Source organism: Flavobacterium sp. H4147 (genome assembly GCF_029360735.1).
Lineage (GTDB): Bacteria > Bacteroidota > Bacteroidia > Flavobacteriales > Flavobacteriaceae > Flavobacterium > Flavobacterium endoglycinae.
This window is the reverse complement of sequence record NZ_JARKNB010000001.1, coordinates 1-57,671: the sequence shown is the minus strand read 5'-3', so window position 1 is coordinate 57,671 and position 57,671 is coordinate 1. Positions and strand designations below refer to the sequence as shown.

The following is a 57,671-nucleotide window of genomic DNA, read 5'->3' as shown; positions in this document are numbered from 1 at the left end:
CAGATTTATGAGACTGTATTAGGTTGGGCTGGTATGAACTTGGGTAGAAAATTTGCTACTCCAATTTTTGACGGTGCTTCTCTAGACGAGATCAATGCTTTGACTGATGAGGCTGGAGTACCACGTTTCGGACATACTTATCTATATGATGGTGGTACTGGAGAGCGTTTTGCACAAAAAGCGACTGTGGGTGTAATTTACATGCTTAAATTAGGACACATGGTTGATGATAAGATGCACGCACGTTCTATCGGACCATACTCATTGATTACGCAACAGCCACTTGGAGGTAAAGCTCAATTTGGAGGTCAGCGTTTTGGAGAGATGGAGGTTTGGGCACTTGAGGCTTATGGAGCTTCTAGTACACTACGTGAGATCTTAACTGTTAAGTCTGACGACGTTATTGGTAGAGCTAAAACTTACGAAGCTATCGTTAAGGGTGAAACTATGCCAGAACCAGGTTTACCAGAGTCATTCAATGTATTAATGCACGAATTGAAAGGTCTAGGATTAGATCTTCGTTTGGAAGAATAATAAAAGTTTTTAGTCGCAGTTTCAGTATTCAGTGTAACGCTGAAAACTGAGACTGCTGGCTATTACAAATAATATTAAAGTTTTTAAGATTTATACCCGTAACCCGTTCCGATTTTTTATAATAATGCAGGGCATTTTATAACTAGCACTTCAAATAATAGTTTGAGGTTTAGAGAAGTAAACCGAGGTAGGCGCGATGATTTAACTCTTTCTGAAAGTAATTTTTGAAAGATGGAGATTAGGAAATCTAAAATCAATTTTTAACAGCAGTAAATCAATAGTAAAAACTATGATCAATAATAGAAACAATAAAGATAAAAATCCAGTAAAAAGATTTAACAAAATCTCTATTGGATTGGCTTCACCAGAATCTATCTTGAAAGAATCAAGAGGAGAGGTTTTAAAGCCGGAAACAATCAACTATAGAACTCACAAGCCAGAGCGTGACGGACTTTTCTGCGAAAGAATCTTCGGACCAGTAAAAGATTTTGAATGTGCTTGCGGTAAGTATAAAAGAATTCGTTACAAAGGTATCATCTGTGACCGTTGTGGTGTTGAAGTTACAGAGAAAAAAGTACGTCGTGATAGAGTAGGACACATCAACCTTGTTGTGCCAATTGCTCACATCTGGTACTTCAGATCTCTTCCAAACAAAATTGGTTATATCCTTGGTCTTCCATCTAAGAAATTAGATATGATTATTTACTACGAAAGATACGTAGTAATTCAGCCAGGTATCGCTAAAAATGCAGATGGAGAATCATTACAAAGATTAGATTTCTTGACTGAAGAAGAGTACTTAAATATTTTAGATACTCTTCCGCAAGAAAACCAATATTTAGACGATTTAGATCCAAATAAATTTGTTGCCAAAATGGGAGCAGAGTGTATTATGGATTTATTAGCTCGTATTGACTTAGATGCTTTATCTTATGAATTAAGACACAGTGCTAACAACGAGACTTCTAAACAAAGAAAAACCGAGGCTTTAAAAAGATTACAAGTTGTTGAGTCTTTCCGTGAGTCTAACGAAAACCGCGAAAACCGTCCAGAGTGGATGATTATGAAAGTGGTTCCAGTTATACCACCAGAATTACGTCCGCTTGTGCCACTTGATGGAGGTCGTTTTGCAACTTCAGATTTGAACGATTTATATCGTCGTGTAATCATCCGTAACAACCGTTTGAAAAGATTAATGGAGATTAAAGCTCCAGAAGTTATCTTAAGAAACGAGAAACGTATGTTACAAGAATCTGTAGATTCATTATTCGATAACACACGTAAAGCTTCTGCTGTTAAGACAGAATCAAACAGACCATTAAAATCATTATCTGATTCATTAAAAGGTAAACAAGGACGTTTCCGTCAAAACCTTTTAGGAAAACGTGTGGATTATTCTGCTCGTTCGGTAATTGTCGTTGGTCCAGAGTTAAAATTATATGAGTGCGGATTGCCAAAAGACATGGCTTCTGAGTTATACAAACCATTCGTTATTCGTAAGTTGATCGAAAGAGGTATTGTAAAAACAGTAAAATCTGCTAAGAAAATCATTGATAAGAAAGAGCCTGTAGTTTGGGATATCCTTGAAAACGTAATTAAAGGACATCCAGTATTACTTAACCGTGCTCCTACTTTGCACAGACTTGGTATTCAAGCATTCCAGCCAAAATTAATTGAAGGAAAAGCGATCCAGTTACACCCATTAGTATGTACGGCATTCAACGCCGATTTCGATGGTGACCAGATGGCGGTTCACTTACCATTAGGACCAGAGGCTATTTTAGAGGCACAATTATTAATGTTAGCTTCTCACAATATCTTGAACCCTGCAAATGGTGCTCCAATTACTGTACCTTCTCAGGACATGGTCTTGGGTCTATACTATATGACTAAAGAGCGTATTTCTACAGAAGATCACAAAATTATTGGTCAGGATTTGACTTTCTATTCTGCTGAAGAAGTAAACATTGCATTAAACGAAGGAAGATTAGAATTGAATGCTCGTGTGAAAATTAGAGCAAAAGATTTTAATGAGAACGGAGAATTAGTGTACAAAATCATCCAGACAACTGCAGGGCGTGTATTATTTAACGAAGTAGTACCTGAAGCAGCTGGATATATCAACGACGTATTGACTAAGAAAAACCTTAGAGATATTATCGGACACATTTTAAGTGTGACTGATGTACCTACAACGGCAGCTTTCTTGGATAATATGAAGGATATGGGGTATAAATTCGCATTTAGAGGAGGTTTATCATTCTCTTTAGGTGATATTAGAATTCCAGAACAAAAAACGAAGTTAATTGCAGATGCTAGAGAGCAAGTTGAAGGTATCTCAACTAACTATAACATGGGTCTTATCACAAATAACGAGCGTTACAACCAAGTTATTGACGTGTGGACTTCAGCAAATGCTCAGTTAACAGAGTTAGCAATGAAAAATATTAGAGAAGACCAACAAGGTTTCAACTCTGTATATATGATGCTTGACTCTGGGGCGAGGGGTTCTAAGGAGCAGATTCGTCAGTTAACTGGTATGCGTGGTTTGATGGCTAAGCCTAAAAAATCTACTGCCGGTGGTGGTGAGATTATTGAAAACCCGATTCTTTCTAACTTTAAGGAAGGTCTTTCGATCCTTGAGTACTTCATTTCTACTCACGGTGCTCGTAAAGGTCTTGCGGATACGGCTCTTAAAACGGCCGATGCTGGTTACTTAACAAGAAGGCTTCATGACGTTTCTCAAGATGTTATTGTTAACATCGAAGATTGTGGAACTCTAAGAGGTGTTGAAGTAGCTGCCTTGAAGAAAAACGAGGAAATTGTTGAATCTTTGGGTGAGAGAATTTTAGGACGTGTTGCATTGCAAGATGTTATTAACCCTCTTACTAACGAGATCATGGTTAGATCTGGAGAGCAAATTACGGAATCAATTGTTAAGACTATCGAGGCTTCTCCAATTGAGAAAGTTGAAGTTAGATCTCCATTAACTTGTGAAGCTTTAAAAGGTATTTGTGCTAAATGTTACGGTAGAAACTTAGCTACTGGTAAGATGACACAAAGAGGTGAAGCTGTCGGAGTTATTGCAGCTCAGTCTATTGGAGAGCCAGGTACACAGTTAACACTTCGTACTTTCCACGTTGGAGGGGTTGCTGGAGGTATCTCTGAAGAATCTAGCATTGTGACAAGATTTAACGGACGTCTTGAAATTGAAGATTTAAAAACAGTTAAAGGTGAAGACAGTGAAGGTAATGAAGTTGATATTGTAGTTTCACGTTCAACAGAATTGAAATTAATTGACGAAAAAACCGGAATTGTTTTAAATACGCATAACATCCCTTACGGATCTAGTATTTTTGTAAATGATGGTGATGTAGTTACTAAAGGAACCGTAATCTGTAAATGGGATCCTTATAACGGTGTAATTGTTTCTGAGTTTACTGGTAAGATTGCTTACGAAGATTTAGAGCAAGGACAATCGTTCATGGTTGAGATCGATGAGCAGACTGGTTTCCAAGAAAAAGTAATTTCTGAAGCTAGAAACAAAAAATTAATTCCAACTTTATTGGTTTACGGTAAAGAAGGTGAATTGATTCGTTCATACAACTTACCAGTAGGTGCACACTTAATGGTTGAGAATGGTGAGAAAATTAAAGCAGGTAAAGTATTAGTGAAAATCCCTCGTCGTTCTTCTAAAGCAGGCGATATCACGGGAGGTTTACCAAGAATTACTGAGCTTCTTGAGGCTCGTAACCCTTCTAACCCAGCAGTTGTATCTGAAATTGATGGTGTTGTATCTTTTGGAAAAATTAAGAGAGGTAACCGTGAGATCGTTATCGAATCTAAATTTGGTGAGATTAAAAAGTATCTAGTGAAACTTTCTAGCCAAATCTTAGTACAAGAAAATGACTTCGTAAGAGCGGGAGTTCCATTGTCTGATGGTGCAATTACACCAGATGATATCTTAAGAATTCAAGGACCAGCTGCTGTACAACAGTACTTGGTAAATGAAATTCAAGAGGTTTACCGTTTACAAGGGGTAAAAATTAATGACAAGCACTTCGAGGTTGTAATCCGTCAGATGATGCGTAAAGTAAAAGTGGAAGATCCAGGAGATACTCTATTCTTAGAAGATCAATTAATTCACACTAAAGACTTTATCCTTCAAAATGATAAATTATATGGTATGAAAGTGGTGGAAGATGCAGGAGATTCTTCTGTATTGAAACCAGGTCAGATCATTACACCTCGTGAATTACGTGACGAGAATTCATTATTGAAACGTACAGATAAAAATCTTGTTGTAGCAAGAGATGTAATTACTGCAACTGCAACGCCAGTTTTACAAGGTATTACAAGAGCTTCGTTACAAACTAAATCATTCATCTCTGCTGCTTCGTTCCAAGAAACGACAAAAGTACTTAATGAGGCTGCTGTAGCTGGTAAAATAGATGATTTAGAAGGATTAAAAGAAAATGTAATTGTTGGACACAGAATTCCTGCGGGAACTGGTATGAGAGAATACGATAATACTATCGTAGGATCTAAAGACGATTACAACGAAATGATGGCTAATAAAGAAGAATACATTTATTAATTAGGAAACTATGAGTAATCCGAAACAACAACAAGAGCAAATTAACATTGAGTTAGACGAAACTGTCGCAGAAGGAATTTATTCTAATCTGGCGATTATTAATCACTCATCATCAGAGTTTGTTTTAGATTTTGTGAGCATTATGCCCGGTATTCCTAAAGCCAAGGTAAAATCAAGAATTGTGTTGACACCACAACATGCTAAAAGATTATTAAGAGCAATAGGTGAAAATATTCACAGATTTGAAGCAGCCCACGGCGAAATCAAAGAAACGGAACAAGCACCAATACCGCTTAATTTTGGTCCAGCAGGACAAGCATAAACTTTAAAGCCCCAGTAATGGGGCTTTTTTATTTTTAGGATTAAAAGAAAATTGCAGTTTGTCTGATTTAAATTACGTTTGTCGACTAAATTTCTTTTCATTGTGAAATTGTTTTAATTTTCCAGTTGCCTAAAGATTAATTTTTGAAATATAATGACTTAGTAAGGTTGATTTAATTCAAATTAAAAAAAAGCGCTAATATTTTTATTAGCGCTTTTTTTATTTCCTTCCCAACCTTTTTATCAAAAAAGCACTCTATCTATATAAGTAAATGATCCTTTTAATGGATTTTAACTTTAAAATGATGTGATATGAAAAAGAAATTCACCTTAGAAATAACAAGTCCTTGCTCTGAAAATTTTGATAAAATGATTCCTAATTCAAATGGCTCATTTTGTAATTCTTGCATGAAGAATGTAATTGATTTAAGTCAAAAGACGAATTCTGAAGTAGCGAAATTTATCTCAGAAAACAAAGGCAAAAATATCTGTGCCAGATTAAAAACAGTCCAGCTTGAGGAAGAATTTCAATATAATGAAACTTCTAAAATCAACACTTTAAAATATGCTGCCGTTGCTGCATCTATTTTACTGGTATCCAATGTTAGTGGTCAGGAAAAAGAACCAATTAAAACCGAAATAAATAATCCAAAACCTATTGATTATAGGGTAGGAAGAGTTGCTTTCAGTCAAACAGAAAATCAAGAGATTTCAATAATAATCAAAGGAAAATTATTAAATGCTAAAACTAATAGACCATTTGACCTAAATAATTTTCCAAATTTGATGTTGACCATTAATGATTCAGAAAGTACAATAAAAATGAGTTCCTCAGGTGATTTTTTAATTCCAGTGAAAGTTTTAAAAGACAGTAAAACTCTTTCTATTACGATTACAGCAAATGATTATTACCTTTCTAAAACTATTCCTTTTGATGTAAAATCAGTTAAGAAAAACATATTGTCGCAAAATATTGTTATTGCTGAAGAAGAACTTTCAAAAGTTGTTATTATGGGAGGATTAGGAGTCAACTATATACCTGAATAATAGAACAAAAAAATAACTTTATAAAAAAAGGCTGCCTAAAATTTAGACAGCCTTTCGTGATTTTATTAAAGTTTAATCAAACTCTGATGTAAAGAATAATTTTACGGTTGGATATTTACTTTGCGTCATTTGAATGGTAAAATCAGAATCCGCTAAGAATACTAACTGACCATATTTATCGTGAGCCAAGAATTTCTGTTTGATACGTTTAAATTCTTTGAATTCTTCATTTTTTGCATCATCTGGTTTTACCCAGCAAGCTTTATGAACAGGGAAATTTTCATAAGTACATTTAGCTCCATATTCGTGCTCTAAACGGTATTGAATTACCTCGTATTGAAGTGCTCCAACGGTTCCGATAACTTTACGGTTATTCATTTCAAGCGTAAATAACTGTGCAACACCTTCATCCATTAACTGATCAACCCCTTTTTCCAATTGCTTAGCTTTCATAGGATCGGCGTTGTTGATGTATCTAAAGTGCTCTGGAGAGAAACTAGGAATCCCTTTAAAGCTCATGATTTCACCTTCTGTTAAAGTATCACCAATTTTAAAGTTTCCGGTATCATGCAAACCTACAATGTCACCAGGATAAGAAACATCTACAATTTCTTTTTTTTCAGCGAAAAAGGCATTCGGACTTGAGAATTTTAAATTTTTCTTCTGACGAACATGGTAATAAGGCTTATTTCTTTCAAAAGTTCCAGATACAATTTTGATAAATGCCAAACGGTCACGGTGTTTTGGATCCATGTTGGCGTGGATTTTAAACACAAAACCAGACATTTTTTCTTCTGTTGGCTCAACTGTACGAGTCTCAGAATCTTTTGCTCTTGGAGATGGAGCAATTGTAATGAAACAATCTAATAATTCACGAACTCCAAAATTATTCAAAGCCGAACCAAAGAATACAGGCTGGATTTTTCCATCTAAATAATCCTGACGTTCAAATTTTGGGTAAACTTCATCAATTAATTCTAATTCTTCACGAAGTTTATTAGCTGCTTTTTCGCCCACAATTTTATCTAGTTCTGGATTATTCTGAACATCAGAAAAAGCAATTGTTTCTTCAATATTTTTACGGCTGTCTCCGCTGAAAAGGTTAATGTTTTCTTCCCATAAGTTGTAAATTCCTTGGAAATCATAACCCATTCCGATTGGAAAACTCAGAGGAGTAACTTTTAAACCTAATTTTTGCTCTACTTCATCCATTAGATCGAAAGCATCTTTACCTTCACGATCTAATTTGTTGATGAAAACAATCATCGGAATGTTACGCATTCTACAAACGGCAACCAGTTTTTCAGTTTGTTCCTCAACCCCTTTTGCAACGTCGATTACAACAATTACGCTATCAACAGCAGTTAAAGTTCTAAAAGTATCTTCGGCAAAATCCTTGTGACCAGGAGTATCTAAGATGTTGATTTTTTTATCTTTATAATTAAAAGCAAGCACAGAAGTCGAAACCGAGATACCTCTTTGGCGTTCGATTTCCATAAAGTCACTCGTTGCTCCTTTTTTAATTTTGTTATTTTTTACAGCTCCTGCTTCTTGAATTGCACCTCCAAATAAAAGTAATTTCTCTGTTAATGTCGTTTTACCGGCATCGGGATGCGATATAATTCCAAATGTTCTTCTGCGTTGTATTTCTTTTAAAAAGCTCATATTTCGTATAAATAGGTTGCAAAAGTACTATTAAATACGGCTTTATAAAAATATTCAGTTCTTAAATTTGGAAGTCTTTCTTTTAACTGGATTTTCGAACAAAAAAATAAGGCTGTTTTGCAACAGCCTTACATAGTCATTTTTAAATTACTGATTAATTGACCAAATTGAATATCCTTTTGGAGGACATTGTATTTTTACCCATTTGTCTGCTTGTGTAGTCGGGTACCAAGTTGAGTTTCCTGTAAAATCTTTAATTTGAGTATTGGCCCAGTTGGTCTGAATCCATCTTTCCTGCCAAACATCTGAATTGTTAATATAAACTACCAATCCTGGATTTCCGTTATAACCGTTTCTTCTCGCCACATATTCATCATTATCAGAATATAAAATAGAAGTTGTTCCAGTTGCTTTATTGTTATGAATCCAGATTAAGTTGTTTAGTTTATTTTTGTCTAGCCATTCTTCATAATCTCTATAGAAAATGGTCGGATAACCTTCGTGAGTTAATATATAGGAATACGCTAACAATTTGTTCCAAATTTCATCTGTATCGTGATTGGTTACAAATGTCACGGCTTTGTATGGGTTACGCTTCCACATCATGTCATCATTTAACAAAGCCAAATTGTTTCCGTCAAAAGCGTCATTCATTTTATAGTAACATGCAAAATCAAAAACAGAACTGTTGGCATTGTTTGCCCAGTCATTTAATACATTTACATTGGAATCCCATAATTCTCCAACCGAAAATCCGCCAACATTAGCATTCCATGCATTTACAACCCATGCACCAAAACCTTTTACGTAGTCAAATCTCCAGCCATCAAATTTCATGGTATTTTTATAATATTTTCCAACACCATCAGCTCTAAGCCAAAGCCAGTTTTGAACATTTGGTGCAGCATGGCATAAATCAGGAAAACCTCCGAAAGAACCTTCGTCATTGTTTCCGTAACTGTTTTTGTAAAAATCATTATAGTTACGAGGAAACTTACCCGAAGCAACTCCTGTAAAATTAGTCCATGTATTGGTTCCCGTAAATGGATTTGCTTCAGATTGTCCGCCGCTGTTATGGTTAATTACGATATCTGCATAAACTTTGATGTTTTCGTTATGAGCAGCAGTGATCAAATTTACCAATTCGGTTTTCGATCCAAATCTTGTTTCAATACTTCCATTTTGGTTGTAATCTCCAAAATCAAAATAATCTGTTGGTTCGTATCCCATAGAAAATGCACCATTCTGTGCTTTTGAAGCTGGCGGAAGCCAAATCGAACCAATTCCGGCATTTCCCCAAGCGGTTACTTTACTGCTTACGGTATTCCACCAGTTTCCACCAGCAGGAACATCCCAATAAAATGCCTGCATCATAACACCGCCGCCAGGGTTGTCTACATATTTTCCGGTTAGAGAAGAGGAAGTACCTGTACTAAATGGTTTTCCATCGTGATGCGTAACATTAATAATTTTAAACTGCTGGCTTTCTGCTTTAGCATCAATGTCATTTGTCTCATTTTGAGAACATGAGTACAAAAATGCCAATGTGACGGCCATCAAGAAGAATCTTGAAATAGGTTTTTTCATAATAGATGTGGTTAAGGTTAAATTAATAAAGTTTCGTAATTATTAATTTTTACGGCTTAAAATATACGTATTTATATTTTTAAGCATAATAAATTATTAATTACGCATCAAAAGTAGTTTTTTTTTGAAGCGAATTCATTTTGTAAGAAAATAGTTTGAAGCGAAAACGTTGTAGTGTTAAAAACTTTTCTAAAACGTTATAGTTGAAGCTCTTTTTTCGATGACTTAAATAATATAGAACATACTTTTGTAAACAAGTGTGTTATTGGATTTTATTTTAATCCATATAATTTTTTGTTAATACTATAGCCGATAGTTGTATTATGTAATTGAATTGTTATTTTTGTTCGTTATTAGTTATAAGAACTAAGGTTTATTGATAGACTTTTAAAATTCTAAAAGTTTAAGATTGAATTAAATACCAAGCGATTTTACATTAAAATAAAATTTGAATAAATGTTATTAAAAAAATTACAGCCAAAAACAATTGATTACAAGTTTGTAATGATGTTTTGTTTTTCACTTTTTTTCACGTCAATTGTGTCAGCACAAGAAATAATTCCTGATGTTGTGGCTGAAAAACCAGCAGAAACTCATTCAGGTGGAAAGCTTAAAATTGATGGTATTATTGCGACAGTAGGAGATTATATCGTTTTGGATTCTGATATTGACAAAGGCTTTTTAGAAATCACAAGTCAAGGAGGAAGCATAAAAGACATTACAAGATGTCAAATGCTTGGTAAACTTTTAGAAGATAAATTATACGCCCACCAAGCTATTCAAGATAGTATTATTGTTAGTGATGCCGAAGTAAGAAGCATGATGGAAGAGCGTCTGAATTACATGATTCAGCAGGTTGGAGATATTAATAAAGTAGTTGCTTATTATAAAAAAAGTTCAGTAGAAGAGTTTAAAACATATTTTGCAGATATTTTAAAAGAGCAAAAACTTGCTTCAGAAATGAGAGATAAAATCGTAAAAGATGTAGAAATCACTCCTGAAGAAGTTCGTAATTTCTTTAAAAAAATACCAAAAGACGAATTGCCAACTTTTGGTGCCGAAATGGAAGTAGCGCAGATTGTAGCCGAACCAAAAGTTTCTAAAGAAGATAAGCAAAAAGTAATCGACCGATTAAATGCAATTCGAAAAGATGTTTTGGAAGGGTCAAGTTTTGCTACTAAAGCCGTTTTATATTCACAAGATCCAGGATCAGCTCCAAACGGAGGATATTATAAAATGACTCGTAAAACACCTTTCGTAAAAGAGTTTAAAGATGTTGCGTTTAGTTTGCAAGAAGGTGAAATTTCGCAGCCATTTGAAACATCTTTCGGGTTCCATATTATTATGGTAGACAAAATTAAAGGACAAGAAGTAGAATTACGTCACATATTAATTGCTCCTGTAGTTTCTGAAAGTGCTTTAAAGGATGCAAAAGAAAGATTAGCCAATGTTAGAGCTAAAATTATAAACAAAGAAATTTCGTTTGCAGATGCAGCAAGAGCAGAATCTGATGAAAAAGAAACTAGAGCAAACGGAGGAACTTTAGTAAATCCAAATACTCAAGATACTCGTTTTGAATTGACAAAAATGGATCCTACTTTATATGGTCAGGTGTCAAATTTAAAAGATGATGAAATTTCTCAGCCACTTTTAAATACAGATGACAGAGGAAAGAAAACATATAAACTAATCACTGTTACCAATAGAATTGACGAACATACAGCTGATTATGCTAAAGATTACACTAAAATTAAAGAATTAGCATTAAAAGAAAAACAAATCAATGCAATTGCAAAATGGTTTGATGCTAAAATTAAAGACACCTACATTAAGATTATTGGTGAATACAGAGACTGTAGTTTTGCTAATAACTGGTTAAAAAAATAATTTTTATTAAATAAATAAAAAGAGTTAGTTTTATGAATTCATAAAGTTAACTCTTTTTAATTTTAAATACACTCATAAATGTCTGACGTAACAGCAATTCACAATTTAGTTCAGAAACGAAGCGAATTAAAAAACGAAATAGCAAAAATCATTGTAGGGCAGGATGCCGTTATAGACCAAATTTTACTATGTATATTTTCAGGCGGACACGCACTTTTAATTGGTGTTCCCGGTTTGGCAAAAACCTTAATGATAAATACTTTGTCTCAGGCTTTAGGTTTAGACTTTAAAAGAATTCAATTTACTCCGGATTTAATGCCTTCGGATATTTTGGGAAGTGAAATTTTAGATGAAAACAGACATTTTAAATTCATAAAAGGACCAATCTTTTCAAATATTATTCTTGCTGACGAGATCAACAGAACGCCGCCTAAAACGCAAGCGGCATTATTAGAAGCCATGCAGGAACGTTCGGTGACTATTGCTGGGCAGAATTATAAATTAGATTTACCCTATTTTGTATTAGCTACTCAAAACCCAATTGAGCAGGAAGGAACTTACCCGCTTCCAGAAGCGCAATTAGATCGTTTTATGTTTGCAATTAAATTGGAATATCCCACTTTTGAAGAAGAAGTAAGAGTAGTAAAACAAACTACATCAGATAATAAAGTAGATATCAAACCATTGTTTACGGCTCAGGAAATTATAGATTTCCAACATCTGATCCGCAGGATTCCAGTGGCAGATAATGTTATTGAGTACGCGGTAACTTTGGTGAGCAAAACACGTCCTGACAATGCTTTGACAAATGATTTTGTGAAAAACTATTTAGATTGGGGCGCGGGACCAAGAGCTTCACAGAATTTGATTCTGGCTGCAAAAGCACATGCCGCTTTCAATGGTAAGTTTTCACCAGATATTGAAGATGTTCAAGCAGTAGCAACAGGAATTCTTCGTCATAGAATTATCAAAAATTACAAAGCCGATGCAGAAGGAATTACTGAAGAAGCAATCATTAAAAAGCTGATGTAATTTTTAAATACCATACTTCATAAAAATCCTGATAATGCGTTATCAGGATTTTTTGTTTTTAAGCAAAAAATAACTCAAATTCTGGGGAATTCTAAATTCGACAAGTGTCAGAAAAAAGACTTCAAAGTATCAACTATAACGTTATAAATTCTAATTTAGAAAGGTTCTTTTCTAAAATAGAGGTAAAAATCTCACTTCCTTTATAACATCAAATTTCGACTTTGTTAAAGAAAAGATTTTTAAATGTTAATAATTCATTATTTTAATATAAAATTGATTTTTTGACAAAAACAAGCAGTGAAAATCGTTTTTTAGCAATAATAATTTTTGAAATGGCTTGTTCTATTAAATTTTTTTTAATTATCGTGTTTAATGCTTAAATTTGCCTCAAAAAAATAAATCCGCTTTTATTATGAATATTTATCAGGATTATCTTCAAGAAATTGAAGAAAGAAAAAATCAAGGGTTACACCCAAAACCAATTGATGGAGCTGAGTTATTAAGCGAAATCATTTCTCAAATTAAAGATGTTGATAACGCATACCGCGAAGACTCTCTTAAGTTTTTTATTTACAATACATTACCAGGTACTACAAGTGCCGCAGGTGAAAAAGCAAAGTTTTTAAAAGAAATCATTTTAGGTCAATCTGTTGTAGAAGAGATTTCACCTGCTTTTGCTTTTGAATTATTATCGCACATGAAGGGTGGACCTTCAATTGAAGTGTTGTTGGATTTAGCTCTAGGAAATGATGCTTCTATTGCTAAAGAAGCGGCCGAAGTTCTTAAAACACAAGTATTTCTTTATGATGCAGATACTGACCGTTTAAAAGAAGCGTTCAAAAATGGTAATCCGTTCGCTAAAGAAATTATTGAAAGTTATGCAAAAGCTGAATTCTTCACTAAACTTCCTGAAGTGCCTGAAGAAATTAAAGTTGTTACCTATATTGCTGGTGAAGGAGATATCTCTACAGATTTACTTTCTCCAGGAAACCAAGCCCACTCTCGTTCAGATCGTGAACTTCACGGTAAATGTATGATTACACCTCAAGCACAAGAGGAAATTCAAGCATTGCAGGCAAAACATCCAGATGCAAGCGTGATGTTAATTGCTGAAAAAGGTACAATGGGAGTTGGATCTTCTAGAATGTCGGGTGTAAACAACGTGGCACTTTGGACAGGAAAACAAGCAAGCCCATACGTTCCATTCGTAAATATTGCTCCAATTGTTGGAGGTACAAATGGTATTTCTCCAATTTTCCTTACTACAGTTGATGTTACTGGAGGTATAGGGATTGACCTTAAAAACTGGGTTAAAAAATTAGATGCAGATGGAAAACCTGTATTGAACGAAAACAACGAGCCAATTCTTGAGCAAGCTTATTCTGTGGCTACAGGAACTGTTTTGACAATCAATACTCAAACTAAAAAATTATACAGTGGTGATCAAGAATTAATTGATATTTCTAGATCATTTACTCCTCAAAAGAAAGAATTCATTAGAGCTGGAGGATCTTACGCAATTGTATTTGGTAAAAAACTGCAGACTTTTGCTGCTAAAGTATTAGATATCGAAGCTCCTGCTGTATTTGCTCCATCAAAAGAAATTTCTAACGAAGGACAAGGTTTAACCGCAGTTGAAAAAATCTTCAACAAAAATGCTGTTGGAATTGCTCCAGGAAAAGTGTTGCACGCTGGATCTGACGTTCGAGTTGAAGTAAATATTGTAGGTTCGCAAGATACTACTGGTCTTATGACAGCTCAAGAATTGGAGTCTATGGCTGCTACAGTGATTTCTCCAATTGTTGATGGTGCTTACCAATCGGGTTGTCATACTGCTTCGGTTTGGGATAAAAAAGCTCAGGCTAACATTCCTAAATTGATGAAATTCATGAACAACTTCGGTTTGATTACAGCTCGTGACCCAAAAGGTGTTTATCACTCAATGACTGATGTTATCCACAAAGTACTTAATGATATTACTATTGACGAATGGGCAATCATTATTGGTGGTGACTCTCATACTAGAATGTCTAAAGGTGTTGCTTTTGGTGCTGACTCAGGAACGGTTGCTCTTGCATTAGCTACTGGTGAGGCTTCTATGCCAATTCCGGAATCTGTAAAAGTAACTTTCAAAGGAGATATGAAAGAATATATGGATTTCCGTGATGTGGTTCATGCTACTCAAGCTCAAATGCTTAAGAAATTCAACGGTGAGAACGTATTCCAAGGTAGAATCATCGAGGTTCATATCGGAACTCTTACTGCTGACCAAGCGTTTACATTTACAGACTGGACTGCAGAAATGAAAGCAAAAGCTTCTATCTGTATTTCTGAAGACGATACTTTGATCGAATCATTGGAAATTGCTAAAGGCAGAATCCAAATCATGATCGACAAAGGAATGGATAACGACAGACAAGTTCTTCAAGGTTTAATCAACAAAGCAGATAAGAGAATTACTGAAATTAAATCTGGCGAAAAACCAGCTTTAACTCCAGATGCAAATGCGAAATATTATGCTGAAGTTGTAGTTGATTTAGATGAAATCGCTGAGCCGATGATCGCTGACCCAGATGTAAATAACAAAGATGTTTCTAAACGTTATACTCACGATACTATCAGACCATTATCTTTCTATGGCGGAGATAAAAAAGTAGATCTTGGATTTATTGGTTCGTGTATGGTTCACAAAGGAGATATGAAAATCCTTGCTCAGATGTTGAAAAATGTTGAAGCACAACAAGGAAAAGTTGAATTTAAAGCTCCTCTAGTTGTGGCTCCTCCAACTTACAACATTGTTGATGAGTTGAAAGCTGAAGGTGACTGGGAAGTTTTACAAAAATACTCTGGTTTCGAATTTGACGACAATGCCCCTAAAGGTGCAGCTCGTACTGAATACGAAAATATGTTGTATTTAGAGCGTCCAGGATGTAACCTTTGTATGGGTAACCAAGAAAAAGCAGCTAAAGGAGATACAGTAATGGCAACATCTACTCGTTTATTCCAAGGAAGAGTTGTAGAGGATAAAGAAGGTAAAAAAGGAGAATCATTACTTTCATCTACTCCAGTTGTGGTTCTTTCTACAATTTTAGGTAGAACTCCAACTATGGCAGAATATACTGCTGCGGTAGACGGAATCAATTTGACTAAGTTTGCACCTTCTAACAAACAGTTAGTAATGTAATCAGAAGATTATTTAAGAATATTTTAAAAGCCCGAGTCGTAAAACTCGGGCTTTTTTAGTAATAATTGTTCTATTTTTTGTAACTTGTGATGTTCAAAAAACAATAATAAAAACAAAAAAATCTATGGCTTTTGATATTGAAATGATTAAAAAAGTGTATGAGAACATGCCTGCGCGAGTTGATAAAGCGCGTGAGATTGTTGGTCGTCCGCTTACTTTAACAGAGAAAATTTTATACAATCACCTTTGGGAAGGAAATCCAACCAAGGCGTTTGGAAGAGGAGTTGACTATGTTGATTTTGCACCAGATCGTGTGGCATGTCAGGATGCAACTGCGCAAATGGCATTATTACAGTTTATGCACGCTGGGAAATCAAAAGTAGCAGTTCCAACAACGGTTCACTGTGATCACTTAATTCAGGCAAAAGTGGATGCCGTAACCGATTTGGCTAGAGCAAAAACACAAAGTAATGAAGTTTTCGACTTCTTGTCTTCTGTTTCTAATAAATACGGAATTGGTTTCTGGAAACCAGGTGCCGGAATTATTCACCAAGTGGTACTTGAAAATTATGCATTTCCTGGCGGAATGATGATTGGTACCGATTCTCATACTGTAAATGCAGGTGGTTTAGGAATGGTTGCAGTTGGTGTTGGTGGAGCAGATGCTGTAGATGTTATGTCAGGAATGGCTTGGGAGCTTAAATTTCCGAAACTTATTGGAGTTAAATTAACTGGGAAATTATCAGGATGGACTGCTCCAAAAGATGTTATTCTTAAAGTTGCCGGTATTTTGACTGTAAAAGGGGGTACTGGAGCAATAGTTGAATATTTTGGAGAAGGTGCAAAAGCAATGTCTTGTACAGGTAAAGGAACTATATGCAACATGGGAGCTGAAATTGGAGCAACTACTTCAACTTTTGGATACGATGATTCTATGAGCCGTTACTTGCGTTCTACAAATAGGGCAGATGTAGCAGATGCAGCAGATAAAATAGCTCCTTATTTAACTGGAGATCCAGAGGTGTATGAAAATCCAGAACAATATTTTGATCAAGTAATCGAAATCAATTTATCTACATTAGAACCACATTTAAACGGTCCTTTTACTCCAGATTTGGCTACTCCAATTTCTAAAATGAAAGAAGAAGCAATCAAAAATAACTGGCCATTACAAGTTCAAGTAGGTTTAATAGGTTCTTGTACAAACTCATCTTACGAAGATATTTCTCGTGCGGCCTCTTTAGCAAAACAAGTAGCAGCAAAGAATTTAAAAACGAAAGCGAAGTTTACTATAACTCCAGGTTCAGAAGTTGTACGATCTACAATTGAAAGAGACGGATTTATCGACACTTTCAATAAAATCAATGCTACAGTATTTGCAAATGCCTGCGGACCATGTATTGGTATGTGGGATAGAGAAGGTGCCGAAAAAGAAGAAAGAAATACAATTGTGCACTCTTTCAATCGTAACTTCTCAAAACGTGCAGATGGTAACCCAAATACCTTAGCTTTCGTGGGTTCTCCAGAATTGGTAACAGCTTTGGCAATTGCAGGTGATTTAGGATTTAATCCATTAACCGATAAATTAATTAATGAAGATGGAGAAGAAGTAATGCTTGATGAACCAATGGGAGATGAGCTTCCTGCGAAAGGTTTTTATGCTGAAGATCCGGGATTCCAAGCTCCAGCTGAAGATGGTTCTGGAGTTACAGTGGTAGTAAATCCAACATCCGAACGTTTACAATTATTAGCTCCATTTGAAGCTTGGGATGGTAAAAACATTACAGGTGCTAAATTATTAATTAAAGCATTTGGAAAATGTACTACAGACCACATTTCTATGGCTGGGCCTTGGTTACGCTTCCGTGGACATTTAGATAATATTTCTAATAATATGTTGATTGGTGCTGTAAACGCCTATAATCAAAAAACAAATTCAGTTAAAAATCAATTAACTGGACAATATGATGCGGTTCCTGCTGTTGCCCGCGCATACAAAGCAGCTGGAGTTCCATCTATTGTGGTTGGAGATCATAATTACGGTGAAGGTTCTTCTCGTGAGCACGCGGCTATGGAACCACGTTTCTTAGGTGTTAAAGCAGTATTAGTGAAATCTTTCGCTCGTATTCACGAAACAAACCTTAAAAAACAAGGTCTTTTAGGATTGACTTTTGCAAACGAAGCCGATTACGATAAAATTCAAGAAGATGATACTATCAACTTTTTAGATTTAACCGAATTTGCACCAGGAAAACCACTAACATTAGAATTCGTTCACACAAATGGTACAAAAGATATTATTTTGGCCAATCATACGTATAACGAAGGGCAAATAGGATGGTTTGTTGCGGGTTCTGCATTAAATTTAATTGCAGCTGGAAAAGCCTAATCTTTTAGATTCAATTATAAAAATAAAACGCTCTGTGTTAAACAGGGCGTTTTTTTATGACTAATTTAATTTGTTTTTGAATACTGTTTTTAATAGTAGTTTTTTATAATGCTTACTGTTTCAAAATTTAGCTCAATATCTGTGCTGATGTTGTTGTTGATTGAAAGTAAAATAATTATTTAAAAAGATCACTTTTTTCAAGTTTTAGAGTTTCAGCAGTTTGATCTCCCCATTGCGCTATGATGTCAAGTACGGGAATGAGTGTTCTTCCAAAATCCGTTAATTCATAATCCACTTTCAATGGAGGTTTAGTTACATGTACAGTTCGTGTGATTAAACCATCTTCTTCAAGTTCTTTTAATTGAAGGCTTAATGTTCGTTCTGTAATAACTTTACATTCTTTTTTTAATTCGCTATATCGCTTTTTTTTAATTAAATGAATAAGGATAACTGCTTTCCATTTGCCACCTATGTACTTCATTGTTAGGCTTGTGCTGCATGGATATCGTTTGTTGTCTATACTATACATCTGCTACTATCAATTTTAACCGTTATTGCAAATATAATATACTATATTTATTTTAGCAACGGTAAAAAGTATAGTATAAAATAAAAAAAATAATATGAGTTTTTTAGACCTTGCAAAAAGTAGATATTCAGCAAAAAAATATGATATTACGAGAAAGATATCTTTAGATAACATTCAAGATTTAAAGGAAATAATTCGATTAAGTCCTTCCTCTATTAATAGTCAGCCATGGAAGTTTATCTTTGTTACTAATGAAAAGGTAAAAAGGGAATTAGCTGCCGAATCGTACATGAATGAACAATCAATTAATGATGTTGGTCTGCTGGTAGTATTCTGTGTTATGGAAGATATTGAGTATTTTGAAAAACGCAATCTTTCAATTTTGCCTGAGGCATGGAGAACTCTTTTTTATGAGCCATTGATAAAGTCAAATGGAGATGCTGCAACAAAATCTTGGATGGAACATCAGGTTTATATTTCTTTAGGTTATTTTTTGAGTGCTTGTGCAAGTATGGGGCTTGATGCTACGCCAATGGAAGGAATTAATCTTGAAGGATATAAGCAGATATTGCCTAAAGATGGATTTAGACCTTTGTTTTCGGTTACAGTAGGATATGCAGATTTAAACGATTGGGCACATCCATCTGTTTTACCAAAATCTCGTTTTGAAGTACATGAAGTTGTTCAGTCAATCTAAGCAGTGTAAGAAAAAAATATAATATTTTCTTAAAAAACTGCATGTCAAAAAGTTGACTCGAATTGTTGTTCGTCCCTTGTAAATTTGAGGTAAATTAATTGTTAAAAATTATGGTTTTTGTTGATTTAAGCGTTAAATTCGCAATTGACGTAATATATTTGTAATTTTTGAGTTGAATTATGTAATAAGACTTAAAACAATAGTATTAATTTAAAAGAGAAATATGGTTTTTAGATTTGTAGTAGTTTTGATTTTTTTCAGTGTTGGAGCTTTTGCGCAGGATAATTTTATAAAGCACAAAATTTCGCAAGGAGATAATCTTTCTGTTATTGCTAAAAAATACGGAGTAAGAGTAAAAGACATAACCGATGCAAATCCAAACGCTCCTAAAATTCTAAAACTAAACTCAGTACTTTTAATTCCGAGTAAAAATAAAAGTGTTGCACAAGGAAAAACTAAATCTGAGATTAAAGAACCAAAATCTGAAGCTATAGTTAATAACTCAGGTTCGCATGAAGTCCTAGCAAAAGAAACACTTTGGGGAATCTCAAAAAAATATAATGTTTCTGTTGATGATTTAAAGAAAGCAAATCCCTCTCTTGAAACAGAAGGTTTGAAAATAGGGCAGCAGATTATTATTCCTTCAAATGCCGTAGCATCGGTAATAAATTCTACTACAGCTAGAGAGACTTCAAAGTCTGATATTATGCCATCAAATGAAGTTGAAATTGCTGTTGAGGTTCAGTCGAAAGAAACAAAATATGCCATTGCAAAAAGATACGGAATAACAGTTGCAGAATTAGAAAAGCAAAATCCATCTGCTAAAAAGAAATTACGAGTTGGTTCTATCTTGAAAATAAAGACTACCAAAGAAAAAGCAGATGCTATAGAAGTTCTAAATTCAGTTAAAGAATCTAGCGAAATTGAACCTATTAAAGAAGAAAACATACAAATTGCTGACAACACTAATGTGAAGACAGATTCAACCCTTTTTCGTGTAGGAAATCATTCAGAATTAATAGAGCAATTAATTTCAAACGCAACCGAAAATATCGGAACACGTTATAGATCTGGAGGAATAACAAAAGCAGGTTTTGATTGTTCTGGTTTAATGTATTGTACGTTTGGCAATTTCGATATAAAATTACCAAGAAGTTCTATAGAGCAATCCCGAATTGGTATTAAAGTGGCTTCAGCAGAAGCGCAAAAAGGAGATTTGATTTTCTTTAAAACCAATGGCAGACGTTATATTAACCACGTAGGTATGGTGGTTGAGAATGCTGACGGCGAAATTAAATTTGTACATTCTTCAACCCACGGAGGTGTGATTATTTCTTCTACAAGAGAACCCTATTACCAAAGATCTTTTTCACAAGTAAACCGCATTTTAGAATAAAAATCAAGGGATAAAAAACTTTCTTAAATTATCTGTAGGAAGCGGTTTGCTTAAAAAACCAGAAACGTTTTTATTTTTCTTTACCTGATGAATTTCATCCGGATCCAAAGTCGATGAAACAATATAAATCTGGATTTCATTTTTAATCCCGTCATTTAATTTTTGGAATTCTTCTAAAAATTCGAAACCATTCATTACTGGCATTTGAATGTCAAGTAAAACGATTAATTTTTCGGTTTCTTTTTTACTATTTAAAATCCATTGCAAACCTTCCTGACCATTGTTTACAATCACGACCTGATTAACATGCAGTACTTTTTTCAGCAATTGTTGTGTAACAAGCTGATCAATTAAATTGTCGTCGATTATAAGAAATACGGGATTAAATTCCATAAGAAGCAGGAATAGCTACAATAAATTTACTTCCAATGTTACTTTCAGAAAATACTGAAATGTTTCCTTTGATATTTTCTACAGCCTCTTTCACAATATAAAGGCCTAAGCCTGAACCTTTGTTTTTATTGGTGCCGTAATACATTTCAAAAATGTGTTCTTTGCACTCATCATTGATTCCAATTCCATTATCAGTGACTTCAATTTTATTAAAACCATCCAGAATATAAGATTTAATAGAAATGAACATTTCTTTCTTATTATTATCAGCATATTTAATAGCATTTGAAAGTAGATTGCTGATAATGATTTTCAAACGCAATGAATCACTTTCGATTTCATCGACTAATAATTCTTGGGTGAAAGTTATTTTATTAGCATTTTCAATGTGCATTAATTGTGAAATGACCTCATTAAACAGTTCGCGAAGACTTACGGGTTCCGTTACAATTTGTTTTCTCTTGTTTTTAGAATAATCAATAATGTCACTTATAAACTGATCCTGCTTTGTGAGGCTTTTATGCATTAATTGAAGATAATTTTTAATCTGATCAATATCATCTTCCAGTTGTGTGATTTCAATTAAGCCCTTTAGAGAAGTTATGGGAGACCGTAAATCGTGCGATGCGCTATAAACAAAACGATCTAATTCGTGATTGACTAAAATTAAGTTTTCATTTTTGACCTCAATTTCTTTTTTAGAAATAGTCAATCGTTTTACCATAATCGAATAATACGAACAAACACTTAAAACGATAATCAGAATAAATATAATATTGGTTATAGTTAAAAGCGTTTTTATTTTTCTGGTTCCTTCTCCTAAAGTATTAGAGAAATTACGTTCATTAATAGTAAGCCTATCACTTATAGTGCTTATTTGGTGAAGAAACTTTTTCTGGTCATCTGCTGTTAAAGAGTTAAACTGAATTTTGGCATTAATTTGTGTTCCAATTATAAAAAGTTCATCAATCAAATTATCTCCTTGTTCCCACTCATGAATTGCTTTTGCGAGAAATGGGACTTTTTTAAAATTCACAAATAACCAGACAATGTCATTCAAATCATCACTATGATTACGTCCTGTTAAGAAACCTTGTCTGGCAATTTCATTATCGCCGACTTTTAGAAGAGTTTTTCTCGCAATACCGTCGCCCATAGGGACTTTTAATTCTTCATTGTATAATTTCCATTGATTAGGATCTTTATTATACAAATAGGTGATAAGATGACGGGAAGCATCTTTCTGTCCTTTTGAGTAATGAGATTCGCCATTTATATAAGCTCTATTGGCTGAAAGAATTTTAATCGTGAAAAAATTAATAAAAATTAAGAGTGCACACGAAATAAATACGATCAATATAAGAATAAAAACATTTGGCAAGCGCAAGTTTTTTAAAGATTGAACCTTATACATAAACTTAAATATTAGTAGGTTAATATTAATTTCTGCCTTATATAAAGTTGTTTCTATCTATAACTGATCAATAATCTTGAGGTGGATTATTGTTCAATGAAATTAGTGAACAATTGTTAAAGTAATTACTGGGTTTTTAAGATTAATTTGCTTCTTTATCAAATTTAGTAAAAAAATGACACCAAATAACGTGAAATAAAAAATTTTATAACCGAATTTAATTGGTTGATTTTTAGTATTTTATTTTTTTTTGTTGCCTTTGCTTTAGAGTTTTCGCTAAGAAAAACTTTTAGATAAGTATTTTTTTTGTTTAATATTTGTCTGGGCAATTAATAAATAAAACTGCAAAATATTCTTGCAGTTTTATTTAAATAATTATAGAACGTTTTCCGTGTACTTTATCACTTAATGATGTTTCCCAAGATACTCCTGATGCTGGAACAGCTCTTTCGCGTCCCCAAATTCTAATTGACTCAATTTTTTCTGGTGCAGTTTGACTTAAGGGAACAATATTTTTAAAACATTTTTGAAAAAGATTATCATCAACAATATTATCTCCATGAATTACTGCTTGAATAGCAATATCTCTCACTGCTCCTTCAATATCAGAACCTGCAAAGCCATTTGAAATTTCAACTAAATCATTTAAAGTATTAGATGAAGGTTCGTTTAATAAATTGCGTTTTATGTAAAGATTAATAATATCTTTTCTTTCAGTTTCACCAGTAAGATCGACAAAGAATAATTCATCAAATCGACCTCTTCTCAAAAGCTCAGGAGGTAATTTACTAACGTCATTTGCGGTTGAAACCACAAAAACTTTTGCCATACTTTCCTGAAGCCAAAACAAAAATTGTCCCACCATTCTTGTTGAGGTTCCCCCATCATTAGATCCATTTGCACCTGAAAGCCCTTTTTCAATTTCATCAATCCACAGTACACACGGTGCAGCATTATCTGCAGATGCTAAAGCTTCTTTAAGTCTGTTTTCAGATTGTCCAAGATATTGTCCCTGAATAGCAGCTAGATCTAAACGATATAAAGGTAAATTCCAGTTTGCTGCAATGAATTTTGCAGATAGAGATTTTCCGCATCCAGGAACCCCAACTAATAAAACACCTCTAGGAGGTCTCATTTTTCTAGCTTTTAAGTCAGCTGTTAAAAGTTGTTTTTGATTATCAAGCCAATGCTGTAAACCGTTTAATCCTGCAACTGAAAGAGTAGAAGGATCTATTTTTACTTTTTCCAATCCCGAGATGTCACTAAATAATTTATCTTTTGCATTGCTAAGTTCTTTTATATCTTCTTTGGTTAAAGAACCTTTAGCCATTTGAGTTGCCAAAACATTTTCAGCTTCAATTTTGGTCATATTTGCTAAAATAGCGGCAGCCATTTTATAATCTGTTTCTTCCCATTCTAAAGGAATTGAACCTTTATATGGTGTGACACATTCTTTTACAACTTCTAACATTTCATCTTCATTGGGAGCGTCTAATGTAATTGTCATTCCTAAACGCTGCAATTGAGGCCAGATCGTTTTTGTAGTAATTAAACATATGCTTCCTCCACGCTCTATAGCTTGAATAACACAGTCATATAAATGTCTAGAAACAAGATTGTCATCTTCAATATCACTTACTTCTGTAAAAACAAAAGTCAAATTTTGTCTTTGTGATATATTTTGAACAGCATAGTCCAAACCACCAGCAACGGAACGATCATCATTAACGCTTTTTTTTGACTTTATGTCAATAGTTCCATGAGATAAATTATGAAAATAAATAGGAATATTAATTTCTTCTGCCAACTGTTGAATAACTTCTAAAACTCTTGCTCGTTCTATGCTTCGAATTGAAATAAATGGTATTCTTGCTCTGAACATTCTTAAGAGCGATGTTTTGAATTCTATTTTATTTGCCATTTAGAATATTATTTTTCTGCTCGTTGGAGCAATTATATTAGTGTCCTTAGTTAATGTTTTTGAATTTGTTTTTTCTTCAAAATCAGATGTGAGTTGAAAAGAATTTAATAAAAGTTCTATTTTTTCACTTCTTCTAGCACCTTTCGCATTATTAGTTTTTAGTGAAGTTCTAACTTCAGTAATAAAGCTTTCCAAATCTTCTCTTAATGTCTTTTGCAAATCTTTGGGAAGACCTTTTATTGAAATAAAGTTTTTTAAAATCTGGAGATTTTGTTTCCCATTTCTTAAAGCAATTTCGAAATCGTCTTCTGTCTTTAATTTTTGTAAATCAAAAAATCTTTGAAATTTATTCAACCAAATTTGTTTTCTTTTTTTATAGATTTCTTCCACTTTAGTATAGAAACGATTTGCAGTTCCAGCGTCTATAACAAATGCTCCTAGATTAAGTTCGTCAAGTACTAAATCATCTCCATCACCAAATTTATTGAGTAGATTTATCCATTCAGAATAAGTTTCAGGTCCTTTCATTGTTGATTTTTAATTCTCGGATTAATAAATTGAGTTGGTGGAACAATATCCCAATCCGGAAATTTTGCGTTTTGTAATTCAGCTTCGGTTCTTCCTTGAAAAAGATTGGGTTTTATTTTTGTCTCTTTTTTTGTTTCATTGGCAGTATTCTGAGATTCTTCAGAATCACTGACTAAAATTATTTTTGTCATAATAGATTGATTTTTATTGTTAAAGTATACTTCTTGCAGCTTCTTTAGATACACTCGAAAAATCTTCTGGAGTAATAGATGAAATAAGATGTCTTACTTGTTCAGCTTTATTATCTTCAAAAAGATGCTCTATTCTATAGTCTACGGTTTCAGCAATACAGCCTCTTAAGACTTCTTTGCCTTTTTGTCTTCGTTCGGATACATTTTCAATAGTTTTATTTTTAGCTTTTTTGTGTGTATTAATCGAATTCCAAATAATGACAGCACCAGCTGCTAAACCTAAAATACCAACGAATGTTTGAAACGTAAAGAGCCATACTCCTAAAAGACAGACTAATATGCCTATAATTACTAATGCGTATGGAAAAGAAAGTTTTCCTAATTCTGCTTCTAAGATTTTATCATAGAAAATTTCTTGTTCTTTTAGCAGTTCATTTTCTTCACTTCCATCTTTGAGAGAAGCCTTAAAATTATCGATTGACAATTCAACAAATTGTGGAATTTTATTTCGACATTGAGCCACAAAAGTATCGTATGCTTCTAATATCCAAGGCTGACTTATTGAAACAGCAAGTGCCTGTGTTACTTTTGTTGCTCCAGATAATTCAGGATTAAAAGAAGCATTGGTTAGTAATTGTAAAAAATCAACTTGCTCATTAAAAATATGTTTTTCAGCATCCATTAAAGCCTGTGCAGCATTTTTATCTCCATCCATTTGAATGATTAGCTGATTAAATCTAACCTGTTCCTGTAGAGGAAGTTCTTCGTCATCAAAATTGGTAACCAATAAAGATAAAATTTCATCTAATTGCACTTTAGTGCTTTTTGAAAAATCAGAAGAGGAAGAGATAATACCGTTAAAATGAGTACTTATAATGTCATGTGTTTTTGCTTCTTTTAAAGAGTTTTCTAATGAATTCCAATTAATGGCAAACTTCTCAAGTAAAGGATATTTACCATCAGATAAAGGTCCCGTTGCCTCGAAAAAATTAACCCACTGTGATTTTTGTTCATTTATAAATGTATCTCCTTGTGTAAGTTGATCTAGCCAGTTTTTAACATTTATCATCATTAATTGACGTGCTGCAGGGGGGAAAACACCTGTTGTAACTGCTTCCAAAATAATAATAAACTCCCGATCAAGATTGTGAGGATTTTGATGCATAAAATAACGTTCCAGCCATTTTAAACTGGAATCATTGCGTATTAATCGACGCATGACCATCATAAAAAATAAAGTTGTTTTATAATCATCTCTTTTCAAAGCTTCATTCAAAGCTATTTCTGTTGTATTTTTATCATTTCGTATCCATGCGGTTAAAGATACCAATGCAGGGGCTAGCCAATAACCTGGCGCTTTGATCATTACTTCTTCGGTAGTAAAGCGTAGTGTGTCTTCGCCTATTACTCCCGTATCTACTCCTTGGAGAATGCCTGTCGCCATTCTTCGTACTTCAGCATAATAACCAAATTTGATTTGTAAATCCTGTTTTAGATTTCCTTGTCTAGTTTCGGCAAGCTGCAAAGCTTTGTGTTTTAAATCAGCTTCGACAAAATCAGAAAAAGAATCGGCTAGTTTTACCAATTCACTTTCTAATTGATCTTGTTTGAAATTCAATGTACCTAATTCAGAATGAACACCTTTCATATCTGAACTAATAGACCTTAATGCACTATTTATTATGGAAAGGTCGGCATATGAGATTACTTGTTGTGACATAGTATTTAAGTTTATTGTTGTTATAATTTTGACGCAGTTCCGTCTTCTCGTATTAGAATAATTTTATCATTGTAGATTTCAACCATTGCATAGGCATTATGTTTAGCGACTGAACGTGCTTTTTCAAATTGTGGCTCCATGGTTTCTGCTCCGGTATAATGCTTAATAATTTGGCTTCCACTTAAGTCTAACGTATGTACTTCATAAGGATGTCCCAAAAAGCATTTTGATAAAATGCCTAATGGTAAACTGGCAATCTCAGCGATGCCAAATTCTTCATGAATAGCTTTTTGAAGTTCATCCATTCCTTTTGTATCTGTTAAAGTTTTAGCATCTAGTCCAGCAATTAAGTCTAAATATTTTTTAGATCGCCTTTTTAATAAATCCCTATCGCTAACAAATCCTTGAGTTTGAATTTTTGTATCTGAAGCGAGATTTATAGTAGTATCATCTTGTATAATTATTCTAGCCATACTTTTAAATTTATTATCCTTGTTTCTTAATTTCAAATGTAGATACCTTCAAAAGTTATATTTTATGGAAAACCGTAATTTGAATTTTTACTTAATATGTTATCAAAAAGGATTTATAGAATAAGTAGAATTTGGAATTTCAAGATTAGAATTTCGGAAAAAAGTATATCTTTAACCAACCCTAAAACCAAAAAAATGCAAGAAAACGAACAAGAACATTTTAAAAGAGAACTCGGACTCTTAGATGGAACCATGCTTGTGGTAGGTTCTATGATTGGATCTGGAATATTTATTGTAAGCGCCGATATTGCCCGACAAGTTGGATCTGCCGGCTGGCTGACATTAATCTGGCTCATTTCAGGATTAATCACCATTATTGCGGCAGTAAGTTATGGAGAACTAAGTGCGATGTTTCCTAAAGCAGGAGGACAGTATGTGTATCTTAAAGAAGCCTACAATAAATTAATAGCCTTTTTATATGGCTGGAGTTTTTTTGCAGTAATCCAAACCGGAACAATTGCAGCGGTTGGAGTAGCTTTCTCAAAATTTGCCGCTTATCTTTATGAACCTTTAAGCGACGAAAATATTTTATACGAATTAGGTTCTTTTAAACTCAATGCAGCACAGTTGGTCTCTATTCTTACTATTGTAATTCTAACTTTTATAAACAGCCGCGGAGTAAAAAACGGAAAAATTCTTCAAACCGTTTTAACAATTATTAAAATCTTATCATTGCTTGGATTAATCGTGTTTGGATTAACGCTTGCCGCAAAAGCTTCTGTTTGGGACGCAAATTGGGCAGATGCTTGGAGTACACGTTCATTTAATAAAGAAACAGGTTCTTGGCTTCCTATTAGCGGAACTGCTTTAATTAGCGGTATTTCGGCTGCGATGGTTGGATCATTATTTTCAAGTGATGCTTGGAACGGAGTTACATTTATTGCAGGAGAAATTAAAAATCCAAAACGAAATGTAGGTTTTAGTTTGTTCTTAGGAACGTTTATAGTAACGATTATTTACGTTTTAACAAACATTATGTACTTAGCTGTAATTCCTTTTGATGAAATAGCCACAGCAAAATTTGATCGTGTAGCAGTTGTCGCTTCAGATTATATCTTCGGAAATATTGGAGCTTTAATCATTGCAATTATGATTATGATTTCGACTTTTGCCTGCAACAACGGATTAATTATGGCAGGTGCAAGAGTGTATTATACAATGGCGAAAGACGGTTTGTTTTTTAAACAAGCAGCAACTTTAAATAATTCCAGCGTTCCATCTTGGGCACTTTGGGCACAGTGTATTTGGGCTTCGGCTTTGTGTTTGACAGGAAAATATGGTGATTTATTAGATTTTGTAATCATCATTGTATTGATTTTTTACATTCTAACGATTTACGGAATTTTCATCTTACGAAGAAAAATGCCAGATGTAGAAAGACCTTACAAAGCTTTTGGATATCCAATTCTGCCAATGTTATACATTATCATTGCTGCTGCGATTTGTGTTTCTCTATTAATTACAAAATTCTCAACCTGTGGATGGGGAGTGTTAATTATGGTTACAGGAATTCCAGTTTATTATTTAACGAAACCAAAAGAAGTATAAAATATTGATTTCAAGTTTGAAACTTTATCCATAAAATGAAAAGCGCTTTGATTAACAAGGCGCTTTTTTATTGCATTTAAAAGATTAATAGTCAGATAAATCGTTGGTAATTCTCTCTTCAGTTGGTCTTAAGAAAAGAAGATAAATTATGATTAGGATTCCAAATAAAACAAAGTCAGGTTTAAGGAATAAGATTAAAAATGCAGCGCCTTCTAAAATAGCCCAGCGCATAATGGATGCTGTTTGATAAACAGGTAATTTATCTTCGAGCTTCAATTTCGGATCAATTTGTTTTAATTGTGTTTTGAATAATACACTGCTTAATACAAAAGCCAAAACCGGAATTGCAACATAAACGGCCGAAGATGAATCTATAGGTGGAATACTAAGTTTTTGGATTGAAAAATCACCTACAATCAGATAAATAATTACGGTTCCGGCGCAAACTCCAAAATGTATAAGCTGCAATGCCTTAATTTTTTCAGTCATGATTAATAAGATTTGCGGTTGATTATATGCAAGTTAGGGCTAATTATTTTAAAAAGAGAAGATTTCACGAAGAGATTAAATATCCGGATATAGGTAATACAAAAAAAGGCACTACAGTAAAGTAGTGCCTTTGATGTAAAGAATCACAACGAATCTGTAATTATAAAACAGCTTCGACAGGTGATTTTATAGTTGAATTAATAATAGACAATGTAAGCGGATCTGTTTCTCCAGAAAAGAAAGCTTCCAGAATTTCCTGAAATATTGGATTTGCATTTTCTACCAAAGAAAACAAAGTCATGCACGAACGTAATTTACGAGCATCTAAATCCCCAAAAATTCCATCAGCTGATTTCATCTTAAACGTTAACAGCAATTCAGAAATTTCAATTAGGTGTTTTCCTAAAATGGGATGTTCCAAGTAATCAGAAGCTTCTTTTAAATCATTAATAGCATAAAGATTGGCAGTATCGCTTTTGCCCAAACCTTTTATTTGCGGAAAAATAAACCACATCCAATGTGTTTCTTTTTTCCCTTTTCCAATTTCGGAAAGAGCGGTAAGATAAAGTTTGTTTTGCGCATCTAAGAAACGCGCTAAATCATTGTTCGAATAAGCCATTACGGTATTGTATTTAAAAAAAGGTTGCAAAAATAGTAAAAAAGATAGGCTTTCCCTAATAAAAGGTTCATACAGTGCATGTTTTAACTTTTTAAAGAAGGAATATCCTATGGTGTTTTAAGTGTGAATACCTCACTTTTTGAAGATATAATTATATAAAAATCAAATATTTCGATTAGTTCTTCTAAACGTAAGATTGATTCTTGGTAAAACTTTACGAGCCGTTTTCGGTACTTGATGCTGCCAATAACTGTTGGTTGTTCCCGCCATCAATAAAAAAGATCCATGATGCAGCGGAATCTCAACAGTAGGAATGTCTTTCCTGAATTTATGACGGAGTTTAAACATTCTGGTTTCTCCAAAAGTAACCGAGGCAATAATAGGATTTGGCCCTGTATTGTGTTCTTTGTCACTGTGCCAGCCTACACCATCATTTCCATTTCGGTATAAATTAAGCAAAACGGTATTAAAGTCAAGTTGTGTTTCTTTTTCGACACGACTTCTTATTTTTAATAACTCATATGTCCAATCTGGCCCTTTTGGGTCGGCGCCAGCATTATCTTTGTCTTCATACCAAGCAATCATTCTCGGAACCGTATAGGTTTTGTCATAAATTTCCATTTCATATTCTCTCCATTTGGTTTTGCGAAGTATTCTTTCGTAAAAAAGATCAGATTCTTCCTTTGTAAAGAAGTTGTCGATTAAAATCAATTCAGAATCTGGGATGTCAAATATTTTTTTTCCTCCCAAACCAGCGGTAAATAATTCGGTGTCGTTAAATAATGTCATTTTCCATTTATTTTTTGTCAATTTCAATCCATACAGGAGCATGATCGCTTGTTTTTTCCCAGCCTCGTACATGACGGTCAACTCCGCCCGAACGTAATATTGCAGCCATTTGCGGACTCAATAAAAAATGATCAATTCGCAGACCTGCATTTCGTTCATACGCATTTCTGAAATAATCCCAAAACGTATAAATTGTTTCATTAGGATACAAAGTACGAATAGCATCTGTCCATCCTTGCGAAACTATAGTTGAAAAAGCCTTTCTTACTTCAGGTCTGAAAAGCGCATCCTTAACCCATTTCTCTGGTTTGTAAACATCCAATTCGGTTGGCATCACGTTGTAATCACCAATTAGAATTACTGGAACTTTTAGGTTTAGTAAAGTTTCAGCGCGATCAGCCAAGCGATCAAACCATTTTAGTTTGTATTCAAATTTTGGTCCTGGAGCGGGATTTCCGTTTGGAAGATAAATACAAGCAATTACAATTCCGTTAATCAAAGCTTCAATATAACGACTTTGAATATCTTCTTCATCACCCGGAAGCGTGCGTGTTATTTCTTCAATCTCCATATTTCGCGCAAGAATAGCAACACCATTCCACTGTTTCTGTCCATGCCAAATTGCGTTGTAACCTGCATCGTTAATCGCTTTAAGCGGAAAATTATCTTGAGGTGCTTTTAGTTCTTGTAAGCACACAATATCTGGAGCAGCTTCTTCGAGCCAGCGTAATAAAACATTTAATCTTCCATTGACTCCGTTTACGTTATAAGTAGCTATTTTCATAGTAGATTTAATTAGTTCTAATATTAAATTTACAGATTTTCAGTGTTTTATCTTGCAAAATGTTTGCTGAAAAATACTTTTCCCGGATGTTTTTCGGCGTAAGCAAAAATTAACTGTTCGATATATTGATTGCTTTTATAAGGGGTGACATAACTTCTTACTTCTTCAGAATCGTTAATGGCAACATCTCGTGAAATATATCCCATTCCATAAAAATGACCGTTTTCAATCCAGATACAGCTTCGTTCATCTGAAGATCTTCCTTTATCTATAATGGCAAAACTGGGTCTGTTGTTCAATAAATAATCAATCGCATTATCGACTTGTTCATTATGAAGTATTGGATCCGGCCATTCTTTTATTTCATGATTGTAGAAAAATTCGCCTTCTTCTGATCTTGAATATTTACAAAAACGATGATCGATTTGAAATTGTTCCGCCAGACTTCGTAATAAATGAATACCTGTATGCTGGTTGTTGAATTCGTGAATACAAGTCTGAAATTTGCTCATTTTCCCGATTGCCAGATATTTATAACCATTTCGGGCTTCGTATTGATAAATTCCATATTTCGCTTCAAAACGTTTTAACGCCCTATTGTAAGTCGGCCAGAGTTTTTTGATTTCGGTACATTCTAAAAGAAGCGCCATGAGTTCTGTTGCGCAGACTTCAAAAGAAATTCCATGAATGTCTCGTAAAAAATGCTGTCTCTGCTGATTAATATTGTTTCCTGTAAAATGTGAGGTAACGCGTTTCTTTAAATTAACTGCCTTCCCAACATAAATCACTTTTTTGGCCTGATTATAAAAATAATACACTCCCGGCTTGTCAGGTAAATTATTAAAATCTTCTTGTGGTAAATTTGGAGGCAAACGCTGATCCTGTGCTGTTTTTTTGATCATTTTATCAATTTCTCCAGCGTCGTCCCATTCTAGCAGAAGAGAAAATAATAGAGCAGTAGCATCGGCATCTCCGCCGGCACGGTGTCTGTTTTCTAATGATATATTTAAGGAATTGCAAAGATTTCCTAAACTGTACGAACCTAATCCGGGTTTGATTTTTCGGGCAGCGCGAACCGTACACAGCTTTCTTGCTGCCCATTTAAATCCTGCCTGCTCCAATTGATGATGCACAAATGAATAATCGAAGTTGACATTATGCGCTACAAAAATACGATCAGTAAGCATTTCCAGTACTTTTTCGGAAATATCATCAAAGATTGGCGCATTGGCAACCATTTCATTATTAATTCCCGTTAACCCAAAAATAGAAGGAGGGATGTCCTGCTCTGGATTTACAAGTGTTTCGTAACGATCCAGCACATTTGTACCGTCATGAATAATAATGGCAATTTCTGTAATACGGCTTCCACTGGCATTACCGCCTGTGGTTTCAATATCGACTATGGCATATTCTTGCTTCTTCATTTGTATATAACGTAAAATGTTCTATTTCTGTTGTTTATGTTTTAATCTCGCAAATATGCAAAAGCGCAATTTTTTTTCTTTTTTTAAGTCTTTAAAATGAGACTGTTCGACTCTGCGACTTTGCGAGTAATTTCATCGCTTAAGAATTGAACTTCATTCGATGTCTTGGCATATTAATTTCATGTGCTGATGGATACGGTTTTCTATTTGTCATGCTGACATCTTCTTTAATCTGACTTTGTGTGCGATATTGATCTTTAGCATCCATATATCGCGGATCTGGAATAAAAGGCATTTTCGCCATTTTGAGAATCGTAATCGTCGGAAAATGATAATCGACCTCTACATTTCCTAATAAAAGATAACAGCCTCCGCCTTGAAAAGGATACTCCGTTAGGCAATCTGGAAAATGTGCTGTATCAAAATAAGTGCCTTCATGATCGATCCAGGTTCCAAAATACATCGCGCCTTTTTTAGTCGGAACGTGTTTTCTAGAAATGAGATACGCCAGCATTCTAACTTGTTTTTTATGGAATTTTACCAAATCTTTCGCCATAATATCACCTCTATGTTTAGTTTGTAAAAGATCAAAAACCGTACACGAAACAGGGAAACTTAATAATTCGATTTCATCAAAAGCATCTTCAAAAACAGAACGTTCCAAAACAGGCAGTTTGAATTCTTTTACTGGTTCTTGCAAAAGCATTAAATCGCGGTTTTCGGGTTTAAAATTGTTTAAAAGCAAACTTGCACTAATCAAAAGCTGATTTTTTGTTTTTCCTGTAAAACGAAAAGCACCAATGAAAATCAATATTTTCACACCCTCAATTCCAATTGGAATGCGATTGATGAAATTTTCTAAAGAAAGATAATCGCCGTTTTTTTCTCTTTCCGATACAATTAAATTCGCAATTTTAGATTCTAAACTCTGCAAATGCATAAAGCCTAAATAAATATCGGTTCCGTATAAAGTGGTTTGGTATTCGCTTTTATTCACACACGGATTATGAACCGTTCCACCCGACATTTTGGCTTCGTGCACATAAACCTCGGTTCTATAAAATCCGCCTTGATTATTGATTACCGCAGTCATAAATTCGACAGGATAATTCACTTTCAAATACAAACTCTGATAACTCTCAACGGCATAAGAAGCAGAGTGCGCTTTGCAGAAAGAATATCCTGCAAATGATTCAATCTGACGGTAAATTTCCTGACTCAAGGCTTCTGGATGACCTTTTTGAGCACAGCTTGCAAAGAAATTATCTTTCACTTTTTGTAAAGCTTCCAACGATCTTCCTTTTCCTGACATCGCACGACGCAGAATATCGCCGTCAGGTGCGGGAAGCCCGCCGTAATGCTGAGCGATTTTAATCACATCTTCTTGATATACCATAATGCCATATGTTTCGCCAAGATGTTCCTTAAAAACCTCATGAAAATATTCAAACTGATTTGGATTGTTATGACGGAAAATATACTCTTTCATCATTCCAGATTGTGCAACGCCAGGACGAATAATAGATGAAGCCGCAACCAAAATTTTATAATTATCACAATTCAATCGGCGTAATAATCCGCGCATGGCTGGGCTTTCGATATAAAAACAGCCAATTGTGTTTCCTTTTGCCAGATAAGAATTGCATACAGGTTCGTCTTTAGAAATAGAAGTGTTTCGAATATCGACTTTTATGCCTCGGTTTTTTTCAATCAGTTTTACGCTGTCGTCAATGTGGCCAATACCGCGTTGACTTAGAATGTCAAATTTGTCAAAACCAATTTCTTCGGCAATATGCATGTCGAAAAGCACGATTGGAAATCCTTTTGGAGGCATTTCCAGCGGGGTGTAATTGGTAATTGGTTCTTCAGAAATAATAATGCCACAGGCATGCATACTACGCTGATTTGGATATTTCTGCATCATAAAACCATATTCCTGAACTAATTTTACAATTTTATTTGTCGGATGAAGCTCTTCTGGATTCTTCGCTAAAACATCTAATTCTTCTTTCGGAAGACCAAAAACTTTTCCGACTTCTCTAAATATAGATCGGTATTTAAATTCAACATTAGTTCCACAGAAAGCAACATGATCTTTGCCGTATTTTCTGAAAATGTATTCTAAAATTATATTGCGTTCCTGCCAGCTCCAGTCAATGTCAAAATCAGGAGGTGTTTTACGGTTAAGGTTAAGAAAACGCTCAAAATACAAATCAAGTTCTATCGGGCAGATATCGGTAATTCCGAGGCAATACGCGATAATACTGTTGGCACCGCTTCCGCGACCAATATGCATAAAACCTTTACTATTGCTGTATTGAACAATATCCCAAGTGATTAAAAAATAAGCGCTAAATTCTAGTTCGTCAATAACTTTTAATTCTTTTTCAACTCGTTTTCTGGCAGTTGTATTTTCGTTTCCATAACGTTTTTCAAATCCTTCCCAAGCCAATTCTGTCAGTTTTTCTAAATCTTTTTGACGGTTTTCGGTATAGAATTTTTTATTCTTTTTCGCTACAAAATCATATTGAAAATTGCAATCATCAATAATGCGTTGCGTGTTCGAAATGATTTCAGGATATTTTTCATAAAAAGGCAAAAGAGCTTCTAATGGTTTTATAAAATCAGAAGTTTTGCAATAATCCGCTTCGGTAAGCTTTGACAGAATGATATTCGTATCAATTGCTCGAAGCACTTTATGCAGATTATATTCTTTCTTACTGCTAAAAGTCACTGGCTGTAAAACCACCATTTTGGCAATTTTATTTTTATGTTTTGATGTTAGAAGACTCGTAACTTCTTCTGGGCGAACTCCAATAAATTCATTCTCATAAAGCGTTTCAGGAGCATTCTCTAAAGTATAAATTACAAAAGCCGATTTAAATTCAGGAGCTCGCAAAGGCAGAGTTTCTCCGCTGAAATTATGTTTCGTTAAAAAACGATTCATTTCGGCTAAACCTTTGGCATTTTTGGCCAAACCAATATATCGGAATTGATGATCGCAGCGAAATTCCATTCCAACCAAAGGTTTAATTCCGTTTTTCTCGCAATCTCTTATAAAATCATAAATTCCTGTTACTGTATTAATATCTGTCAATGCCATTGCTTTTAAGCCACAAGAAGCAGCTAGACCAACAAGATCTTTCAGCGGAATTGTGCCGTAACGCAGTGAATGATAAGAATGACAGTTTAGATACATATTAAGGTTTAGGATTTTCGTTTTTTCGTTTTAAAATTTCGTCTTTAGTATTAGGTTTGAAATGAGCTCCAGCACAACGCATTACAGCATCAAAACCGTAACGGCTTTTCATTTTATCCATAGCGGCATAAAGCGCAAGCATTTCTTGAGTATCTTCAAAAAGATCAATTTGGTACGTTCCGCGAACTAATCCGCTAAAGCGAACACCAATCAAACGAAGGCGCATGCGACGCTGATAAACTTTCTCAAAAAGTTCCATTACATTTTTAGTCAAAATATGATCGGCAGAAGTATAGGCAACTCGACATTGTTTGGTTTCAGTATCAAAATTGGCATAACGAATTTTAACCGTAACTGTTGAAGTCAGCCATTGTTCTGACCGCAATTGAAAAGCTAGTTTTTCGACCATTCCCAAAAGCACTCTTTTCAATTTTGCAATATCAATCGTGTCTTGAGAAAAAGTATGTTCTGTCGAAATGGATTTTCTTTCACTATAAGGTTCTACAGGCGTATGATCGATTCCGTTGGCTTTTTTCCAAATATCAAGACCGTTTTTTCCAATCATTTGCTGTAAAACTTCGGCTGGCATTTCGGCTAAAGTTTGAATTTTACGAACGCCAATTCGGGACAAAAGCTGAAATGTTACGGTTCCGACCATTGGAATTTTCTGGATCGAAAGCGGATTTAAAAAAGTCTGTACTTTATGCTCTGGAATTTCCAGATTTCCTACTGGTTTGCCCTCGCCTGTAGCAATTTTAGAAACGGTTTTGTTAATAGATAATGAAAAACTAATTGGCAGACCAGTTTCTTTAATTACCTTTTGCGCCAATTCATTTGTCCATTTATAACTTCCGTGAAATTTATCCATTCCGGTAATATCCAAATAAAATTCATCGACACTTGCTTTTTCTAAAACGGGCGCTTTTTCTTGAAGAATTTCGGTAACATCATGAGACATTTTTGAATATAATTCCATGTCTCCTTTGATGATTTTCGCTTGTGGGCAAAGCTTCATCGCCATTGCAATAGGCATTGCAGAACGCACTCCAAATTTACGGGCTTCATACGAACAAGAAGCTACAACACCACGTTCCCCTCCGCCTACGATGAGTGCTTTTCCGTTAAGCTCAGAATTTATGAGTCGTTCACAGGATACAAAAAAGGTATCCAAATCCATATGTACAATTGCCCGTGCCATTTTCCTTTTGTTTTTGTATGAAACAAAATTAGCACAGGCAATAACATTTTTTAATATATTTGCTGTTCCAAATTATAACAAAATTAATTATGTCCTTATTTTCAGACAACATCAGAGCATTAAGGGTTAAGCATAAAATATCACAAGAGAGATTAGCTGAAAACCTTAGTATTACCAGAGGAAGATACGTTAAATATGAAGACGGAACTTCGGAAGCACCGTATGATATTTTAAAGAAGATTGCGTTATATTTTCATATGAGTATTGACTTAATATTATCGGTCGATATTCGAAAAATTGATGTGCAAAATTTGATAAAACTGGAAGGAAACCGACTTATTTTACCCATTCAGGTGGATAGTTTTGGAGAAAATTATATTGAAATTGTATCTCAAAAAGCAAAAGCAGGTTATTTAAACGGATATGCTGATCCAGAATATATTGAAAGTTTACAGCAGATTACACTTCCGTTTTTAGGACCAGGAAAACACCGCGGATTTCCCGTTGAAGGTGATTCAATGCCTCCACACGAAGACGGTTCAATTATTATTGGCCGTTATGTAGAAAAGCTGGGAGAGGTTATGGATGGCAAAACTTATATTCTGATTACTAAGAATGAAGGAATGGTCTATAAGCGTCTTAACAAAAACAAAAAGAACGCTTTAGTTTTAGAATCCGATAATAGTTTTTACCCGAATTATGAAGTGAAAGCTTCTGATATTTTGGAGATTTGGGAATACGAATGCAACATCGGTCGTTCAGATAAAAAACAAGAAATTACAGAAACTGGAGCCATGAAAGATTTGCTTTTAGAATTGAAAAGAGAAGTCCGAGAAATTAAGAATAACACTTCGAATACTTAAAAGTTGCCACAGATTTTAATGATTTAAAAAGATTTTTTTTCCGCCACGAATTCACGAATTTTTGTTTAAAATAATTCGTGAATTCGTGGCGGAAAAATTTAAGCCATTAAAATCTATACCTTCAATGCAAACCAAAAAGTGCTTCCCAATCCTAAATTACTTTCTACGCCAACGCTTCCGTTTTGGGCTTCAATAAATTCCTTACTGATTGCTAAACCCAATCCAGTTCCCGATTTCTGACTGCCTGGAATCTGGAAATATTTATCGAAAACTTTATCTTTGTATCTTGGTTCAATTCCTTTTCCTGTATCAATAACTTGAAAAACCATCTGGTTATTTTCTTCTTTTAATTTAATGAGAATTGTGCTTTTTTCAGACGAATATCGAATGGCGTTCGATAAATAATTAATCAAAACCCAGCCTGTTTTTTCAGCATCGGCTTTTACATTTTTAAGATTTTCATCGGCATCAACAATTAACTGAATTTGTTTTTGATCTGCCTGAACTTTTACAGCTTCTACGGCGTATTTCACAATTTCATGCGGATTGCTTTTTCCAATAGTCAATTGAATATTGCCAGTTTCCAATTGTGATAAATTGAGCAATTCGCCTGTAATCTTCAACAAACGCTGACTGTCGTCTTTAATGCTTTCTACCAATTGTTTCTGGTCGTCATTCATATCGCCTGTTTTGGCATTTTCAAGCAATTGAAGACTCAATTTTATAGAGGCAATTGGCGTTTTTAATTCGTGTGAAACAGTGGCAATAAAATTGGTTTTGGCAAAATCCAGTTCTTTAAAAAGCGTAATATTTCGAAGGATAATTACGTCACCAATATTAATCTCTTTTTCTTCTCCCGTTGGTGTTATGGTGATATTATGAATTTCTTTTTCGAAATAACTTTCCTTTCCATGCGCAAAAATTTTGAGAGGCTGTTTTTTCGGAGTTTCGTTTTCTTTCAGAATTAAAGAACGAATTAAATCATTAGAAACCGCCAATTCAGATGCAGTTTTTCCAATAATGTCTTCCGATTTTAAACCGATAATTTTTAAAGCTTCATCATTTACAAACAAAACAATTCCTTCATGATCTAAACCAATAATTGGATCATTCATATTATTGATGAGTGTTTCCAATCGTTTTTTCTCAAAAAGAAGTTTATAAACGTTGCTGTCGTGATATTCTTCCAGCTTTTTCGCCATGGTATTAAACGATTTGGCAAGATCTCCAAATTCGCTGTGGCTGGTAAAATGAACACGTTCTGAATAGTTTTTATTGGCAATTTCCTTAATACTCAGAGTTAATTCCTTAATCGGATTCGCAATATTGTTGGGCAGATTAACCAATAAATTAAAAGCAATTAAAAAGCATAAACTACCCACAATCGCAATAGACAAGTTAGCCGTTTCTGCTGATTGTTTGGCAATATCGCTTTTCTGTTTTATGGCATCGAGATTCAGTTTCATAATCGCAAAAATGTCCTGACGGATTTGCGTTTTTACAACTTCGTTAGAATTGTTTTTAGACAGAAGAGCAAAACTTTTTTTCAGTTTTTCAGTTGCTTGCTTTTCACCTGGCTCCGTAATATTGCGGGTTTGCTTCTCAAGATTTTCTTCAAAATTCTGAATCGTTTCTTTCGAATCCGATTTCATTCCGTCCAAAGCAAGAATCATGTTTCGCGAATATTCCAGCGTATTGTAATTGGATTTTAGAATATTCTCAGTGTCCTGCTTAATCAAGAAAACAGAGTAAGCACTCACTAAAGAAAGAATGATGATCATTAAAAATAACAATCCAACACCCAGATTCAATTTGGTTTTAATTCTCATTTTATAAAAACATTTAATTTTTTTTGAACCATATAAGTGATATAAGGAAATTTAAGTACTTTTTTAACCGCAAAGACGTTAAGATTTCGTAATGCACGCAAAGATTAGATTAAAAAACTTTGCGACCTTGCGACTTTGCGAGCAAAAAACTCTAGCGACCTTTGCGTAAAACCTTGCGTCTTTGCGGTTAAACTTCAACGTCCCTAATTTAAATGAACTTATATCACTTATATAGTTTAAAAACTTTTAAGACAGTATAACAAGATCGACATTTGACAACGACAATTTGTTTAGCAGACGCCTAAAAATTGTTGTAGACAAAATTACTTTAAATAAATTCAAATGCGGTTTCCCAATACAGACAGTTGTAATTTGTTTTTCTTCTACAGTTGTCAAAATTGCATTGGCAATATTCGAATTTTCCGCTTTAATAACTTCGGCTCCCAATTGCACTGCGAGTTTAAAATTATTAATTAAATGCCTTTGTTTGTCAAGGGCAATTCTGGTACTGCTTTCCTGCGGAGTTTCGACATATAAAACATACCAGCTTCCGTTGTAATAGCTTGCCAAGCGGGCCGCTTTTCTAATTACTATTTTAGCCGTTTTATCGTTACTGCTAATGCAAGCCAATAATTTTTCATGGCGCAAAGCATGCAGATTCGGAACTTCGCTTTCCACTTTTCGAACTACCTGACTTGCCACTTCTTTCAAAGCCAATTCACGCAACTGCAGAATTTGTTCCGATTTAAAAAAGTTAGTCAATGCAGTCTGAATCTTATCTGCCGTATAAATTTTTCCTTCCTTCAAACGGGCAATCAAATCTTCCGAAGTCAAATCGATATTCACCACTTCATCAGCCAGACGCAAAACATTATCTGGAATTCTTTCTTGAACGTCAATTCCTGTTATGCGTTTTACATCTTCATTCAGACTCTCAATATGCTGAATATTGACTGCAGAAATTACATTGATTCCTGCTTCTAGAATCTCCAGAACATCCTGCCAGCGTTTTTCGTTTTTGCTTCCTTCCACATTTGTATGCGCCAATTCATCAACGATAACCACTTCTGGTCTAAGGTTGATGATTGCTTGAACATCGAGTTCTTCGAGTTCTTTTCCTTTATAAAAAATAGTCCGTCGCGGAATAATCGGCAAGCCAGATAATAACTCGTGCGTTTCTTTCCGCATATGCGTTTCGATGTAGCCGATTTTTACATCGATTCCGTTTTTTAATAACGAATGTGCTTCCTGAAGCATACGGAAAGTCTTGCCCACACCGGCGCTCATCCCAATATAGATTTTAAATTTCCCTTTTCGAGATTTCTGAATCAAATCCAGAAAGTGCTGTGCGTTATTTTCGTTTTCCATTTTTTTTGGTTTAACCATTAAGAGATTAAGGAAGTTAAGCTTTTCTTTGCCAACAGAACATTAAGCTTAATGTCCTGTATTGTAGATTTAAACGCTCAAACTTAATTTTCTTCATCTCTTAATGGTAAAATAATTTTAATGTTAGAAACTAATTGCCAAAGCCGTTGTTACAAAAGTATTTGTGTCTGTTGGCAGATTGTTTTTGGTGAAAATTTCATCTTTGCTAGACAGATTTCTCGCTTCAATTCTAAACATAACATTATCAGTAATTAAGTAATCAAAGTTAGCTGAAAATCCGTAAGTTTTAAATCCGTTAGGAGTTTCTGTTGCGATAATTACACCTTTTTCATCGCTGTAATATTCGCCTCGTGCTGCCAGCTGAATTTTATCTGTTGGTTTGTATTGCAGAATCAAAACAGGCGAAAACCAAGTATCATACTTATTACTGTTTTTTGCCGATTGCTGCGAACCAATATCAAAACCTGCGGTTAGATTCGTTTTCTCGGTTACTTTAAATTGTCCGTAGAAATTATTAAAATAACGCCATTTTTTGTCAATATCAGGTTGTTCATTTCCTGCGTATGTGCTCCAATTTAAAACGACTTTGTCCGTAGGTTTATACGTAACCTGCGTTCCAAAAGCTGGAGTTTGGTTTCCGTCGATTTTCTGAATTCTCTGCCAGCCGTTCAAATACATCGCAGCCAAATACCATTTTCCAGAATCAGAAGTATAGCCAATTTTTACACCCGCTTCATAGTAAGGCGAATTTTCAGCCAGGATACTTCGGGTTAAATTCGCACAGTCTTTCCCAATCGCACTTTCAAACCCAATATGCGAAGGCATAATTCCAGCATCAATCCATAAATCATGTTTTTGTGAAATCTTCACACCAACATTCGCTTCATAAACATTTTTCAATAAATCCTGCTCAGCCGACATATTATATTGAGTATAAGTTCCCGCCATCAAGGCAAAATTTCCTCGCACATTTCCCTTAGAATAATTCACTTTTGCCAAACCCAAATTCAGGTTTATCTCATTGCTTCGGTTATAATTATAAAAAAAGCTTGGGCGCGTATGATTTTTCGGTTTCCCGAAATCGTAACTATAATAAACGTCTACATATCCAGAGAACGTAAACGGACTTTTAGACTCTTCTTGTGCATGTAAATTGCTAAAACCAAATGCGATTAAAGCAGTAAGTAGTATTTTTTTCATTGTCAATTGTGGTATTCAACCCAAAAGGGTAATTAATTTATTTAGTAGATTTTTTAGGAGCTAATCCCGCTATCCGTTTCACACGAGCGATAGCGAACTGACGAAGTAATCTTTTGCTTTTTAAAGAAAAAAGCAAAAGGATTTCCACTACTATCGGGGCTAGGGCATTTGGGGTAAAAAGGCGTATCATTTCCTGCAAGGTTTTCAAAACCTTGTAGGTATTTAATTTTTTTAAGTTTAGTTTTTACCTTCAGTTTGTCATTTCGACGAAGGAGAAATCGCACTAGAACTTCCACATAGAGAATCGACAATACTTTGTCGAGCTACTTGCGGAGATCCCTCGTTCCTCGGGATGACAAAAATGACGAAATCACTTTGTCAAACCCGACAGGTTTTTAAAACCTGTCGGGTTTAAAATCGCATTATTTCAGTTGATCTAAAGCTATATTTAGTTCCAAAACATTCACAGTTTCAGGCCCAACAAGAGCTGTATTAATTTTAGATTCCACCAAAGCTTTAATTTTAGCTTCAGCTAAATTTCGTTCTTTAGCCACACGTTTTACTTGAACTAAAGCGCCTTGCGGAGAAATATTCGGATCTAAACCGCTTCCTGAAGCTGTCACCATATCAGCTGGAATTTCAGCTTTTTTCAAGTAAGGATGAACAACAAGGAAAGTATCGATTCTCTTTTGAACCAAAGCTAAATATTCAGCATTGCTCGGACCTTTATTGCTTCCGGCACTTCCTGCAGCATTGTAATCAACTGCCGAAGGTCTTCCCCAGAAATAATTCGACTTATCGAACTTTTGTCCGATTTTTTGATATCCAACAACCTTTCCGTTAACAGAAAGCGTTTCTCCTTTTCCTTGATTGGGAGCCATTTGTGCGATTCCGTAAATCGCAAGAGGATAAATAACTGCGAATAGAATTAAAGTAACCGCAGTAAGTTTTATGAGTGAAAATATAGATTTCATTTTTTTTGAGGTTCTAAGGTTCTGAGATGCTGAGGCTCTAAGTATTCTTTTAAGAACTTAGCAATTCAGAACCAATGTTTTTATTTTAATTTTTGATAGATTCTAGTTTTTCAATTCTAAGAGAAAACCTTAGTCCCTTAGAATCTTAGCAGCTCAGAACCTTAAATAAAGATTGCAACGATTAAATCAATTAACTTAATCCCGATGAAAGGAACAATCAAACCGCCTAAGCCATAAATCAAAAGATTACGTTTTAGAATCGCGCTAGCTCCAATCGGACGATATTCAACACCTCTCAACGCCAGCGGAATCAGAATTGGAATGATAATCGCATTGAAAATTACAGCCGATAAAATAGCACTTTCTGGGCTGTGCAAATGCATAATGTTCAAACCTTGCAATGCTGGAATCGCAGTAATAAAAAGGGCAGGAACAATCGCAAAATATTTGGCAACGTCATTCGCAATTGAGAAAGTAGTCAACGTTCCTCGAGTCATTAAAAGCTGTTTTCCAATTTCGACAATCTCGATTAGTTTTGTTGGATCGTTGTCCAAATCAACCATGTTTCCAGCTTCTTTTGCCGCTTGCGTTCCACTGTTCATGGCAACACCAACATTGGCTTGGGCAAGGGCAGGAGCATCATTTGTTCCGTCTCCCATCATCGCAACCAGACGGCCTTCAGCTTGTTCTTTTCGGATATAATTCATTTTATCTTCAGGCTTCGCTTCGGCGATAAAATCATCAACTCCAGCTTTTTCGGCAATAAACTTAGCCGTAAGTGGATTATCTCCCGTAACCATAACCGTTTTGATTCCCATTCTGCGTAAGCGTTCAAAACGTTCTTTCATTCCGGTTTTAATGATATCCTGCAATTCGATAACACCTTGAATTTCGTTATTTTTAATTACCACTAAAGGTGTTCCTCCGTTTGAAGAAATTGTGATTACCTGTTGCAAAGTATCTTCAGGAAAAACATTTCCAGCTTGCTCTGCAATTTTTTTAGCAGCATCTTGCGCACCTTTTCGAATATTGGTTCCATCTTTTAAAATCACACCCGAAGTTCTGGTTTCAGCAGTAAATTTGATAGTGTGTGAAATGTCAGAAGTCGTTTGTAAAAAGCTTGCTTTTGCCTCATTTTTTACATCTATCATTTCACTTAATTCTAAGATACTTTTCCCTTCTGGCGTATCATCGGCAAGCGAACTCAATACAGCAGATTTAACGAAATCTTCAAAAGAAATGCCTTTTGTTGGGTAAAAATTAGTTGCTTTTCTGTTCCCGATGGTGATTGTTCCTGTTTTATCCAAAAGCAAAACGTCAATATCTCCCGCAGTTTCAACCGCTTTCCCTGATTTTGTAATCACATTGGCGCGCAAAGCTCTGTCCATTCCCGCAATTCCAATCGCAGAAAGAAGTCCTCCGATTGTTGTTGGAATCAAACAAACGAATAAGGCAATAAAAGCAGCAATAGTAATAGGAGCGTTTGCGTAATCGGCAAAAGGTTTTAAAGTAACGCAGACAATCACGAAGATTAAGGTAAAAGCCGCTAACAAAATAGTCAAGGCAATTTCGTTTGGCGTTTTCTGACGGCTTGCACCTTCAACCAAAGCAATCATTTTATCCAAAAAGCTTTCGCCAGGTTCTGAAGTTACTTTTACTTTTATTTTATCAGACAACACTTTTGTTCCTCCTGTTACAGACGATTTGTCTCCGCCTGCTTCACGAATTACAGGAGCACTTTCCCCCGTAATCGCACTTTCATCGATTGTAGCAAGACCTTCGATAATTTCTCCGTCGGCAGCAATTAAATCGCCCGCTTCACAAATGAAAATATCGTCTTTTTTTAATTGAGAAGAACTAATGTTTCTGATTTCTCCATTTGGCAGAATCTGTCTTGCAGGAGTTTCTTCACGGGTTTTTCTCAAACTGTCGGCTTGTGCTTTTCCTCTGGCTTCGGCAATAGCTTCGGCGAAATTGGCAAACAAAAGCGTTACAAATAAAATTAGGAAAACAATTAAATTGTAAATAAAACTGCCTTGATCGGTTGCGCCCATTAAGATCGAAACGCAAACGGCAAACATAATGGTAGTTCCAATTTCTACGGTAAACATTACCGGATTTTTAATCATCATTTTTGGATTCAGCTTCACAAAAGACTGCAATAAAGCTTCTTTTACTTGTTTACTTTCAAACAATGATGTGGATTTATTAGTTGTCATTTTCTTGTAAAAAGTTAAATGTTATTTGTTAAATGTTGTGCGATGCAAAAACACATAGCTTGTAGAACATAGCCAATGGTTTCAACCGTTGGGACACAATGTATATTTTCAATCTCTGTCTCCAAGGTTGAAACATTGGGCTATGTTTTTAAATTCTTTGTGGATATTCAAATCGAACATTATTTCAGTGTGAAATATTCAGCAAGTGGACCTAATGCCAGCGCGGGAAAGAAAGATAAAGCAGCAACAATAGCGATTACAGCAAAAATCATGATTCCGAAAATCGTTGTATCCGTTTTTAAAGTTCCTGCGCTTTCAGGAATGTATTTTTTGTTGGCTAATAAACCAGCAATTGCTAAAGGTCCGATGATTGGAATGAAACGGCTTAACAGCAACACAATTCCTGTAGTGATATTCCAAAATGGATTATTATCGCCCAAACCTTCAAAACCAGAACCATTATTAGCAGCACTCGAAGTATATTCATATAACATTTCAGAGAATCCGTGATTTCCAGGATTGTTTAGCCAGCCCGTTGCATTTCCGCTGAACCAATAACCCATTGCAATATCATGGGCAGCAAAATAAGAAGCTAAAGCGGTTCCTGCTAAAACTAATAATGGGTGAAGAATAGCAATGAAAGCGGCAATTTTGACTTCTCGGGCTTCAATTTTCTTTCCGAAAAACTCGGGAGTTCGACCAACCATTAATCCAGAAATGAAAACAGCCAGAATAATGAAAATGTAAAAGTTAAGATAACCAACACCGCATCCGCCATAAAATACATTGACCATCATAGCCAATAACTGCATCGCTCCCGAAACCGGCATGGAACTATCGTGCATACTGTTTACAGAACCTGTAGAAATTACCGTTGTAGCAATACTCCAGAAACCAGAAATAGCGGGGCCAAAACGGACTTCTTTTCCTTCCATTGCTCCGTTTAACTGAGAAATTCCCATTTTTTCGATAGCAGGATTTCCACTGATTTCGCTTGACATTGTCGGAATTACCAAGAGTAAAAATCCAACCGTCATTACACCAAAAATGATGTAAGCGAATTTTTGTTTTTTAAGAAAAAAACCAAGTGCAAAAATCATCGCAAACGGAACAATCATCTGCGCCCAAAGCTCAACAGCATTTGTAAAATAAGTCGGGTTTTCTAAAGGATGAGCCGAGTTCGCTCCGAAAAATCCTCCACCGTTTGTACCAATATGTTTAATGGCGATAAAAGCAGCAGCTGGCCCCCGAGAAACTTCAACGTGATCACCTTGTAAAGTAGTGATAGCATCCTTTCCTTCAAAAGTCATTGGAGTGCCGCTGAAAACTAAAGCAATAGCTACGATTGCTGAAAGTGGTAATAAAATACGAGTACAGCTTTTTACAAAATAGTTGTAGAAATTTCCCAGTTTATCAGTTGTTCTTTCGCGCATAGCGGTAAAAACCATTGCAGCAGCAGCGATTCCGACACCAGCCGAAACAAATTGTAAAAACATTAATACCATTTGTGACAAGTAAGAAACCCCACTTTCACCTGAGTAATGCTGTAAGTCGCAATTGACTAAAAATGAAATGGTTGTATTAAAAGCCAAATCAGGCGACATTGATGGATTGTTATCTGGATTTAATGGTAAAGAACCCTGAAAAAGCAGCACAAAAAAACAGAGAAAGAACCAAAGCATATTGATGCTTAAAAGTGCTTTTAAATGCTGTTTCCAGTTCATTTCTTCAGTTGGATTGATACCGCTGATTTTAAAAATAATTTTTTCAAGCGGATTGAAAATTGGGTCAAGAAGCGTTTTGTCTCCTAAAAATACTTTAGCAATATATTTTCCGAAAGGAATCGCTAAAACAATGGTTAGGAGAAAAATACCTATAACACCTAATAATTCTGTATTCATAATATTGTGAGTTGTTGATTGTAAAAAATGAAATGTGAAGTTGTGAAAAGTGAGATGAGATTTAAGAAATGAAAGGCATCTAACATTTCACTTTTGACATTTCACACTTATTAGAATTTTTCAGGTTTAATTAATACATAAACCAAATACACGAAAACGGCAATTGAAACAATAAAGAGTGCAGTCATGATTTAGATTTTTTCAAAGAATTCAACAGATTTAAAACAAATCGCAAACAGCAAAACGGCCAATGCGAGTAAAAGAATTGTGATCATAGTTATTTTAGAATTTAGATTTCAGATTTTAGATTGTTGCAGAAACGATTAAACAATTAAACAGTTAACCGATTAAACTTTTTAGACTCCCGAAGTATTAACCTGTTTGATATATTCTGCTTTAAGCGTTTGAGGGAAAAGATGTGAAATATTGCAGTGGCGCATTTCCATAAAAGAAGAAACCGAAAAAACATACACGTTTGAAATAGCATTTTTAGTCTCGATACTGCCAGTAATAAATAGACGTTCAGCAAGTGCTAAACATTTTTTAGCCCGAACGATATTGCCGCAGATAATATTTTTTTTAGTAATCTCGGCAAAGCGTTCCGCTTGTTTGTAAATAGAATTAACTTGATTTTTCATGAGAAGGAATTTTGATGTTCTTTCTCCTTATGCCAAAAGATATTCCGAAAATGTGAAGTAGAGTGTAAAGTATTGTAAAATAAGAAGTTGTTTTTTTGTGCCAAAAATCAGGCATAAAAAAAGCCTATCAAAATGATAAGCTTTTATTAAAACGATAAGGTTTATTTTTATCCGTTTCCTGCAAGGTTTTCAAAACCTTGTAGGTATTCTAGGTTAATCTAATACTTTAAAATTTAAACCTACAAGGTTTTAAAAACCTTGCAGGATCGTAAATGATTTTAAAAGTGAAGTATTGGAATTTGGAATTTAAATTTTGGAATTTTCTATCCCATATTCCTCAATCTTTCTATACAAAGTCGCTATCCCAATTTCTAGTAATCTAGCCGTTTCAGCTTTATTTCCTTTAGTATAATTCAAAACCTTTTGAATATGCAATTTCTCAATACTCTGCATAGAAAAAGCCGACATTGGTTTGTTGGTTTTCTCCGTTGGATGCTGAATTTCATAAGGCAGAACATCAGAAGTCAAAGTATCGCCGTTACTCAAAATAACCGATCTTTCGATAACATTTTTGAGTTCACGGATGTTTCCCGGCCAAGAATAATTTTCTAATTTCTCTAGAAAATCAGCTGCCGTATGTAAAGCCTTTTTATTCGTTTTTTCAGAAAATTGCTTCACATAATAATTAGCGAGTAATGGAATATCTTTAGCTCTTTCACGAAGTGAAGGAAGTTTTATTTCGAAAATATTCAAACGGAAATACAAATCAGAACGGAAACGATGGGCTTCACTTTCTTCTTTTAAATCTCGGTTTGTTGCGGCAATCAATCTAAAATTAGATTTTTTAGAAGTCGTGTCTCCAACAGGAATATATTCGCTGGTTTCTAAAACGCGTAATAATTTTGCCTGAAGATCACTTGGCATTTCACCAATTTCATCCAAGAATAAAGTCCCGCCATTTGCTTCTTCAATAAAGCCTTTTTTATCTTTCAAAGCTCCGGTAAAAGCACCTTGTTTATGGCCGAAAAGTTCACTTTCTAAAATTTCCTTACTGAAAGTGCTGCAATTTAAAGCCACAAAAGATTTTCCTGCGCGATTGCTGTTTTCATGAATTGCCTGTGCAAAAACCTCCTTTCCGGTTCCTGTTTCTCCAGTCAATAAAACAGTCGAATCAGTTTTGGCTACTTTTTGGGCCAAATCGATAACCTGTTCAATCCCTTTTGATTTTCCGATTATGGTATTGAAGGAATATTTATCGCCAATACGTTTTTCAAGTTGTTTTACTTTTTTCTGCAAATGCACTTTTTCGACCGCTTTATAAAGAAGCGGAATAATCTTGTCGTTATCATCGCCTTTTACAATATAATCGAAAGCGCCATTTTTCATCGCCTGAACGCCGTCGGGAATATTTCCGAATGCCGTAAGTAAGATAACTTCCGTCAGCGGAAAACTGCTTTTTATGTTTTGCACAAAATCAACGCCGTTTCCGTCTGGAAGTTTTACATCACACAAAACAACATCAATATCAGTTTGCTCCAGTTTTTTAAAACCAGATTTTAAATCTTTCGCCTCAAAAACTTCAAATCCTTCCGATTTTATTATGCGAACCAGCAGACTTCTCAGTTTTTCTTCGTCGTCTATAATTAAAACTTTGTGTGTCATTTGCAGAGATGCTAAATCAAATTTTGGTATTTGATGTACAAATTTAGGGCTAAAAATGGTTCGCTTTTTTGATTGAGGAGAATTATTTAGAAAAGAATCTGTGGGTAGAAAAATAAACACATAGAAACATAGATTTTTCTTTGTTTAAAAGAAAGCTGAAAGAAACTCGTTTCTAACACATAGAAACTATGTGTATTAATGCAAGTGAAACGCCTTTAACAGCAAAAAAAATCTATGTTTCTATGTGTTTAAAAAAGTAGGAGCAACGAAAAATCTTTAATCAATCTCTTTCTCGTTGTTCTTTATAAAAGTGTCAATATTTATTAAATAAGGATCAATTACAATGCGTTGAGGTTTGTTTTTGATTTTAATTTTGCCTTGAATTGTATTGTTTTGGATTGGAAAAGTATAACAAGATAGCTTTCCGTTTTTATCATAAATTCCAATGTCAATTGTAACGTCGTTAGCAATTTGTTTTCGAATTCCGGTTGCATTTTCCAGATATTTTTTAGAATCGGCTTTAAAAGAAACTTCATAAAAACCATTCTTTTTTACACTTTCAACTTCAGAAATTTTAGAAGAATAAGTAATAATCTTTTTAAACATTTCATCTAGTTTAGGATGAAGTTTAGAATCGGTGACTAAGTAAATCTCTTTCAATAAATCTTTAGAATCTGGAATTGGATTAGGATATTTATAATGACTCAAGAAATTATACAAAGCCAGATTTACTTTTTCTTCTCCAATTAGCATTCGCAATTGATGCATAATGAGCATTCCTTTATCATAAGGCAAATGTGGCGTTTCATAATTCGTTTTATATAATGAAGTTTCTGGTTCGTAACTTCGGCTGCTTAAATACAAATCCAGATGAATCTTTAAAGTTTCCAATGCTTTTTCCAAACCATGTTCCTTTTCGTACAACATCAATTCGGTATATTGCGCAAGAGTTTCAGTCAAAATCCAGCTTCCTTCTTTTTGTTCTGGACTAATTTGTGAATTTCCCCACCATTCGTGCGACAATTCGTGAGCAGTCAATTGATTGATGACATCTTCTTTATCTTGATTATTCAAGTTGCTGTAAAACCCAAAATTCTCTTTCATAAAAACCGTCGACGGATAGGAAGTTGCAGCAAATCCATCCGCGAAAGCAGAAACTTCGGCGTAGCGAATGGTTTTGTACGGATATTTTCCAAAGTTGTTTTGGCAATAATCTAAAGTGTTTTTTAGATCTTGAATTAGTTTGGCAACATTTCTAGAATGCCTTTTGTCATAATAAACTTCGATTGAAATTCCTTTATAATTTGTTTTTTGAATTTCATATTCGGCAGAAGAAAAAGCAAATCGAAACGGAATCTTTCCATTCGATTTATAATGAAAATAATTGCGGTTGCCTTTTTTCCAGTTTCCTATTAAATCTCCAATGCCAATTGCCGTTTGATTTTTTGAAGTCGAAACGACAACATCATAATCAATAAAATCATTTATTGTTTTCGATTTTTCTTCTAATTTTTTAAGTGGCGTCTGCGGTTTTAAATGTCTTTTTGCACGCTCTTTTTCACTGCTGATTTCATTCGATTCCTGATAGCCAAAAGTTGGAAAATAACGACTTATTCGCATAAACGAACCATTTTCAATAATCGAATTAAAAGCAGTATGACCTTTAAATGGCGACCAAGTTGAGGTAAAAGCAAAACTCATTTTCATTTTTTGCTGAGGTTGCAAAGGCTTTTTCAATCGGTACCAATAATGCTGAAATTGAGAAACATTATCGAGATTTTTGGCGTTTTCAATTTCAACAGAAGTCAGTTTCGAATTTCGATCTATATATAGGAGTAAACTATCAATTGGTTTTTCCGAATTATTGATCAATTCATAACTGCCTTTCACTTCATAACGATTTTCTTCAGGAAACAAATCGACTTTACTTTTTACCGCAATAATCGTGGGCTGAGCAAGATTCGCATATTTTTTAAACTGCTTTTCGTATTGCTCGCTCCAATTGTTCTGATCATCTTTCGTCAAATACGGATATTCGATATTCGTTTTATAAAAAAGATAACTTCCAAAACCAATGAAAAGAATACTTCCGAAAGCAAAAAATGTTTTCTGAATAGCATTAAATGAATTTCTACGAACGGTTTTTAGAATAGTAGTATTTCGTTTCCATAAAATTCCGGTCAAAGTTAGCAGCATCAAAGCCAGACCAAAATTGTACAACATCGAAATATGAAACGGAAAAGTATAATTTCCAAAACCATTCAGATCAAAATATTCTCTTTTTAAAGAATCTCCAAATCGAAGTAGAGGATGTGAAATTCCCAATTGTTCTCCGATTCCCGTACAAAACAAAAGCGAAATAAATGCGGAAATTGCCAATCCTAAATATTTGTTTTTAATGAAAGTCTGAATGGCAATTACCAAAATTGAAATCAGAAACAATGGAAATCCGATATAATAAAACATCGAAAAGTAAAGTATAGCGTCAATTGAAGCGTTTGCGTGTATGATTTGAAAACCAATTCCAATCAAAATACTGATTCCAATTAAGAGAAGCGGAATCATAAAAAGCGCTGTCAATTTTGAAATCAAAACTATAAATTGAGAATAAGGCGCTGTATTTTCGAGCATTTCAAATCTGGAATTTTCGCTTCGATTCAATAATTCACTACTATAAAAAAGAGTAATCAGAATTAAAATAAAGGGCAGACGATCCATAATGGTGGAAATCATCAAAGCCGTATTGGTAATATTTTCTGCCAATCTGATTCCGCCGTCAATTTCATCCGAAATCTCAATCGTTAATATTCCCGAAAATAAAATCGCAATCAGTAAAAAAGGAATCCCTTTTAAAACCAAATAAATATCCATCTTCAAATTGCTTTTAAAAACGGCCCAATTATGTTTTGAGGTTTTAAATAGCTGTTCTGGAATTGTGGTAGAAAATAGTTGTGTCTCTTTTGTACCGATTTTAACCGATTTTACCTTTTTAGTTTTTGTTTTTCGGAATGAAAACAATTTATAGGAAACAAAAATCAGAAGGAAAGAAACGCAAATCCAGATAATTCGATTGAATAAAAAGTTGCCTGAAAGTGAAAGTAGTTGAGTGTTTTTTTCAATGGATGTCCAATATCTCGTTTGTTCTAAAAATGCAGCCAAACCAAACGGATCTATTTTTGCGGCCAAAGACATCGCTTTCGCGGAAGACGGAGAAGCATTTGCAAATAAAGGCGAATTAGAAAAAATTGAACCTGCTATATATAATAGGTAGATGAATAAGCCGCCAACATAAATAAAAAGTTTGCTTCGCGTAAGCCAAGCCAACGTTGCAAGAATCGAAAGACATAAAAGAATATTAGGAATGACAATTACGAAATAAGGCCAGAGGTAATTTAAAACTTCAAAAGGACCAATTTCGCTTTTCGGAATCCATGACATTTGATGCCCGATAATCATTCCGATGATGAACATTCCAAAAGAAGAAATCGCAATTACAAAAGCAGTGATAAACTTGCTTCCCAAAAAATGAAATTTAGAAATAGGAGTAGAGAAGAGGATCGCATCAAATTTAGTTTCGTATTCTTTTAAAAAATGTTGTGCGACTTGAAGCGTGATAGAGAAAATCGTCATCAACGATAGCAAACCAATCGCATAAGTCAGGGTAAATGGACTATTTTTATAAGCGCCCGAAAACGAAAAGTTCGCAAAAGCACTCACAAGAAAGCCAAGAATCAGATATATAATATAGGTAGCATAAAAAGCCCAGTTTCTGGTATTGTTATGCCATTCAAATTGAATTAATTTCGAAAACATAACGTTATTTTTTAAGTTGATTTTGAGATAATATATTAAAGTAAACATCGCTCAAATCAGGAGAACTCAATTCAAAACCAGAATCAGGCTGTTGTTCAGAGAAAACATGAATATTGATTTTTCCAGAATTCAAATGCGACGAAATTATATTAAAATGATCCTGATGCTCTTTCAGTTCATCTTTATGAATGGCTTTCGTCCAGATTTTACCTTTTAAAGAATCAACCGCTTCATTTGGATTTCCTTCCAAAAGCAACTTTCCGTTAGAAATAATCGCCATTTTGGTGCACAGATCGCGGACATCTTCTACAATATGCGTGGACAAAACCACAATAATGCTTTCGCCAATTTCGCTTAAAAGATTATTGAAACGATTTCTTTCTTCAGGATCAAGTCCCGCAGTCGGTTCGTCGACAATAATAATTTTCGGATTTCCCAACAAAGCTTGTGCAATTCCAAAACGCTGACGCATTCCTCCCGAAAAAGAATGCACCGCTTTGTCTTTGTGCTGTAGTAAATTCGTTTGTTGCAACAAATACAGAATTTGGTCGTGACGTTCTTTTTTATTGACAATTCCTTTCAAAATTGCCAAATGATCTAATAAACGATAAGCAGAAATCTTTGGATAAACGCCAAATTCCTGCGGAAGATATCCCAGATTTTCTCTAATAAACATTGGATTTTCGAGAATGTTGATTCCGTTAAACTCGATAATTCCCGAAGTTGGTTCCTGTAAAGCAGCAATGGTTCGCATTAAAGTTGATTTTCCAGCGCCATTCGGTCCTAATAAACCAAACATTCCGTTTGTAATGTCAAGCGATAAATGATCAATCGCTTTTGTGCCGTTCTCATACGTTTTGCTGAGATTTTTGATTGATAAACTGTTCATTTTTTGATTGATTTTTGATGATTATATAAATGATGATTTGAAATTTTTAGGCAATAGAATTCCTGTCGGCCTCAAAAAGCCGATTTTAAGATTCAGAAAATTTGATTTAAAAGAAAGCTACTCGCTTACATATTCTAAAATATCGCCGGGCTGGCAATCCAGAATTTTGCAAATAGCTTCGAGAGTATCAAACCGAATACCTTTTGCTTTTCCCGTTTTTAGAATCGATAAATTAGCAGGTGTTATATCTAATTTCTCTGCCAATTCCTTACTCTGCATCTTGCGTTTGGCAAGCATGACATCAACATTTACAATTATTGGCATAGCTATATAAATAAGTCTTGTTCGTTCTGAAGGTTTAAACCTTGTTTAAAAATGGCAGCTAAAAAATAAGCAAAAGCGCCAAGCATTCCGTGCAATATGATAAAAAGTGCCACTTCATTATCTAAAGGAACGAAGAAGAACGCAAACAGTATCACGATACTCGGAATGAATAAATTTGATAAATAAAAACGTTTTAAGTGCACAACTCCATTTTGAGTAAACAGTTTCGGCTGAAAGAAAACTTTAAAAACATTGCTGCTCAATAAAAAGAAAAGTCCATAAAGACTCAGCGGAGCCAGAAAATCAAAAAGAATATACGGCAGGTTGTAATCGCCCAACATTACGGGATGTGTAGTAAACGGATAACAAACCTGAAAATATTTGCCATTATCTTTAAAAGTCAAAAACAGACCTGTTGTTAATGTAAAAACCGAATAAGCAGCCAGAAAAAAGTAGATGGCTGATAAAATTCGGGTGAAATAAAATAATATTCTCGAAACAATGTGAGTGGTCTTCATACACAGAAAATTAAATTTGATATTGCAAATGTATAAATAATTATTGTAAAACAATAATTATTTATTAAAAAATAGATATTTAGAACGTAGAGAATATTATAATTCTATTAACATTAGAAAACCAAAGGCATTCGCATAAATGGCTTAATTTTGCATTTTAGCCTTAATTTATATGAAAAACCCAATTTCAGTCTCAATATTAGAGCTTGCAATTATCACCCAAGATAGTAATGCAACAGAAACATTTCAAAAAACAAATGACATAGCCCAATTAGCAGATAAACTCGGATACAAGAGAATCTGGCTGGCAGAACATCACAATATGGCACACGTTGCCAGTACAGCAACGGTGGTTTTGATTGGTTATGTGGCAAGCCAAACCGAAAATATCCGTGTAGGTTCTGGCGGAATCATGCTTCCGAATCATTCGCCTTTAGTAGTGGCAGAACAATTTGGAACTTTAGAAACCCTTTATCCTAACCGAATCGATTTAGGTTTAGGAAGAGCACCGGGAACAGATCAGCCAACTGCCGAAGCAATTCGAAAAGACTTCTTTGAGCAAGCACAACGATTTCCACAAAACGTAAGCAAGCTTCAAGAATACTTTTCATCTGAAAATGCAACAGGAAAAGTTCGTGCATTTCCAGCTGAAGGTCTAAATGTGCCAATCTGGATTTTAGGATCAAGCATGGACAGTGCGGCTCTGGCAGCGGCTTATGGTTTACCTTATGCTTTTGCGGGGCACTTTGCGCCAAAGCTGATGATTCAGGCATTTGAATTTTATAGAGAAAATTTCCAGCCATCAGAATATCTAGACAAACCAAAAACAATGGCGTGTGTAAATATCATTGCTGCCGATACAAACGAAGAAGCAGAATTGCTTTCAACAAGTTTGTATCAAATGTTTCTAAACTTAATTAGAAACGACCGCAAAGGATTACAGCCGCCAGTTCCATCATTAGATGATATTATGAACGAAGCAGAACGTTTCCATGTAAATCAAATGACAGCAGGAACCTTTACAGGAAACAAAGAACAATTAGTAACCGATTTAAAGAGGTTTATAGACTATGCAAGAATCGACGAACTTATGGTAACAAGTCCAATCTTCGATCACAAAGCAAAACTAAAAAGCATAGAAATCACAAAAGAAGTAATAGATGCTTTAAATCAATAATACATGTTATATATAGTATAGTTTTACTCTTTAATATATATAAGAGTAATTCTCATTTCAAACCCGACAGGTAAAAACCTATCGGGTTTATTATTTGTACATATATAGTAAGCTGAGCGCAGCGAAGCGATACAGTTTTGGAATTTGGGATTTCTAAAATTGGAATTTTAATAAATATAAGGAGCTATTTCCCGCTATCCGCTTCAATCTTTTTATGGTCCCGTTAAAAGGAACGGGACCATAAAAAGGATTTCCGCTCCTATCGGGGCTAGGGCACCGGTTTTCAGAATAGGCTGTAGGGAGAAACTTTGCGCCTTTGCGCCTCTGCGAGAGCAAAAGGGACAGAAGGGAGGCTTCCGGATCTTAAATTCTTTCCAGAGAGCGGGCATAAAATCTGAAAATTCCGCAAAACTGCCAATCTAAAGCCAAGTCAAAATAAGAAAAACACAGAGTAATTCAGAAAAACCCCACATGAAATTAAAAATAATCAAAATGTAAAAGCACTTCTGCCAGCGGGTTAAGAAAAATATCAAAAAAAACATGGAAAAAATGTAAAAAAAAGTCTTGTAAATGTAAATAAAGGTTCTACTTTTGCACCCGCATCAGCGAAACGCTCTTAGAAATACCGTCAGGCAGCTGAATTGAAATGAAAAGAAATTT

The 57,671-nt window shown here is 34.6% G+C and carries 43 protein-coding genes (1 of these 43 running past the window's edge); 13 read left to right on the top strand and 30 right to left on the bottom strand.

The features are described from left to right. The 4 genes from rpoB to P2W75_RS00200 all read left to right on the top strand — a co-directional run. A protein-coding gene (gene rpoB / locus P2W75_RS00215; protein ID WP_207297497.1) for a DNA-directed RNA polymerase subunit beta crosses the window boundary here: on the top strand, positions 1-534 show its 3' portion. Its footprint begins 3,279 nt before the window's first position; only the last 534 of its 3,813 coding nucleotides appear in the window; its start codon lies beyond the left edge, outside the window; its stop codon occupies positions 532-534. 289 nt (positions 535-823) lie between these two features. Continuing rightward, positions 824-5,131 (top strand): DNA-directed RNA polymerase subunit beta', encoded by a 4,308-nt coding sequence (gene rpoC / locus P2W75_RS00210; protein WP_207297496.1) that lies wholly within the window; start codon positions 824-826, stop codon positions 5,129-5,131. A 10-nt stretch (positions 5,132-5,141) separates the two neighbouring features. Continuing rightward, positions 5,142-5,453 (top strand): DUF3467 domain-containing protein, encoded by a 312-nt coding sequence (locus tag P2W75_RS00205; RefSeq protein WP_008466913.1) that lies wholly within the window; start codon positions 5,142-5,144, stop codon positions 5,451-5,453. A 311-nt stretch (positions 5,454-5,764) separates the two neighbouring features. Continuing rightward, a complete protein-coding gene (locus P2W75_RS00200) occupies positions 5,765-6,499 on the top strand; it encodes a hypothetical protein (RefSeq protein WP_276378484.1) in 735 nt (244 codons plus the stop codon). 72 nt (positions 6,500-6,571) lie between these two features. On the opposite strand, the gene P2W75_RS00195 is transcribed toward P2W75_RS00200, so the two are convergent. Continuing rightward, complete coding sequence (locus P2W75_RS00195) at positions 6,572-8,164, bottom strand: peptide chain release factor 3 (protein ID WP_207297494.1); 1,593 nt, start codon at positions 8,162-8,164, stop codon at positions 6,572-6,574. Between the two features lie 147 nt (positions 8,165-8,311). Beyond that, complete coding sequence (locus tag P2W75_RS00190; protein WP_276378483.1) at positions 8,312-9,751, bottom strand: alpha-amylase; 1,440 nt, start codon at positions 9,749-9,751, stop codon at positions 8,312-8,314. Between the two features lie 456 nt (positions 9,752-10,207). Between P2W75_RS00190 and P2W75_RS00185 the strand changes: the two genes are divergently transcribed. The 4 genes from P2W75_RS00185 (at position 10,208) to P2W75_RS00170 (ending at position 18,243) form a co-directional block, all read left to right on the top strand. Then, positions 10,208-11,638: a peptidylprolyl isomerase gene (locus P2W75_RS00185; RefSeq protein ID WP_276378482.1), complete on the top strand. Its 1,431-nt coding sequence runs from the start codon at positions 10,208-10,210 to the stop codon at positions 11,636-11,638. A gap of 78 nt (positions 11,639-11,716) precedes the next feature. Beyond that, entirely contained in the window at positions 11,717-12,670 is a 954-nt protein-coding gene (locus tag P2W75_RS00180; RefSeq protein WP_207297491.1) for a MoxR family ATPase, read from the top strand. A gap of 412 nt (positions 12,671-13,082) precedes the next feature. Then, the gene (locus P2W75_RS00175) at positions 13,083-15,854 is read left to right on the top strand and encodes a bifunctional aconitate hydratase 2/2-methylisocitrate dehydratase (RefSeq protein WP_276378481.1); all 2,772 of its coding nucleotides are present in this window, start codon (positions 13,083-13,085) and stop codon (positions 15,852-15,854) included. Positions 15,855-15,978: 124 nt separating this feature from the next. Then, the gene (locus P2W75_RS00170) at positions 15,979-18,243 is read left to right on the top strand and encodes an aconitate hydratase (RefSeq protein ID WP_276378480.1); all 2,265 of its coding nucleotides are present in this window, start codon (positions 15,979-15,981) and stop codon (positions 18,241-18,243) included. Positions 18,244-18,418: 175 nt separating this feature from the next. Here the strand turns inward: P2W75_RS00170 and P2W75_RS00165 are convergent, their stop codons facing one another. Continuing rightward, positions 18,419-18,772, bottom strand: a complete 354-nt coding sequence (locus tag P2W75_RS00165; RefSeq protein ID WP_276378479.1) for a helix-turn-helix domain-containing protein — start codon at positions 18,770-18,772, stop codon at positions 18,419-18,421. Positions 18,773-18,866: 94 nt separating this feature from the next. Between P2W75_RS00165 and P2W75_RS00160 the strand changes: the two genes are divergently transcribed. Together P2W75_RS00160 and P2W75_RS00155 are read left to right on the top strand one after the other, a co-directional pair. Next, complete coding sequence (locus P2W75_RS00160; protein WP_276378478.1) at positions 18,867-19,469, top strand: nitroreductase family protein; 603 nt, start codon at positions 18,867-18,869, stop codon at positions 19,467-19,469. A gap of 223 nt (positions 19,470-19,692) precedes the next feature. Next, positions 19,693-20,865, top strand: coding sequence for a LysM peptidoglycan-binding domain-containing protein (locus P2W75_RS00155; protein WP_276378477.1), 1,173 nt, complete (start codon positions 19,693-19,695; stop codon positions 20,863-20,865). A gap of 3 nt (positions 20,866-20,868) precedes the next feature. Here P2W75_RS00155 and P2W75_RS00150 read toward each other — a convergent pair whose 3' ends face one another. The 7 genes from P2W75_RS00150 to P2W75_RS00120 form a co-directional block, all read right to left on the bottom strand. After that, complete coding sequence (locus P2W75_RS00150; RefSeq protein WP_276378476.1) at positions 20,869-21,258, bottom strand: response regulator; 390 nt, start codon at positions 21,256-21,258, stop codon at positions 20,869-20,871. Further along, entirely contained in the window at positions 21,248-22,672 is a 1,425-nt protein-coding gene (locus P2W75_RS00145) for a HAMP domain-containing sensor histidine kinase (RefSeq protein ID WP_276378475.1), read from the bottom strand. Before P2W75_RS00145 ends, P2W75_RS00150 begins: the two co-directional genes overlap by 11 nt. A 367-nt stretch (positions 22,673-23,039) precedes the next feature. Beyond that, positions 23,040-24,593, bottom strand: a complete 1,554-nt coding sequence (locus tag P2W75_RS00140; protein ID WP_276378474.1) for an ATP-binding protein — start codon at positions 24,591-24,593, stop codon at positions 23,040-23,042. Beyond that, positions 24,594-25,121: a hypothetical protein gene (locus P2W75_RS00135; RefSeq protein WP_276378473.1), complete on the bottom strand. Its 528-nt coding sequence runs from the start codon at positions 25,119-25,121 to the stop codon at positions 24,594-24,596. Next, complete coding sequence (locus P2W75_RS00130) at positions 25,118-25,312, bottom strand: hypothetical protein (protein ID WP_276378472.1); 195 nt, start codon at positions 25,310-25,312, stop codon at positions 25,118-25,120. The genes P2W75_RS00135 and P2W75_RS00130 overlap by 4 nt, the downstream gene beginning before the upstream one ends. Positions 25,313-25,331: 19 nt before the next feature. Continuing rightward, complete coding sequence (locus tag P2W75_RS00125; RefSeq protein ID WP_276378471.1) at positions 25,332-27,032, bottom strand: hypothetical protein; 1,701 nt, start codon at positions 27,030-27,032, stop codon at positions 25,332-25,334. 20 nt (positions 27,033-27,052) lie between these two features. Continuing rightward, the gene (locus tag P2W75_RS00120; RefSeq protein WP_276378470.1) at positions 27,053-27,505 is read right to left on the bottom strand and encodes a hypothetical protein; all 453 of its coding nucleotides are present in this window, start codon (positions 27,503-27,505) and stop codon (positions 27,053-27,055) included. Between the two features lie 195 nt (positions 27,506-27,700). Here P2W75_RS00120 and P2W75_RS00115 point away from each other — a divergent pair, with 195 nt between their 5' ends. Beyond that, the gene (locus P2W75_RS00115; RefSeq protein ID WP_276378469.1) at positions 27,701-29,113 is read left to right on the top strand and encodes an APC family permease; all 1,413 of its coding nucleotides are present in this window, start codon (positions 27,701-27,703) and stop codon (positions 29,111-29,113) included. Positions 29,114-29,197: 84 nt separating this feature from the next. On the opposite strand, the gene P2W75_RS00110 is transcribed toward P2W75_RS00115, so the two are convergent. The 7 genes from P2W75_RS00110 to dinB form a co-directional block, all read right to left on the bottom strand. After that, entirely contained in the window at positions 29,198-29,602 is a 405-nt protein-coding gene (locus P2W75_RS00110; RefSeq protein ID WP_207297482.1) for an MFS transporter, read from the bottom strand. A 160-nt stretch (positions 29,603-29,762) separates the two neighbouring features. Beyond that, positions 29,763-30,221 (bottom strand): DUF1810 domain-containing protein, encoded by a 459-nt coding sequence (locus tag P2W75_RS00105; protein WP_276378468.1) that lies wholly within the window; start codon positions 30,219-30,221, stop codon positions 29,763-29,765. 162 nt (positions 30,222-30,383) lie between these two features. Beyond that, positions 30,384-31,010: an alpha-ketoglutarate-dependent dioxygenase AlkB gene (locus P2W75_RS00100; protein ID WP_207297480.1), complete on the bottom strand. Its 627-nt coding sequence runs from the start codon at positions 31,008-31,010 to the stop codon at positions 30,384-30,386. Positions 31,011-31,017: 7 nt separating this feature from the next. Further along, a complete protein-coding gene (gene xth, locus P2W75_RS00095; RefSeq protein WP_276378467.1) occupies positions 31,018-31,794 on the bottom strand; it encodes an exodeoxyribonuclease III in 777 nt (258 codons plus the stop codon). 47 nt (positions 31,795-31,841) lie between these two features. After that, a complete protein-coding gene (locus tag P2W75_RS00090) occupies positions 31,842-33,221 on the bottom strand; it encodes an exonuclease domain-containing protein (protein ID WP_276378466.1) in 1,380 nt (459 codons plus the stop codon). 139 nt (positions 33,222-33,360) lie between these two features. Then, a complete protein-coding gene (locus P2W75_RS00085) occupies positions 33,361-36,420 on the bottom strand; it encodes a DNA polymerase III subunit alpha (protein ID WP_276378465.1) in 3,060 nt (1,019 codons plus the stop codon). A gap of 1 nt (position 36,421) precedes the next feature. Beyond that, entirely contained in the window at positions 36,422-37,618 is a 1,197-nt protein-coding gene (gene dinB, locus P2W75_RS00080) for a DNA polymerase IV (protein ID WP_276378464.1), read from the bottom strand. Positions 37,619-37,707: 89 nt separating this feature from the next. Between dinB and P2W75_RS00075 the strand changes: the two genes are divergently transcribed. Continuing rightward, the gene (locus tag P2W75_RS00075) at positions 37,708-38,481 is read left to right on the top strand and encodes a LexA family transcriptional regulator (protein WP_207297475.1); all 774 of its coding nucleotides are present in this window, start codon (positions 37,708-37,710) and stop codon (positions 38,479-38,481) included. A gap of 113 nt (positions 38,482-38,594) precedes the next feature. On the opposite strand, the gene P2W75_RS00070 is transcribed toward P2W75_RS00075, so the two are convergent. The 13 genes from P2W75_RS00070 to P2W75_RS00010 form a co-directional block, all read right to left on the bottom strand. Then, complete coding sequence (locus P2W75_RS00070) at positions 38,595-40,310, bottom strand: ATP-binding protein (protein WP_276378463.1); 1,716 nt, start codon at positions 40,308-40,310, stop codon at positions 38,595-38,597. 246 nt (positions 40,311-40,556) lie between these two features. Continuing rightward, positions 40,557-41,678, bottom strand: a complete 1,122-nt coding sequence (locus P2W75_RS00065; protein ID WP_276378462.1) for a sensor protein KdpD — start codon at positions 41,676-41,678, stop codon at positions 40,557-40,559. 141 nt (positions 41,679-41,819) lie between these two features. After that, entirely contained in the window at positions 41,820-42,896 is a 1,077-nt protein-coding gene (locus P2W75_RS00060; RefSeq protein WP_276378461.1) for a porin, read from the bottom strand. Between the two features lie 422 nt (positions 42,897-43,318). Further along, positions 43,319-43,870, bottom strand: a complete 552-nt coding sequence (locus tag P2W75_RS00055; RefSeq protein WP_276378460.1) for a K(+)-transporting ATPase subunit C — start codon at positions 43,868-43,870, stop codon at positions 43,319-43,321. A gap of 161 nt (positions 43,871-44,031) precedes the next feature. Further along, entirely contained in the window at positions 44,032-46,089 is a 2,058-nt protein-coding gene (kdpB, locus tag P2W75_RS00050; RefSeq protein ID WP_276378459.1) for a potassium-transporting ATPase subunit KdpB, read from the bottom strand. Positions 46,090-46,268: 179 nt separating this feature from the next. Further along, entirely contained in the window at positions 46,269-47,990 is a 1,722-nt protein-coding gene (gene kdpA, locus P2W75_RS00045) for a potassium-transporting ATPase subunit KdpA (protein ID WP_276378458.1), read from the bottom strand. Between the two features lie 110 nt (positions 47,991-48,100). Beyond that, a complete protein-coding gene (gene kdpF / locus P2W75_RS00040) occupies positions 48,101-48,178 on the bottom strand; it encodes a K(+)-transporting ATPase subunit F (RefSeq protein WP_073489533.1) in 78 nt (25 codons plus the stop codon). Between the two features lie 168 nt (positions 48,179-48,346). Next, entirely contained in the window at positions 48,347-48,628 is a 282-nt protein-coding gene (locus P2W75_RS00035) for a hypothetical protein (protein ID WP_207297468.1), read from the bottom strand. A 306-nt stretch (positions 48,629-48,934) separates the two neighbouring features. Next, positions 48,935-50,290 (bottom strand): sigma-54 dependent transcriptional regulator, encoded by a 1,356-nt coding sequence (locus tag P2W75_RS00030; protein WP_276378457.1) that lies wholly within the window; start codon positions 50,288-50,290, stop codon positions 48,935-48,937. Between the two features lie 276 nt (positions 50,291-50,566). Beyond that, entirely contained in the window at positions 50,567-54,103 is a 3,537-nt protein-coding gene (locus P2W75_RS00025; RefSeq protein WP_276378456.1) for a M1 family aminopeptidase, read from the bottom strand. Positions 54,104-54,107: 4 nt separating this feature from the next. After that, positions 54,108-54,992 carry an ABC transporter ATP-binding protein gene (locus tag P2W75_RS00020; protein WP_276378455.1) on the bottom strand — a complete coding sequence of 295 codons (885 nt, stop codon included), beginning with the start codon at positions 54,990-54,992 and terminating at the stop codon, positions 54,108-54,110. A gap of 117 nt (positions 54,993-55,109) precedes the next feature. Further along, on the bottom strand, positions 55,110-55,316 hold the full coding sequence (locus P2W75_RS00015) for a helix-turn-helix transcriptional regulator (RefSeq protein WP_008466864.1): 207 nt from the start codon (positions 55,314-55,316) through the stop codon (positions 55,110-55,112). A gap of 2 nt (positions 55,317-55,318) precedes the next feature. Further along, positions 55,319-55,834: a DUF2975 domain-containing protein gene (locus tag P2W75_RS00010; RefSeq protein WP_276378454.1), complete on the bottom strand. Its 516-nt coding sequence runs from the start codon at positions 55,832-55,834 to the stop codon at positions 55,319-55,321. A 172-nt stretch (positions 55,835-56,006) separates the two neighbouring features. Between P2W75_RS00010 and P2W75_RS00005 the strand changes: the two genes are divergently transcribed. After that, complete coding sequence (locus P2W75_RS00005) at positions 56,007-57,011, top strand: LLM class flavin-dependent oxidoreductase (protein WP_276378453.1); 1,005 nt, start codon at positions 56,007-56,009, stop codon at positions 57,009-57,011. Positions 57,012-57,671 lie beyond the last annotated feature (660 nt).

What these genes read in the sequence shown, in the direction of transcription:
- rpoC (WP_207297496.1), top strand. Translation starts at nt 824, where the DNA reads ATGATCAATAATAGAAACAATAAAGATAAAAATCCAGTAAAAAGATTT.
- P2W75_RS00205 (WP_008466913.1), top strand. Translation starts at nt 5,142, where the DNA reads ATGAGTAATCCGAAACAACAACAAGAGCAAATTAACATTGAGTTAGAC.
- P2W75_RS00200 (WP_276378484.1), top strand. Translation starts at nt 5,765, where the DNA reads ATGAAAAAGAAATTCACCTTAGAAATAACAAGTCCTTGCTCTGAAAAT.
- P2W75_RS00195 (WP_207297494.1), bottom strand. Translation starts at nt 8,164, where the DNA reads ATGAGCTTTTTAAAAGAAATACAACGCAGAAGAACATTTGGAATTATA.
- P2W75_RS00190 (WP_276378483.1), bottom strand. Translation starts at nt 9,751, where the DNA reads ATGAAAAAACCTATTTCAAGATTCTTCTTGATGGCCGTCACATTGGCA.
- P2W75_RS00185 (WP_276378482.1), top strand. Translation starts at nt 10,208, where the DNA reads ATGTTATTAAAAAAATTACAGCCAAAAACAATTGATTACAAGTTTGTA.
- P2W75_RS00180 (WP_207297491.1), top strand. Translation starts at nt 11,717, where the DNA reads ATGTCTGACGTAACAGCAATTCACAATTTAGTTCAGAAACGAAGCGAA.
- P2W75_RS00175 (WP_276378481.1), top strand. Translation starts at nt 13,083, where the DNA reads ATGAATATTTATCAGGATTATCTTCAAGAAATTGAAGAAAGAAAAAAT.
- P2W75_RS00170 (WP_276378480.1), top strand. Translation starts at nt 15,979, where the DNA reads ATGGCTTTTGATATTGAAATGATTAAAAAAGTGTATGAGAACATGCCT.
- P2W75_RS00165 (WP_276378479.1), bottom strand. Translation starts at nt 18,772, where the DNA reads ATGTATAGTATAGACAACAAACGATATCCATGCAGCACAAGCCTAACA.
- P2W75_RS00160 (WP_276378478.1), top strand. Translation starts at nt 18,867, where the DNA reads ATGAGTTTTTTAGACCTTGCAAAAAGTAGATATTCAGCAAAAAAATAT.
- P2W75_RS00155 (WP_276378477.1), top strand. Translation starts at nt 19,693, where the DNA reads ATGGTTTTTAGATTTGTAGTAGTTTTGATTTTTTTCAGTGTTGGAGCT.
- P2W75_RS00150 (WP_276378476.1), bottom strand. Translation starts at nt 21,258, where the DNA reads ATGGAATTTAATCCCGTATTTCTTATAATCGACGACAATTTAATTGAT.
- P2W75_RS00145 (WP_276378475.1), bottom strand. Translation starts at nt 22,672, where the DNA reads ATGTATAAGGTTCAATCTTTAAAAAACTTGCGCTTGCCAAATGTTTTT.
- P2W75_RS00140 (WP_276378474.1), bottom strand. Translation starts at nt 24,593, where the DNA reads ATGGCAAATAAAATAGAATTCAAAACATCGCTCTTAAGAATGTTCAGA.
- P2W75_RS00135 (WP_276378473.1), bottom strand. Translation starts at nt 25,121, where the DNA reads ATGAAAGGACCTGAAACTTATTCTGAATGGATAAATCTACTCAATAAA.
- P2W75_RS00130 (WP_276378472.1), bottom strand. Translation starts at nt 25,312, where the DNA reads ATGACAAAAATAATTTTAGTCAGTGATTCTGAAGAATCTCAGAATACT.
- P2W75_RS00125 (WP_276378471.1), bottom strand. Translation starts at nt 27,032, where the DNA reads ATGTCACAACAAGTAATCTCATATGCCGACCTTTCCATAATAAATAGT.
- P2W75_RS00120 (WP_276378470.1), bottom strand. Translation starts at nt 27,505, where the DNA reads ATGGCTAGAATAATTATACAAGATGATACTACTATAAATCTCGCTTCA.
- P2W75_RS00115 (WP_276378469.1), top strand. Translation starts at nt 27,701, where the DNA reads ATGCAAGAAAACGAACAAGAACATTTTAAAAGAGAACTCGGACTCTTA.
- P2W75_RS00110 (WP_207297482.1), bottom strand. Translation starts at nt 29,602, where the DNA reads ATGACTGAAAAAATTAAGGCATTGCAGCTTATACATTTTGGAGTTTGC.
- P2W75_RS00105 (WP_276378468.1), bottom strand. Translation starts at nt 30,221, where the DNA reads ATGGCTTATTCGAACAATGATTTAGCGCGTTTCTTAGATGCGCAAAAC.
- P2W75_RS00100 (WP_207297480.1), bottom strand. Translation starts at nt 31,010, where the DNA reads ATGACATTATTTAACGACACCGAATTATTTACCGCTGGTTTGGGAGGA.
- xth (WP_276378467.1), bottom strand. Translation starts at nt 31,794, where the DNA reads ATGAAAATAGCTACTTATAACGTAAACGGAGTCAATGGAAGATTAAAT.
- P2W75_RS00090 (WP_276378466.1), bottom strand. Translation starts at nt 33,221, where the DNA reads ATGAAGAAGCAAGAATATGCCATAGTCGATATTGAAACCACAGGCGGT.
- P2W75_RS00085 (WP_276378465.1), bottom strand. Translation starts at nt 36,420, where the DNA reads ATGTATCTAAACTGTCATTCTTATCATTCACTGCGTTACGGCACAATT.
- dinB (WP_276378464.1), bottom strand. Translation starts at nt 37,618, where the DNA reads ATGGCACGGGCAATTGTACATATGGATTTGGATACCTTTTTTGTATCC.
- P2W75_RS00075 (WP_207297475.1), top strand. Translation starts at nt 37,708, where the DNA reads ATGTCCTTATTTTCAGACAACATCAGAGCATTAAGGGTTAAGCATAAA.
- P2W75_RS00070 (WP_276378463.1), bottom strand. Translation starts at nt 40,310, where the DNA reads ATGAGAATTAAAACCAAATTGAATCTGGGTGTTGGATTGTTATTTTTA.
- P2W75_RS00065 (WP_276378462.1), bottom strand. Translation starts at nt 41,678, where the DNA reads ATGGAAAACGAAAATAACGCACAGCACTTTCTGGATTTGATTCAGAAA.
- P2W75_RS00060 (WP_276378461.1), bottom strand. Translation starts at nt 42,896, where the DNA reads ATGAAAAAAATACTACTTACTGCTTTAATCGCATTTGGTTTTAGCAAT.
- P2W75_RS00055 (WP_276378460.1), bottom strand. Translation starts at nt 43,870, where the DNA reads ATGAAATCTATATTTTCACTCATAAAACTTACTGCGGTTACTTTAATT.
- kdpB (WP_276378459.1), bottom strand. Translation starts at nt 46,089, where the DNA reads ATGACAACTAATAAATCCACATCATTGTTTGAAAGTAAACAAGTAAAA.
- kdpA (WP_276378458.1), bottom strand. Translation starts at nt 47,990, where the DNA reads ATGAATACAGAATTATTAGGTGTTATAGGTATTTTTCTCCTAACCATT.
- kdpF (WP_073489533.1), bottom strand. Translation starts at nt 48,178, where the DNA reads ATGACTGCACTCTTTATTGTTTCAATTGCCGTTTTCGTGTATTTGGTT.
- P2W75_RS00035 (WP_207297468.1), bottom strand. Translation starts at nt 48,628, where the DNA reads ATGAAAAATCAAGTTAATTCTATTTACAAACAAGCGGAACGCTTTGCC.
- P2W75_RS00030 (WP_276378457.1), bottom strand. Translation starts at nt 50,290, where the DNA reads ATGACACACAAAGTTTTAATTATAGACGACGAAGAAAAACTGAGAAGT.
- P2W75_RS00025 (WP_276378456.1), bottom strand. Translation starts at nt 54,103, where the DNA reads ATGTTTTCGAAATTAATTCAATTTGAATGGCATAACAATACCAGAAAC.
- P2W75_RS00020 (WP_276378455.1), bottom strand. Translation starts at nt 54,992, where the DNA reads ATGAACAGTTTATCAATCAAAAATCTCAGCAAAACGTATGAGAACGGC.
- P2W75_RS00015 (WP_008466864.1), bottom strand. Translation starts at nt 55,316, where the DNA reads ATGCCAATAATTGTAAATGTTGATGTCATGCTTGCCAAACGCAAGATG.
- P2W75_RS00010 (WP_276378454.1), bottom strand. Translation starts at nt 55,834, where the DNA reads ATGAAGACCACTCACATTGTTTCGAGAATATTATTTTATTTCACCCGA.
- P2W75_RS00005 (WP_276378453.1), top strand. Translation starts at nt 56,007, where the DNA reads ATGAAAAACCCAATTTCAGTCTCAATATTAGAGCTTGCAATTATCACC.